Here is a 41735-nt window from a genome sequence, read left to right on the forward strand (position 1 = left end):
GACGATCTCGCCGATGCCTTCGACATTGTTCAGGTCCTGCCACGCGTCACCGCTAAGTGACGAGGCCTCTTTCATCGCGGTCTCGAAGGCCTCGTAGGTGCCGTAATGACGGGCGAGCAGCTTGGCGGTGGTCTCGCCGACATGGCGGATGCCGAGCGCGTAGATGAAGCGGTTGAGCGCGATCGAGCGGCGCTCGTCGATGGCGTCGAACAGCTTCTTGACGCTGACCTTGCCGAAACCGTCGATATTCTCGAGCTTGGTGAGCGTCGAGGCCTCCTGCCGCTTCTTCAGCGTGAAGATATCGGGCGCCGTGCGGATCTTCAGCGCCTCGTCCTCGCTCTCGAAGAAGAAATCGACCTGCTTGGTGCCGAAACCCTCGATATCGAAGGCGTTGCGCGAAACGAAGTGCTTCAGGTGCTCGGTCGCCTGCGCTCGGCAGACGAAGCCGCCGGTGCAGCGGGTGACGGAATCGAGCTTGCCGGTCTTCTCGTTGCGCTCCCGCACCGCATGCGACCCGCAAACCGGACACGTTTTCGGAAACACATAGGCCTCCGCTCCCGCCGGCCGCTTCTCCATTACCACGTCGAGCACCTGCGGGATGACGTCGCCCGCCCGCTGAACGATGACGGTATCGCCGATGCGGATGTCGTGATCATCCTCGCGGATGCGCTCGCCGGAATTGCCGATGCCCTTGATGTAATCCTCGTTGTGCAGCGTCGCATTGGTGACGACGACGCCGCCGACGGTCACCGGCGTCAGCCGCGCCACCGGCGTCAGCGCGCCGGTGCGGCCGACCTGGATGTCGATGTTTTCAACGGTCGTGAACGCCTGCTCGGCCGGGAACTTGTGCGCTGTCGCCCAGCGCGGGCTGCGCGAGCGGAAGCCGAGGCGCTGCTGCAGGTCGAGACGGTCGACCTTGTAGACGACGCCGTCGATATCGTAGTCCAGATCGGGACGTTGAAGGCCGATCTCGCGGTAATGGCCGAGAATGTCCTCGACCGATGACAGCCGCTTCATCAGCGGATTGATGGGAAAACCCCATTTGCCGAAGGTCTCGACCATGCCCATCTGCGTATCCGAGGGCATCTCGGAGATCTCACCCCAGGCATAAGCAAAGAAGCGCAGCTTGCGGCTCTCGGTCACCTTGGCGTCGAGCTGGCGCAGCGATCCCGCCGCCGTGTTGCGCGGGTTGACGTATGTCTGCTTGCCCTCGGCCTCCATCTGCGCGTTGAGCGCAAGGAAGTCGCTCTTGGCCATATAGACCTCACCGCGCACCTCGACGATGTCAGGCGCGTCCGCAGGCAGCGTGTTCGGGATCTGCTTGATCGTCTTCACATTCGCGGTGACGTTCTCGCCCGTGGTGCCATCGCCGCGGGTCGCGGCACTCACCAGCTTGCGGTTCTCGTAGCGGATCGACATGGACAGGCCGTCGATCTTCGGCTCGGCAGTGAACGCTATGGAGCCGTCGGGCAGTTGCCCGAGGAAGCGGTAGACCGAGCCGATGAAATCCTGCACGTCCTCGTCGGAAAACGTGTTGTCGAGCGACAGCATCGGCCGCGAATGGGTGATGGGCGCGAAAGTCGGCAGCGGTGCGGCGCCGACCCGGCGCGACGGGCTGTCGTCGCGGATGAGTTCCGGGAAGCGCTGCTCGATCGCATCGTTGCGCCGTTTCAGCGCATCGTACTCGGCATCGGAAATCGCCGGCTGGTCCTTGCCATGATAGAGCTCGTCATTGCTGGCGATCTCGGCTGCCAGAAAGGCAAGCTCTGCGGCGGCCTGTTCTTCGCTCAGGGTTTCGACGGGCGTTTGGTTGGCGGCGGACATGACGGAGCTCCTGTGAGGAGTCGTTTTCTAGAGCAATTTTCACGAAGGAAAAAGCGCCGCTTTTCGGTTGTCAGCAACTGGTTACAGGTCGGCCCGATGATCGACTGGACGGATTGTCACTGCCGACGCTCCAGCCCGCGACCTACTCGCCCGCCGTCAACAACCGCTTGGCGGCCGCCCTCGCCTCTTCCGTCACCGAAGCGCCGGCCAGCATGCGGGCGATCTCTTCGGTGCGGTCGTGCGGCTCCATCGTCGCCACGCGGGTGGCGATCTTTTCGGATCCCTCGGAGGCCGGTCCCTTGGAGATAAGGAGATGCGTCGCGGCCCGTGCCGCCACCTGCGGCGCGTGGGTGACGGAAAGCACCTGCACCTTGGCCGACAACCGCTTCAGCCGCTGGCCGATCGCATCGGCGACAGCACCACCGACGCCCGTGTCGATTTCGTCGAAAACAAGCGTCGGCGCCGAGCCTCGATCGGCAAGCGCCACCTTGAGCGCCAGCAGGAAACGCGACAGCTCGCCGCCGGATGCGACTTTCATGATCGAGCCGGGTCGTGTGCCAGGGTTGGTCTGGACGTGGAATTCGACGACGTCGATCCCTTCGGCCGCAGCCTCTTCCGGATTGGAGGCGATCTCCACCATGAAGCGGGCGCGCTCGAGCTTCAGCGCCGGAAGTTCCGCCATGACGGCTCCGGCAAGCGCTTCGCCGGCCTGGTGACGCTTGGCCGAAACCACCTGCGCGGCCGCTTCATAGGCGACCTTCGCAACGCCGACTTCGGCCTCGAGCTTGGCAAGCTTTTCCTCGCCGGCGTCGAGATCGGCGAGATCGTTGCTCATGCGGATCGCCAACGCCGGCAGTTCGGTCACTGGCACCGAATATTTGCGCGAGGCGCCACGCAGCGCGAAAAGCCGCTCCTCGACACGCTCGAGTTCCTTGGGATCGTATTCCGTCTTGCGCAGTGCGGCTTCGACTTCCATCTGCGCATTGGACAGCTGGTCGAGTGCTGCATCAAGCAGCGCCACCGTGTCTTCAAGCAGGCCCGGCGCCTCATGGCTCTTGCGCTCCAGCCGGCGCACCAGCGAGGCGATATGGGGCACGGGCGAGGCATTGCCGTTGAGAAATTCGGAGGCTTCGGCGATATCGCCGGCGATCCGCTCGGCCTTCATCATCTTCTGGCGGCGTTCGGCGAGCTCGTCCTCTTCGCCGTCCTGCGGCGCCAGCTTGTCGAGCTCCTCGACGGAGGAGCGGATGTAGTCCGCCTCGCGCGCCGCCGCCTCGACCTTCTCGCGGTGCTTCTTCAGCGTGCGCTCAGTATCGCGCCAGACGCGATAGAGCTGCGAGACGCCGGCCACCTCGTCGGCGATGCCGGCGAAGGCGTCGAGCAGGATGCGGTGGGCGTGTGTATCGACCAGAGCGCGATCGTCGTGCTGTCCGTGGATCTCGACCAGCATCTGGCCGGCTTGGCGCATCAGCTGCACGCTGATCGGCTGGTCGTTGACATAGGCCTTGGTGCGGCCATCGGCGCTCTGCACGCGACGGAAGATCAGGTCGCCGTCATCGTCGATGCCATTGTCGCGCAACAGCACGCGCGCCCGGTGATCGGGGCCGACGTCGAAAACGGCCGTCACCTGTCCCTTGTCCTCGCCGTGGCGGACCAGACCGCCATCGCCGCGCCCGCCAAGGGCGAGCGACAGGCTGTCGAGCAGGATGGATTTGCCGGCGCCGGTCTCCCCCGTCAGAACGGAGAGACCTGCCTCGAAGGCAAGATCCAGCCGCTCGATCAGGACGATATCGCGGATCGAAAGCTGGATCAGCATCGGCTTTAAGTACCGAGGAGTTTCTTGCCGGCTTGCGAAATCCACGAGCCCTGATTTTCACGCGGCTCTGCGCCGTTGCTCTTCAGCAGCTTGTAGGAATCCGCGTACCACTGGCTGTCGGGGTAGTTGTGGCCGAGAACGGCGGCTGCCGTCTGGGCTTCCTCGACGATACCCATCGCGTAATAGGCCTCGACCAGACGCGCGAGCGCCTCTTCGACCTGGTTCGTGTTCGGATACTTCTCGACGACGATGCGGAAGCGCGAGATGGCGGCAAGGTATTCCTTGCGCTCCATGTAGTAGCGGCCGATCTGCATTTCCTTGCCGGCGAGCTGGTCGCGGGCAAAGCGGATCTTCGCCTGCGCGTCGTCGACATATTCGGAATCGGGATAGTTGTCGATCACGGCCTGCATGGCCTCGACGGTTCTGGACGCGGCGCGCTGGTCCTGCGTCACGTCGACGATCTGCTTGGAATAGGTGAGACCGATCAGATACTGCACATAGGCGGCATCCTTGGACTTCGGATACTGCGCCATGTAGCGGTTGCCCGAGGCCAGCGCTTCGTCGAGGCGGCCCTGGCGGTACTTCACGAAGGTGCTCATCACCAGACCCTTGCGGGCCCATTCAGAGAACGGATTTTCGCGGTCGATCGAATCGAACTTGCGCGCGGCTTCCGCCATGTTGCCGGCCTTCATGTTGGCCAGACCCTGATTGTAGAGAACATCAGGCGGATCGCTCTGCAGGCCGAGCTTGGTAATATCGATATCGGGGTCCGATTGGCATCCGGAAATCAAGGCACCTGCGCTCAGCACCAGGAGCGATGCGAACAAAGCACGCGCTGTCTTCATCATACTTTCAGACCCTGCATAACCCATCGGAACATCCCAAGAGCCGCCATCCCTCAACGGCAGCCACGCCTCGCTGGCGTTTCTAGCCACAAATGCATGGCCAGAGCAACGCATTGATGATGCATTAACGCATTTTTGTGGCGGCCCTTCCCATAATCGTCTGTTTTGTCCGGATAATCCCCGAATAAACCCATCTAAATATCTGCCGCGAAAGATCTATCGGGAATCACGCTTGGCTGTTGCACATAAAGAAACCGCCTCCCGAAGGAGGCGGCCCTGGCCTAAAGAATGCGACGGAGGTCAAGCCGACCAGGGAGCAAATTCAGGAGCGTTGACGCGGATGAAATCGCGCGGGGCAACACGCTGGCGCGGTGCCGAGGTCTCGACCACTTCATAGGCGGTCGGATCACTGAGCAGCGCCTTCAGCGCATTGGCGTTCATCTTGTGACCGCCGCGATAGGAGCGGTAGCAGCCGATGAAGGGAGCGCCGGCAAGCGACAGGTCGCCGACGGCGTCGAGCGTCTTGTGACGCACGAATTCGTCCTTGGCGTAGCGCAGGCCTTCGACGTTGATGACGGTGTGATCGTCGGAGATGACGACCGAGTTTTCCAGCGACGAGCCGAGCGCGTGGCCCGATGCCCAGAGACGTTCGACGTCACGCATGAAGCCGAAGGTGCGGGCGCGCGACAGTTCCGACTTGAAGGTGGCGGCGGTCATGTCGCCTTCCCACTTCTGGCGGCCGATCAGTGGAGTGTCGAAATCGATCTCGACTTCGAAGCGCATGCCGTCATAGGGGCGAAACTCGCTCCAGGAGCCGCCATGCTCGATGCGAACCGGCTTGGTGATGCGGATGTAGCGGCGCTTGACGCCGAGCGATACCAGACCCACCTGTTCGATGGCGTCGATGAACGGCATCGAACTGCCATCCATGATCGGCATTTCGGCACCGTCGACTTCGATGACGACGTTGTCGAGGCCAAGCGCGTAGACGGCGGCCATCACATGTTCGACCGTCGCGACGGAGCGCGCCGGAGAAAAGCCGAGAACGGTGCAAAGGTCGGTATTGCCGACCTGCGAGGAAACAGCGCGAAGCTCGGTGACTTCGCCGTTGTCATGCATGCGATTGAATACGACACCAGTGTCGGCTTCAGCGGGGTTGAAGGTAATCGAAACGTCGGCACCAGAATGAACGCCGATACCCGAAAGAGTAACCGGACGCGATACCGTCGTTTGAAAACCCAACATGCCAATAACCATTAATCTTGCCTTTATTATCCCTGGCGATCCGCTACGACCCGTATGCCGAAACTCATCCGCCAAGGCTTATTCTCTCCATCGCGGTGCTGCGTCAAGGCGCACGTAGACGGTTTGTCAGCCCATACATACGTGTGCCCGCGCTGCAATCCAAATCACTGTTTCTTTCGCATTGTTACGAAAGCATGCATTTGAAATCACAAGGCAATCAGGCGCAAATCGGAGTGCCTGATACAACAATGCCCGGGAGCGAACTCCCGGGCTGTTGCGTGGCGATTCTGCGTGTCTTTATCAGTTCGACTGGCGGCGAAGGAAGGCCGGAATTTCGAGCTGATCGTCTTCCTGCATCATGCGGGCCTGCGGTACGGCACGGCCCTGATCGTCCAGGTTTCCGCGACGCGGAGCATAGAGGCTTGCTTCCGGAGACAGCGGGCGGCGCTGCTGCGAGGACGCTGCCGGAGCCGACGTCATCTCAGGAGCGACTTCTTCTTCGCGGCGACCAAGCGAGTTGGTGATGCGCTTCAGCAGACCCATCGGACCGCGCTCTTCATGCGCATGCGACACCGGTGCCGGCTGCGAACGATGATCGATCTCGGCCTGAACGACCGGCGGGAAATCCTCGACCTTCGGCATGCGGACCGGCTGCTGCTGCATGACAGGAGCAGGCTGCTGCATGACCGGCGCCGGCTGATGCATCACAGGCTGCGGAGCCGGCTGCTGCATCACGGGTGCCTGCTGCTGGACCGGAGCCGGACGGATGACCGGTGCGGCTTCCGGAGCTGCGAAGATCTTGCTCGCCGGGCGGAAGGTTTCCTGCGGAGCAGGCTGCTGGTGAACCGGGGCAGCCGCGCGCGGAGCGTGGATGTCGAGTTCGCGTTCCATTTCGGCTTCGGCCATGCGGATGGTCTGCGCGATCTGGTCGGCCTTCGGTGCCTGCTGCATGACAGGGGCAGGCTGGACTGCGGCCGGAGCCGGAGCAACGGCCGCCGAAGGACGGATAATCGGCTTCTGGACCGGCTGGAAGGTCTTGCCGGCGTCCTGGTTCATCGCGCGGTCGATACCGGTGGCGACGACGGAAACGCGGATGATGCCTTCAAGCGATTCGTCGAAGGTCGCGCCGAGGATGATGTTCGCATCCGGATCGACTTCTTCGCGGATACGGGTAGCGGCTTCGTCGACTTCGAAGAGGGTGAGGTCGCGACCGCCGGTGATGGAGATCAGCAGGCCCTGTGCGCCCTTCATCGAGGTTTCGTCGAGCAGCGGGTTTGCGATCGCGGCTTCCGCAGCCTGCATCGCGCGGCCCTGGCCGGAAGCCTCGCCGGTACCCATCATCGCGCGGCCCATTTCGCGCATGACCGAACGGACGTCGGCGAAGTCGAGGTTGATGAGACCTTCCTTCACCATCAGGTCGGTGATGCAGGCAACGCCCGAGTAGAGAACCTGGTCGGCCATCGCGAATGCGTCGGCGAAGGTCGTCTTGTCGTTTGCGATACGGAACAGGTTCTGGTTCGGAATGACGATCAGCGTGTCGACCGACTTCTGCAGTTCCTGGATGCCCGCTTCGGCCAGACGCATGCGGCGGCCGCCTTCGAAGTGGAACGGCTTGGTCACGACGCCAACCGTCAGGATGCCCTTGTTGCGGGCAGCCTGGGCAACAACAGGAGCCGCACCGGTGCCGGTGCCGCCGCCCATGCCGGCGGTGACGAAGCACATGTGGGTGCCGTTCAGGTGATCGACGATTTCGTCGATGCATTCTTCAGCAGCTGCACGGCCGACTTCCGGCTGCGAACCCGCGCCGAGACCTTCGGTGACGCTGGCGCCGAGCTGGATGATGCGCTCTGCCTTGGTCATCGTCAGTGCCTGGGCATCCGTGTTGGCAACGACGAAGTCGACGCCCTGGAGACCAGCGGAGATCATGTTGTTGACAGCGTTGCCACCGCCACCGCCGACGCCGAACACGGTGATGCGCGGCTTCAGCTCAGTGATATCTGGCGTATGCAGCTTGATAGTCATGGTACCCGTTCCTTCTCTTTATGGCCGCATCGCCACGCCGGCCAATTCACTCAATTTCTAGAAGCTTTCCTTCAGCCACTGGCCCATCCGGGCGAAGCGGCTGCTATTTCCGCCAAGCGACATGAGCAGACCGCTCTGTGACGCATGTGTTTCCTGGTCCGCAACCTGCGGATAGATCATCAGGCCGACCGCCGTCGAAAAGGCCGGACCCTTGGCGGCGGTCGGGAGACCCGAGACGCCCATCGGGCGGCCGATACGGACGTTGCGGGCAAGGATCTTGCGGGCAACGTCGGCAAGGCCGGTCAGCTGGCTTGCGCCGCCTGTCAGCACGACGCGCTTGCCGACGATCGGGCTGAAGCCCGAGCGCTGGATGCGGTCGCGAATGAGTTCCATCGTCTCCTCGATGCGGGCGCTGACGATCCGCGACACCAGTGCGCGCGGCACCTGCGTCGGCAGATCGCGATCGTCCTCGCCGATCGGCGGGATCGAGATCAGCTCGCGCTCATCGGAAGAGTTCCCCATGGCCGAGGCATGAACCACCTTCAGACGCTCGGCGTCCTCGATGCGGGTCGAAAGGCCACGGGCGAGATCGGTGGTGACGTGATGACCGCCGAGACCGACGGCATCCGTGTGCACCAACTTGCCTTCGGCAAAGACCGAGATCGTCGTCGTGCCGCCGCCCATGTCGATCGCGGCACAACCGAGCTCGACTTCGTCATCGACCAGAGCGGCAAGACCGGACGCGTAAGGCGTCGCCACGATGCCTTCGACAGAAAGGTGCGCCCGGTTGACGCTGAGCTCAAGGTTCTTCAGAGCCGTGCGCTCTGCGGTCACGACATGCATGTCGACGCCAAGAACGTCACCGTACATCGACAACGGGTCGCGAATGCCGCGTTCGCCGTCGAGCGAGAAACCGGTGGCCAGCGAGTGCAGCACGGCGCGATCCTGGCGCAGCGACTGCTGGCAGGCTGCCGCCAGAACCTTCTTCAGATCGTTCAGCTCGACTTCCTGGCCGCCGAGATCGATGGTGGCGGTGTAGATGTCGCTGGTGAGGCGTCCGGCCGTCAGGTTGACGATCAGGCTCTCGACGGTGAGGCCGGCCATGCGCTCGGCTGCATCGACCGCAAGGCGGATGACGCTTTCCAGCGCATCGAGATCCGAGATCGCGCCGGTCTTGATACCGCGCGAACGCTGATGGCCGATGCCGATGATTTCGATGTTATGCGTGCGACCGGGGAGGATCTGGCTCTCCTCGCGCGGCGTCAGCCGGCCGATCATGCAGACGACTTTCGTCGAACCGATGTCGAGCACGGAAACGACGTGCGACCGCTTGGACGAAAGCGGCTTCAGGCGCGGCAATCCAAAATGGGACGAACCGAACAAGCTCATATATTCTGCCCCGCCTTCTTCAAATCCTTGGTGCGCTGATCGAGAACAAGCTGACGGCGCCCCATGGCTTCAGGCGTCAGTTGGATGGCCATACGGTCGGAGAGGCGAAGATCGACGGCCGCGATATCGCGATCGAGAAGCGCCTGCTCGCCGTTGAATTTCGAAAGGCGCGCCAGCGCCTGGTCGACATCGTCTTCCGGCAGCTTGACGACGACGCCATTATCCATGTGCAGATCCCAACGACGGCCGGAGACCCAGACATAGGCCTTCACGCGCGCTTTGATATCGGGCCACTTGGAGAACTCGTCCGCGAGCGAAGCGGCAGCCACTTCGGCGCCGCGACCGACGACCAGCGGAAGCTGCGAAAACTTGTTGTCGCGAAGCGGCGCGATGACCGCCCCACCCTTCTCGACCAGCGAGAGCTCGGCGCCATGCTGCCAGATCGCGTAGGCTTCGCGCTCCTTGAGCTTCACCTCGATGGTCTTCGGATAGACCTTGCGGACCTCGACGCTTTCGACCCAGGGGAGCTTCGCGATCTTCTGACGCGCCGCATCCACATCGAGCGCCACGAGCGAAGTCGTGCCGTCGAGACCGATCAGCTGAAGGATATCGATTTCGGAGGATTCGGAGTTGCCGGATACCTTCACGTCCTCAACGGCAAAGCCGGCCGCAGCCGTCGTTGCCTGCGCGACAACCTCAGTGTGACCACCCAGAGACATGCCGTAGAGACCCGTCGCGGCGAAGAACGCCAGCGCCGATACCGTGCCCGTATGAGCAGGAATATAGATGCGGCCGCTGCCGAGGCTGACAAGGAAGCGGACGACGCGACGCAGAGGCCGCGGCAGCACGATGCGCCCATCGCCTTCAGCATAGGAAGGCTCGGCTTGATGGCTTGGGCGCCCCATCCTTTTGACCGTTACCGAGAACAAGAAGCGTCCTCCACCATCCAACGAAGAAATTCACCAAACGAGTAGCCGGCATGACCGGCCATTTCGGGCACAAGCGAGGTTGGAGTCATGCCTGGCTGAGTATTGATCTCCAGCCAGATGATTTCGCCGTCTTCGGAGAAGCGATCGTCATACCGAAAATCCGACCGACTCACTCCACGGCAACCAATTGCTTGATGCGCCCTTAGGGACAATGATTGTATTTTTTGGTAAATATTCGGTGAAATTTTCGCCGGAATGACGTGTTTCGAACCACCGGCCACATACTTGGAATCATAGTCGTAGAAGCTGTGACCCTGCGGAACGATCTCGGTCACACCCAGCACCTGATCGCCCATGACGCCGCACGTCAGCTCGCGACCATGCACGTAGCGCTCGACCAGAACCTCCTCGCCATACCGCCATTCGGCCGAGCCGATGATCTGCGGCGGACGCGACTGATCCTCCTGAACGATGACGACGCCGAAGCTCGAGCCCTCGCGCACCGGCTTCACCACATAAGGCGGCTTCATCGGATGCTCGGCGGGGAAAGCGAAGCGGTTGATCACCTGCGACTGCGCGACAGGAATACCGGCGGCAGCCGCGACACCCTTTGCCTTGCTCTTGTCCATGGCAAGTGCCGAGGCCAGAACGCCGGAATGGGTGTAGGGAATTTCGAGATATTCAAGGATGCCTTGGATCAGCCCGTCCTCGCCGAACGGCCCATGCAGCGCGTTGAACACCACATCGGGACGCAGAGCGGACAGCTTGGCGGAGACGTCGCGATCGACATCGATACGGGTAATCTGGAAGCCTTCAGCCTCGAGAGCATCCGCGCACGCCGCCCCGGACGAAAGGCTGACAGGCCTCTCCGAGGAAAATCCGCCCATAAGGACAGCGACATGCTTGCGACTCATAGATACCCCCAAAATAATCCGTACTTTGCATTCCAAGGCTTGCACCAAGCTGGCTTTCTTCCGAATCTGGCTCGCCTGGCGCACGTGTATTAGAGCGTCATTATGGTTAACGAAGCGTTTACTTTTGTTAACTTCCTCCCCGAACAGGCATGAATTGTGACAGTCGGGCGCGACCGGCGAAACGCGAAAACCCCGCAGCGCCAAGCGCTACGGCCGATATGTCAAAGCGAAACAAAAAGTTTAAGGGACGGCGGCAAGCAGGCTCTGAATGGTGACTGCCGCGAGATTTGCGCAAACGCAAATCTGGGTTTCCACCGCGCCTGCAACCGCTGGAAACATGGATTGGGACACGATCGGACGCCTGACTTTCCGGCTGAAAAAGCAAGCACCCTAGTTTTTGTCGGTTTATTGCGCGATTAACGTTTGCGCCGAATTAAAATTGCGTTATGAGCCCCTAGCCTCCCAGGGGCATACAACCGAAATCCCGATTGGAATGAAAATGTCAGACGCGATATCTCCAGTATCGCCGACATCAGCTTCATCGAACAGTGCACCGCTCAACTCGCCGGCACGCGTTCTGATCGCAAGCGTCGTCGGCACCACCATCGAATTCTTCGACTTCTACGTATACGCGACGGCCGCCGTGCTGGTCTTCCCGACGCTGTTCTTCCCGAACAGCGATCCGACCACCGCGCTGCTCGCCTCCTTCGCGACCTTCTCCATCGCCTTCTTCGCCCGCCCGCTTGGCGCCGTGGTCTTCGGCCACTTCGGCGACAGGATCGGCCGCAAGACGACGCTGGTCGCAGCCCTGCTCACGATGGGTATCTCCACCGTCATAATCGGCCTGCTTCCCTCTTATGAGTCCATCGGCGTTCTTGCACCGCTGCTGCTGGCGCTTTGCCGTTTCGGCCAGGGCTTCGGCCTCGGCGGCGAATGGGGCGGCGCAGTGCTGCTGGCAACGGAAAACGCGCCGGAAGGCAAGCGCAGCTGGTACGGCATGTTCCCGCAGCTCGGCGCACCGCTCGGCCTCTTCCTGTCCTCTGGCATCTTCTGGGTGCTGCTGCAGTTCATGCCGCAGGAACAGCTGCTGGCCTGGGGCTGGCGCGTTCCCTTCATCGCCTCGATCATCCTGATCGTCATCGGCCTTTGGGTTCGCCTCTCGATCACCGAAACGCCTGACTTCCAGAAGGCCATCGACAAGAAGGAGCGCGTCGCCGTTCCTGTTGCCGAAGTCTTCCGCAAGCACAAGCGCAGCCTGTTCCTCGGCACCTTCGTGGCGCTCGCCACCTTCGTGCTGTTCTACATCGGCTCGGCCTACCTGCTCTCCTACAACGTCAAGGTCCTGAAGATCCCGTTCCTCGACGCGCTCGAGATCCAGATCGTCGGCTCGATCTCGTTCGGCATCTTCATCCCGATCATCGGCAAGCTCGCCGAACGCTTCGGCCGCCGCGAAATGCTGATCCTGACGACCGTCCTGATCGGCCTGTTCTCCTTCCTGCTCCCCGGCCTGATGGCTGGCGGCGAAGGCAGCATCCTGGTCTTCGCGATCGTCGCCATGGCGCTGATGGGCATGACCTACGGCCTGATCGGCACAGCGCTCGCAGCCCCCTTCCCGACCGCCGTGCGCTACACCGGCTCGTCGATCACCTTCAACCTCGCAGGCATCTTCGGCGCATCGCTCGCGCCCTATATCGCCACCTGGCTGCAGGCGAACTACGGCATGCTCTACGTCGGCTACTATCTCGGTCTCTCGGCCGTCATCACGCTGATCTGCATCCTGGCCTCGCGCCGCAACGAAGTCTGATCGAAGCGCTGATCGCAAATTCGGGGCCGCGACGGGAAACCGCCGCGGCCTTTTTCGTTGTTGTCTGTTAACGCCCTGCCACTATTTTCGATGAGAGAATCTGGCTGGGGAGAGACGAATGCTGACACGACGAACGCTGCTGACGCATGGCCTGGGCGCCGGCCTGTCGCTGACCCTGCCGCCCCTCGCCCGCGCTGCCGGCGTCCCCGATACCGACGTCACCTTCCTCGTCATCAACGACATCCACGCCTGCCGCATCGGCGATGGCCTCAGCCCCAATTGCGAGGCCGAGGGCAAGACCGACGCCAACCTGCTGCGCCACATCCGGGCGCTGAACAACATCCACCACCAGACCTGGCCGGAAGCAATTGACGGCAAGCCCACCGGCTTTGCTCTCGCGGGTAAGCCGATCGCCAAGCCGCAGGGCGTCATCGTCTGCGGCGACGTCACCGATGACGGCGGCGGCCAGATGGCCGAGTTCGCGGAAGGGTCGCAGCTCCTGCAGTTCTCGCACCGCTATCAGCAGGGACCGGGCGCCGACCACATCCACTTCCCCGTCTATGTCGGCCTCGGCAACCACGATCTCGACCAGGACGGCCATCCGCCGCAGGTGGACTGGTACCGCGACGAGTTGCGCGACTACGTGCAGCTGAACCACAAGCCGAGCGTCTTCTTCAAGCCGGTCGTGCCCGTCGACAATTACGACGAGGCCTCCGACAACTACTCCTGGAACTGGGGCGGGCTGCACCTCATCCAGGCGCAGCGCTATGGCGGCGACAACACCAAGGGCACGGCCAACAGCCTCGACTGGATGAAGCGCGACCTCGCAGCCTATGCCGCCGACGGCCGCCCGGTGGTGATCTTCCAGCATTATGGATGGGACAAGTTCTCGCTCGAACGCTGGGACCCGGAAAAGAGCACCTTCACCGTTGAGGGCAGCGGCGCGCCGCATTGGTGGGGTGAATCAGAACGTCAGCAACTGCTCGCAACCCTTGAAGGCTACAACGTAATCGGCATTTTCCACGGCCACGAGCACGACACGCGCATGGCCTACCAGGCCGGCGGCATCGACGTCTTCAAGGCGCGCGCCGCCTTCATGGGCGGCTTCAGCCTCGTGCGCATCAAGGGGAATGTGATGGACGTGGCGATCGGCGACGCCAGCGACGATGTCGGCGGGGTGACCTTCACCACCGCCTTCACCAAACGTTTCGGCTAAGGCAGATCGCGGTGCCGCAACTGCGCGGCACCGACAGGCATGGAGCTTACTCGCTCGTCACGCCCTGGAACGGACGCACTTCGCGGCCCGGCATGAACAGGCCCAGGCGCTTGATCTCCCATTCCAGCTTGATGCCGGAATGCTCGAACACCTCGCGGCGAACCTGCTCACCGAGATATTCGAGATCGTAGCCGGTCGCCTGGCCGTTATTGATCATGAAGTTGCAATGCAGCGACGACATCTGCGCGCCGCCGATGACGAGACCGCGGCATCCCGCTTCGTCGATCAGCTTCCACGCGGAGTGGCCTTCGGGGTTCTTGAAGGTCGAGCCACCCGTCTTCTCGCGGATCGGCTGCACCGTCTCGCGGTGGCTGCGCACCGCATCCATGTCGGCGCGGATCTTGGCGCGGTCCTCGGCATAGCCTTCGAACAGCACCGAGGTGAAGATCAGGTCGCTGGCGGCCGACGAATGGCGATACTCATAGCCCATGTCGGCATTCGACAGCACGTGCTTGTTGCCCTTGCGGTCGATCGCGGTGACCTCGACGACGCGATCACGCGTCTCGCCGCCATTGGCCCCGGCGTTCATGCGCGCCGCGCCGCCGATGCTGCCGGGAATGCCATAGTAGAAGTGGAAACCGCCGATGCCGTTATCCATCGCCATGGCCGCGACGTGCTTGTCCGGGCAGATGGCGCCGGCGCGCACGCGGTTTTCGCCCGCGAGTTCAACCGCACCGAAGCCCTTGGCGGAGAGGCGCAGAACCACGCCGGGAATGCCGCCGTCGCGAACCAGAATGTTCGAGCCGACGCCGACCACGGTCATCGGCACATCCTCGGGCAGGATCTTCAGGAATGCGATCAGATCTTCTTCGTCGTGCGGCTGGAACATCAGTTCCGCAAGGCCACCGGCATGGAACCAGGTGACGCGGTCCATCGGCGCATCCGGTGTAATCCTCCCGCGGATGTCCTTTACACCGTCGCCCAGCGACGCAAGAAGCTTTTGCCCATTCACCTGTTTCATGCGGATCTACCCGAAAGGCCTTCCAGTTGCTTGGGCAGCGCGGCCGCCCAATAAGTGATACTCCCAGCCCCCAACAGAACCACGAAATCGCCTGGCTTTGCAATCTCTGCGACCATTTCAGGCAACAACTCGGGAGAGGCGAGGAAGCGCGCATCGCGATGCCCGCCCGATTTGATCAGCGAAACAAGCGCTTCGGCGTTGGCGCCCTCGATCGGCTCTTCGCCGGCGGCATAGACCGGCGCCAGGAAAATGCTGTCCGCATCGTTGAAGCAGGCAGCGAATTCCTCGAACAGGCTCGCCAGGCGCGAATAGCGGTGCGGCTGGTGCACGGCGATGACGCGGCCCTTGCACGCCTCGCGCGCCGCCTTCAACACGGCCTTGATCTCGACTGGATGGTGACCGTAGTCGTCGAAGATCTGCACGCCGTTCCATTCGCCGGTCAGCGTGAAGCGACGCTTGACGCCGCCGAAGGAGGCAAGCCCCTTGGCGATATCCTCGCTCGACATGCCCAGGCGATTGGCGACCGCGATTGCCGCGGTCGCATTCGAAACATTGTGACGGCCGGGCATCGGCAGGACGAGATTGTCGAGCTTGATGACCTGGCCGGTGCGGCGGCGGCGGATTTCGACATCGAAGGTCGAACGCGCGCCGTCGATGCGCACGTTCATGAAGCGCACGTCGGCCTGCGGGTTCTCGCCATAGGTCACGACCTTGCGGTCCTCGATACGGCCGACCAGGGCCTGCACTTCGGGATGATCGAGGCACATGACGCCGAAGCCGTAGAACGGCACGTTCTCGACGAACTGGCGGAACGCGGCGCGCACGGCGTCGAAATTGCCGTAATGGTCGAGATGCTCGGGGTCGATATTGGTCACGACCGCGACGTCAGCCGGAAGTTTCAGGAAGGTGCCGTCCGATTCGTCGGCCTCGACCACCATCCACTCGCCCTCGCCCATGCGGGCATTGGTGCCGTAGGCATTGATGATGCCGCCATTGATGACAGTCGGATCGAGCCCGCCGGCTTCGAGCAGCGTCGCGACCATCGAGGTGGTGGTCGTCTTGCCATGCGTGCCACCGATGGCGATCGCATTGCGGAAGCGCATCAGTTCGGCCAGCATTTCGGCGCGGCGCACGACGGGCAGCAGCTTTTCGCGCGCGGCGATGAGCTCGGGATTGTCCTTCTTGATCGCGGTCGAAACGACGACGACCTCGGCATCGCCAAGGTTCTCGGCCTTGTGGCCGACAAAGACCTCGATGCCCTTGTCGCGCAGGCGCTGGACGTTGGCGCTATCGGCCTGGTCGGATCCCTGGACGCGATGGCCGAGATTGTGCAGCACCTCGGCGATCCCGCTCATGCCGATACCGCCGATGCCGATGAAATGGACGAGGCCGATGGCCTTCGGCATTTTCATGCGCTTTTCCCCTTGAACTCTGCAATTGTACGTCCCGCCGCAATAGCCTCTACCATGTCGGCAAGCAAGTTCGCGGCGTCAGGTTTACCCGCCTGCTTGGCGGCGGCGGCCATACGCGCCAGCTTTTCCGGGTCGTTCATCGTGTGCGTCAGAATCGAGGCGATCTTCTCCGACGAGAGTTCGGCCTGCACGATCACCTTGGCGCCGCCGGTCGCCGCCAGCGACGCGGCATTGGCAGCCTGGTCGTGGTCGAGCGCATGCGGATAAGGCACCAGGATCGCCGGACGACCAATGACCGAGATCTCGGAAACCGTCGAAGCGCCGGAGCGGCAGATCACCAGATGCGCCTTGGCCAGCCGTTCGGCCATGTCGGTGAAGAAGGGCGCGATGTCGGATGCGGCGCCCATCTGAAGCTTGGCGACGCAATCGCCGACCATGCCCATATCCTCGGGACGAACCTGCTGGGTGATCCGGAGCCGCGCGCGCAGATCGTCGTCGAGCAGGCTGATTGCCGTCGGCATCGCCTTGGAGAAATACTGCGCGCCCTGGCTGCCGCCGAAGACGACGAGATTGAACGGCTCGCCGGCATGCGACGGCGTATAGGGCGTCTTCGCCGCCTCGATGACGGCGGGACGCACGGGATTGCCCGTCGTCACGGTCTTCTCGGGGAAAGCACCGCCATTCTCAGGCAGGAAACCACCGGCGATCGCCTTGACGCGATTGGCAAGCGCCTTGTTGGCGCGGCCCATCACTGCGTTCTGCTCGTGGATCATCGTCGGCACGCCGAGACGCGTGGCGGCGAGCAGCGGCGGCACCGTCGGATAACCACCGAAGCCGACGACCACCACAGGCTTCAATCGCCCGATCAGGCGCTTGGCCGCCCGCATGCCGCTCCACAGCGTCCACAGCGAACGCGCGACGGCGACCGGGTTCTTCGAGGCGATCGTGGCTGACGGCACGACATGGATCTCGTCGGCCGGGAATTTGCCGGCATAGCGCTCCGCCCGGCTGTCCGTCACCAGATGCACGGAATAGCCGCGTTCCTTCAGCTTGTAGGCCAGGGCCTCCGCCGGAAACACGTGGCCGCCGGTTCCCCCGGCGGCAAGCAGAACGATGCCTTTGCTCATATAGTCTTACTCCGCCGGAATGCCGTGCGCGACGCGGAACAGGCTCCGCTCCTGCGCACGCTTTTCCGGTCTGTGACGCGTCAGCGCGAGAATGAACCCGGCCGTGACGCAGATGGCGACCATCGACGAACCGCCGTAGGAAATCAGCGGCAGGGTCATGCCCTTCGCCGGCAGCAGCTCGAGATTGACGCCCACGTTGATGATGGATTGTATGCCGATCTGCAGCACGAGGCCAGCGACGGCGAAACGGTTGAAGTCGTTGCGCTCCTTGTAGGCATGCGACAGACCGCGCAGCACGAGCGCGGAAAACAGCAGCACCAGAGCGATGCAGAAGATGATGCCGAACTCCTCGGCCGCGACCGAGAAGATGAAGTCGGTATGCGCGTCGGGGATGATGCGCTTGACGATGCCCTCGCCCGGACCCTGGCCGAACCAGTCGCCACGGATGATCGCTTCGCGCGCCGTGTCGATCTGGAACGTGTCGCCCTCGCCGGTCATGAACTTGTCGATACGCAACGCCACGTGCGGGAAGACGTAATAGGCGCTGACGAGACCGCCGACGCCACCGGCGCCGAGCACGATGATCCAAAGCCACGGCATGCCGGCCATGAAGAACATGCCGCCCCAGACCGCTGTCGTCAGAATGGTCTGGCCAAGGTCGGGCTGCGCCACGAGAAGCGCCGCGACCATGCCGAAGAGGATGATGGCGAAGAGATTGCCAGGGATTTCCGGCTGGCGCGCATGCTCCGCAAACAGCCAGGCGCAGACGACCACGAAGGCCGGCTTCATGAATTCAGACGGCTGGATCGAGATACCGGCCAGCGTCACCCAGCGGCGAGAGCCCTTGACCTCGACGCCGAAGAACAGCGCGAGCAGCATCATGGCGATCGCGACGATCAGGAGAAGGATCGCGGTGCGTCGCACCTGCCGCGGCGTCAGGAACGACAGGCCGATCATGACCGCCAGCGACGGGATCATGAAGGCCGCATGGCGCTTGACGAAGTGGAAGGGTTCAAGCCCGATGCGCTCGGCCACCGCCGGCGATGCGGCAAACGACAGCATGAAGCCGATGCCCATCAGGAAGATGAACATCGCCAGGAAGAACCGGTCGATGGTCCAGAACCAATCGGCCAATGCCCCGCGTTCCGCACGACTTACCATGTCACTTCTCTCCTGTTGCCGAACCGATCAGCATGGTGATTCCGTCGAGCGCTGCCACATGGCTTACGAATGCATCGCCCCTGACTTCGAAGTTCTTATATTGGTCGAAGCTTGCGCAAGCCGGTGCTAACATGACCGCCAATGGCCCGCTCTCGTCCTGGCCCGCATCCTCGGCCGCATGCGCGACCGCCTGGTCCAGCGTTCCCGAGATCTCGTAGGGTACCGCCTCGCCGAGCGTGGCGGCGAATTCCGCGGCCGCCTCGCCGATCAGATAGGCCTTGGCGATGCGCGGAAAGAACGGCACAAGCGTGGTGATCCCGCCCGCCTTGGGTAGGCCGCCGGCAATCCAGTAGATGCGGTCGTAGCTCGATAGAGCCGGTGCGGCCGCATCGGCATTGGTTGCCTTGGAATCGTTGACGAACACCACATTGCCGCGCCGGCCGACCGGCTGCATGCGGTGCTTCAGGCCCGGGAAGGATGCGAGGCCCGCGCGGATATCCTCGACTGAGACGCCGGCCGCAAGGCAGGCGGCGACGGCTGCCGCCGCGTTCTGCGCGTTGTGGCTGCCGCGCAGCGTCGGGATACCGTCGAGATCGGCGATCGGAAGTGCGGCGCCCGCTTGCGCCTGGATGAGCTTCGTACCCTCGGCATAGATGCCGTCGGCGAGCACATGGCGGCGCGAGATGCGCGTGACCTTGCCGCCTGCCCGCTCGATGCGGTCGGCGATCATTTCGCAATGGCTGTCGTCGACGCCGACGATGGCGACGTCGCTGCCGGCGACCAGTCGTTCCTTGACGTCGGCATAGTGCTGCATCGTGCCGTGGCGGTCGAGATGGTCGGGCGTGAGGTTGAGCAGAATACCGGCCGACGGATTGAGCGTCGGCGCGAGATCGATCTGGTAGGACGAGCACTCGACGACGTAGAAGCGCCCAGCCTTTGGCGGCTCCAGCGTCAGCACCGCCGTGCCGATATTGCCGCCGAGCTGTGTGTCGCGGCCGCTCGACTTCAGGATATGGGCGATCAGCGCCGTGGTGGTCGATTTGCCGTTGGTGCCGGTGATGGCGATGAACGGCGCGTCAGGCGCATGCGCCCGGCGCTCGCGCACGAAGAGCTCGACATCGCCGACGATATCGACGCCGGCAGCGCGCGCCAGATCGACCGTCCAATGCGGCTTCGGATGCGTCAGCGGCACGCCCGGCGACAGCACGAACAGCGACTGCGCGTTCCAGTCGATCGTTCTGAGATCGGCGGTGTGGATCCCCTCGGCCGCGGCCTTGGTCACGCTATCGGGATTGTCGTCCCACGCCGTCACCTCCGCGCCCCCAAGGATCAGGGCGCGCGCCGTGGCGAAGCCGGAACCGCCGAGCCCGAAGAGCGCGACCTTTTTTCCAGAAAGCGTGGTGACCGGGATCATGATCGTCTTACCGCAGCTTCAGCGTCGAGAGGCCGAGCATGGCAAGGCCGACGGCGATGATCCAGAAGCGGATGACGACCTGGCTTTCGGTCCAGCCCTTCTTCTCGAAATGGTGGTGGATCGGCGCCATCAGGAAGACGCGGCGTCCGGTCATCTTGAAGAAGCCGACCTGGATGATGACGGACAGCGTTTCCATGACGAACAGGCCGCCGATGATCGCCATGACGATCTCGTGCTTGGTGGCGACGGCAACCGTGCCGATCGTGCCGCCGAGCGCCAGCGAACCGGTGTCGCCCATGAAGATGGCGGCGGGCGGCGCATTGAACCACAGGAAGCCGAGGCCGGCGCCGATGACGGCACCGAGAACGACGGAGAGTTCGCCCGTGCCGGGCACGAAGTTGATCTGCAGGTAGTTCGCGAAGACGGCATTACCGGCAAGATAAGCGATGACACCGAAGGAGGCCGCCGCGATCATGACCGGCACGATCGCGAGACCATCGAGACCGTCCGTCAGGTTCACCGCATTGCCGGCGCCGACGATGACGAAGCCGCCGAAGACCACGAACATGATGCCGAGGTTGATCAGGAAGTCCTTGAAGAACGGGAACGCGATCGACGAACCGAAGGTCGAGCCGGCAGGGCCGGAAGCCAGCGATGCCCGCATCATGAAATAGACGGCAATGCCGGCGATGACGAACTCGATACCGAGGCGCGCCTTGCCGGAGAAGCCCTTGTGGCTCTGCTTGCTGACCTTGAGATAGTCGTCATAGAAGCCGATCGCGCCGAAGCCGAGCGTGACGAGCAGCGTCGCCACGACATAGACATTCGACAGATCAGCCCACAGAAGCGACGAACCGACGATGCCGGCCAGGATCATCAGGCCGCCCATGGTCGGCGTACCGGCCTTCTTGAAGTGGGTCTGCGGTCCGTCGGCACGGATCGGCTGACCCTTGCCCTGGCGGATGCGCAGCGAATTGATGATCATCGGCCCGAACAGGAAAACGATCAGCGCGGAGGTGAAGAGAGAGGCGCCCGTGCGGAACGTAATGTATCTGAACAGGTTCAGAAATTTCAGGTGTTCCGACAGTTCGACTAGCCAAATCAGCATTCAGGGCCCCTTGTTTACCCGCTCAAAATTCGCGTTGCGTGTCGGCAAATGGCGGGAACTTGTCAAGGAGCGCGGCAATAATCTTGCCGAAACCGATGCCCAATGACGATTTTACCATCAGCACGTCGCCTACCGCGACAGAGTTCAATACGTGGTCGATGAGTTCGTCGGTCTGTGCGCGATGCACGACCGAAACGCTCTCGGGAAGTGATTCCTTCAGCGCCAGCATCTCGTGGCCGGCGAGCCAGACATGTTCGATGCCGGCGGCAAGCAGCGGCCCGGCGAGGTCCGTGTGGACCTTCTGCGAATAGTCGCCCATTTCGAGCATGTCGCCGAGCACGGCGATCCGCCGTCCCGATCCCGTCGGCATGGAGCTCGCGAGCAGCGCGATTGCCGCGCGCATCGAGGTCGGATTGGCGTTGTAGCTTTCGTCGATGACGGTGAAGCTGCCATGGCCGATCGAGAGCTTGTGGCGACGCCCCCTGCCCTTTTCGGCCTGCAGCGTCGCAAGTGCGGCGATGGCCGCGTGCATGTCGGCGCCGACGATCCTGGCGACGCCGAGGGCTGCCAGCGCGTTCTCGGCGATGTGCCTGCCGGGCGCGCCGATGGCGACCTCATGCGTCTCGCCGTCGATGGTAATCCACAAGGTCGAGCTCTGGTCCCCGCCGTTGAACTCCGCCATGCGGAAATCGGCCTTGGCGTGCTGCCCGAAGGAGTGGATATGCTGGATGCCGCAAGCCTGCGCCGTGCGGTCGAGGAAATTGAACTGGTCGTTGTCGCGGTTGAGCACGGCATGGCCGCCGGGCACGACACCCTCGAAGATCTCGGCCTTCGCGGTCGCGATTTCCTTGATGCTCTTGAAATTGCCGAGATGCGCCGGCGCGATCGTGGTGATGACGGCGACATGCGGCTCGATCATCTTCACCAGCGGACGGATTTCGTCCGGGTGGTTCATGCCGACTTCGAAGACACCGAAATAGGTGTCGAGCGGCATGCGCGCGAGGGTCAGCGGCACGCCCCAGTGATTGTTGAAGGATGCGACCGACGCATGCACCTTGCCCGATGGCGCCAGAACCCGGCGCAGCATCTCCTTGGTGGTCGTCTTGCCGACGGAGCCGGTGACGGCGATGATCTGTGCACGAGACCGAGCCCGCGCCGCAAGCCCGAGCTTGCCGAGCGCCACCAGCACGTCCTCGACGACGATCATCGGCACGGTCAAACGGCCGAGCGCCGGCAGCCGCGCCTCGCTGACGACGAGCAGCGCAGCACCATTGGCCATCGCCATCGACGCATAGTCATGACCGTCGACCCGGTCGCCCTTGATCGCGAAGAAGGCCTCACCCGGCTGGATCGAGCGGCTGTCGATCGCGATCCCGGTAATCCCCTCCGGCAAGGTGCCGAACGGGCGCCCGGCCATGGCCGTGATCATGTCCTGCGTTGTCCAAAGCCAATTCACGATTTCAGCTCCTCCAAAGCCTTGCGCAACTCGGCGTGATCCGAAAACGGCAGCGTGACGCCACCGATCGTCTGCCCCTCTTCATGCCCCTTGCCGGCAACGATAAGCGTATCGCCGGAGGCGAGCATGGCGACCGCATCGCGGATCGCCTGGGCACGATCGGGGATCTCGGTGGCGCAAGGGGCTGCTGCCATGATCTCGGCGCGGATCGATGCGGGCTCTTCCGAGCGCGGATTATCGTCGGTGACGACAACGACATCGGCGAGCCTGCAGGCGATCTCGCCCATGATCGGCCGCTTGCCGCGGTCGCGGTCTCCACCGCAGCCAAAGACGACGATGACGCGGCCGGTCGTGAACGGACGCACGGATTCCAGCACATTCGAAAGCGCATCCGGCTTATGGGCGTAATCGACATAAGCGAGCGCACCGTCCTTGGTGTGGCCGACGAGCTCGAGACGGCCAGAAGCGCCCTGCAATTTCTCAAGCGCGGCCATTGCGACCTTGGCCGGAACGCCGGTGGACATGGCAAGGCCTGCGGCAACGAGCGCGTTGGCCACCTGGAAATCGCCGGCAAGCGGAATGTCGACCTCGAAGATCTGTCCCTCGGCGTGGATTTCGGCGACCTGCTTGTGGCGGAAATGCTCGACGCGCTTCAGCGTCAGATACTCGCCCTTCCGGCCGACCGTGCGCACGACATGTCCTGAATCGATCGCCGCCTTGATCGCCTGTTCCGACCATGCGTCGTCGGCAAAGATCACGGCGGGGTTGCCCTTGGGCAGCAGCGTATCGAAGAGCCGCATCTTGGCGGCCATGTAGTCCTCGATCGTCGGATGATAATCCATGTGATCGCGGCCGAGATTGGTGAAGGCAGCGGCGGCAAGCTTCACGCCATCGAGGCGCGACTGGTCGAGGCCGTGGCTCGACGCTTCCATCGAGGCATGCGTCACGCCTTCATCGGTCAGTTCGGCCAACAGCGCATGCAGCGACACCGGATCGGGTGTGGTGAGCGAGCCGTAATCGTTGCGGGCCGGCGAGACGACGCCTGTTGTGCCGATCATCGCGGCCGGGTGGCCGGCAAAGGCCCAGATCTGGCGGGTGAAGGAGGCGACCGACGTCTTGCCGGCGGTTCCGGTTACCGCGACCATGGTCTCCGGCTGCTTGCCGTAGAAATTCGCGGCTGCGAGCGACAGGAAGCGGCGCGGTTCGCTGACGACGAGAACGGGAATGGAGGCTTGCGTCGGATGCGAGGCGATCGCGACCGTAGCACCGCGCGCGGCGGCATCGGCGATAAAGCCTGCGCCGTCAGCCTTGGTGCCGGCAACGGCGACGAAGGCCATGCCGGGCGCGATCTTTCGGCTGTCGGCGGAAAGGCCGGAAATCTCCAGCGCGCCCACCGGGCCGTTCAGTTCTTCCTTCAATTCCGGAAACGCATTTCCGGCGATGTCCCTCAGTTTCATCGAACGCACACTTTTCTCTCGAGCCGTCGAGCCCCCATGGCGAATCGGCTGCGACATTCATCCAGACTCAATAAGACACCAACATGGCCGATCCGTCGTCACCGAACTTCGGTTCCACACCGAGGATTGGCGCCGCACGGGAGATGATGTTCTTGACCATCGGTGCGGCGGTATAGGCCGCGATGTTCTGGCCCTTTTCGCCATTGTGCGGCTCGTCGCAGAAGGTCAGCACCACGTACTGTGGGTTCTCGATCGGAAATGCCGCCAGGAAGGCATTGAAATTGAGGTTGGTGGCGTAGCGGCCGTTGACGACCTTGTCGGCCGTACCGGTCTTGCCGCCGACGTTGAAGCCGGGAACATCGGCGTTGCGGCCGGAGCCCTTCACACCGTTGACCTTGAAGAGATAGCGCACGTCGTCGCTGGTGCTCTTCTTGACCACCACTTCAGCCACTTCATCGGCCTGATCGCGATTGCGCGGCAGGAAGGTCGGCTCGATCAGCTTGCCGCCATTGACAAGTGCCGCACCGGCCACAGCCGTCTGCAGCGGCGTCGTCGAAACACCGTGACCGAAGGAGATGGTCACCGAGTTGATCTTCTTCCAAACCTTCGGCTGGCTCGGCATCTTCACCTCGGGCAGCTCGGTCTTCATCTTGGTGAGGAGGCCAAGCTTCGTCAGATAGTCCTTCTGCGCATCGATGCCGACGATGTCGATGATGCGGGCCGTGCCGACGTTCGAGGAATACTGGAAGACTTCAGGCAGCGTCAGCCAGCGGCGCTGGCCGTGGAAGTCGTGGATCGTGAAGCCGCCGATGTGCAGGGGCTGCGTCGCGTCGAAGCTGGAATTGAGGTTGACCTTGCCGGTGTCGAGCGCCATGGCGAGCGAGAAGGTCTTGAAGGTCGAGCCCATCTCGAACGTGCCGTTCGACATGCGGTTCAGCCAGCCTTCCTTGGCACCTTCGAGCGGATTGTTCGGATCGAAATCCGGCGCCGATGCCATGGCGAGCACTTCGCCGGTGTGGATGTCGAGGACGACGGCGCCAGCACCCTTGGCTTCGTAATTCTTCACCGCGTTGACGACGATATCGCGCACGATGTTCTGGACGCGGATATCGATCGACAGCTTGACCGGCTCCAGCGGCTGATCGCTGGTCATGCCGACCATGGCGAGATCGGCCAGCCCCTGGTCGTCGATATATTTCTCCATGCCGGCAACGCCGCGATTGTCGATGTTGACGTAGCCAAGGATATGCGCGGCGGTCGCGCCACCGGGATAGAAGCGGCGCTTCTCCGGACGGAAGCCGATGCCGGGAATGCCGAGCGCCAGAATCTGGCTCTGCTGCTTCGGCGACAGCTGGCGGCGCAGCCAGGCGAAGTGCGAATTGCGGTTGGCGAGCTTCTTGTAGGTGCCCTTCATGTCGAGGTCGGGCAGCACGGTTGTCAGCTTCTCGACGGCCTCATCGGCGTCAACGATCTTGTTCGGCTCGGCAAACAGCGAGACGGTGCGGATGTCGGTCGCCAGCACTTCGCCGTTGCGGTCGAGAATATCGGGGCGCGACGCCAGCAGGCGGTCGGGCGGCAGGATGCTGGAGACGACGTCGGGATCACGCACGGCGTATTCGACGAGACGACCGCCAATGACGCAGTAGACGCAGACGAACGCGAAAGCCAGAAGGCCGACGCGGCTCTTGGCCTGACCGCTGCGCTTCTTGCGCGAGCCCTGGATCGACACGCTGCCGGATGGACCGCCAAACCGGCTGTAGACGCCGGAAGAAAAGTGGGCCTGGCTCTTGGCAACCATGATGCGTGAAAGAAAGGACATCTCTACTCCACAGATCCGGTTGTCATTTCGTCTTCTTCCTCGACAGGCTTCGCCACGACCTTCGGCTTCGGTTTGCCGGTCTTGGCGTCGGCAATCTCCGGCACCGGCACCTGCGCCTTCAGCATCGGCAGCTCCTTGGCATGCACCAGCGAGGTCGAGACGGTCGGCTGCAGCTGCAGCTCGCTATTGTAGTTGTTGACCAGCCGCTCCAGCCGGTTCGGCTGCGATTGCAGCGCCCAGTCGGCCTTCAACAGATCGATCGTGTCCTTCTCGAGCTTGATCTCCGCTTCGAGGCGGTGAACCTCCTCGAGCTTGAGTTCGGCCCGATGCTTGATCGTATAGGTCACGGCGGCCGCGGCCGTCATGACGCCAACAAGAACGAGGTCGAAGGTTCTCAGCATATCAGGCTCCGAGCTTTCCGAGGCTTGCGAGGTTGGGCAGTCCGAAGATCGACATGTCGGCGGCTTCCGCCGGTGCCGTGGTTCTGAGACCCGCACGCAGCTTTGCGGAACGGGCGCGCGGATTGAGCTCGGCTTCCGCGTCACTTGCCGACACCATCGGCTTGCCGATCCGGTCGAAGGTGGCGGCACGCTCGTGAGCGATCGGCATGTGGCGCGAGCCGGATGCCTTGCCGGCGCGATCGGAGAAGAAGGTCTTGACGATGCGGTCTTCCAGAGAATGGAAGGTGACGACCACGAGACGGCCGCCCGGCTTCAGCGCCTGCTCGGCCGCGAACAGCGCCTGCGCCAGCTCGCCGAGTTCGTCGTTGACGAAGATGCGCAGCGCCTGGAACACCCGCGTCGCCGGATGGATCTTGTCCTTCATCTTGCGCGGCGTGACGATCTCGATCAGACCCGCCAGATCGCGCGTCGTCTCGAACGGCTTCTCGGCGCGGCGCTTTTCGATCGCATGCGCGATGCGCGGCGACTGGCTCTCTTCGCCGAGGAAATGGAAGATGCGGATGAGCTCGGCCACCTTGGCGCGATTGACGACGTCGGCTGCGGAAACGCCGGATGCCGACATGCGCATATCAAGCGGCCCGTTCTTCTGGAACGAGAAACCGCGATCGGCCTCGTCGATCTGCATCGACGACACGCCGATATCGAGCACGACGCCATCAAGACCGCCGGCGGGCGCGTGATCGGCCAGCCGCGAGAATTGCGAGTGAATGAGCTTCAGGCGACCGCCATGTGCATCGACCAGCGCTTGCCCGCCCGCGATCGCCGTCGGATCGCGATCGAGCGCGATCACCTCGGCACCACCAGACAGGATGGCCGACGTATAGCCGCCTGCGCCAAACGTGCCGTCGAGAATGACCTTGCCGGCAGCAGGCTCGAGCGCCGTCAGCACCTCGTTGAGAAGAACCGGAATGTGGCGAACCGGTCCGCCACCGGCATCAGTTGAACCTTCGCCAGGATTCGCCGCCATTCCGTTCCCTCGTGTTACGAGGAACGCTTGCCCGCCAGCCTGCGCTCCTCTCGTGCTCGTTGCTGCACAGCCTGAAATTCCTTCGGCTGCCACAGCTGAAAATGATCCGCCCGACCAACGAAGGTCACTTCGTCCGAGATACCGGTGAAGTCGCGAATGAAATCCGTGACCATCAACCGCCCCTCGGCGTCGAGCTTCATAAAGACCCCGCCCCCGTGAATGAGAAGCGACATCTCGTTCGCTTCCGGCGAAAACGGATCTTCCGCAGCGATCTGCCGCTCGAACCTTTCGAGAAGGTCCGAACCGCCGACGCTGATCGCCGGAAACACAAAATCCTGGAAGCAGTACAAATCCTGGATGTTGCTCTGCGCCATCACCGATCGAAACGCCGCGGGCACGGAGACCCTGCCCTTGGAATCGATCCTGTTGGTCGCATGTGAAAGGAAGCGGCCCATGACACGAAACATCCGTTCCCGAAAGAGCCCGGACAGCGATTAGGCGCCCCGAACCCCATTTCTCAGACACAGCTTCGCCAGCCGGATGGACGACATTCCATCCAGCGTCTCCGGTGAGGAGTACGCCTTTACTTTGCGATTGGTGGGCACTTGATTGCCCTTGCGCAGTGCAGGAATGGGATAACATGGGACCATATGGGCGTCAATGGGAAACGCCCGTCTCACGATGAGCGCAGTATCGAAAATTTATAAGCTGTTAAGTTTAACAAAGGGTTATGAACGCCCGAATTCTCAGGCTCCAAAGCGCCCTAGAGCGACACCGCAGCGTGTGGCGAAAAACATCGCCGGTTGCGGAAAATGAATTCGAACACGCCGCGCAGGTGAAAATCACAAAACTCAACTTTAAATGCGCATTTGGAGATAGGCACCTTGAGCCACCTCCCCGTTCACCCGCATGTGTTCATCCGGCGTCTTATGCCTACTATGTCGTTAACGGAAAATAATGTATTTTAGATATCATGCATACACAAAGACAAAAACATATCCATTTGCAGAACAAACTAAGAAAGCACGGAGAAAATCCATGGCGAGTTTTAGCTTCAAGGGAATGTTGGCTGGAATGAAAACGCCGAATACTCAGCCTCCACTGAAGAAAGTCGGCATGACTTCTGAAATTCAGTGTGTAAACTGTGGAAAACTACTCAAGCGATGGTCGGCACTTTCGCTGAGCAGCACCGTTTGCGAGGAGTGTCTTCGCCAGCCACCAACGTCTCACTGAGCCCTAAAGGGCCAGTGAAATCGTATGGACGTCGATGAAAAGACAATCGCCAGTTGGCCTGTAAGCCGGGTTCTGTATGGCTCCGGCCGAAACCGGAACGTGGCAGCCATTCCTCTGGGACAACGTTTGCACGTTGCCTCTCGCAACCCACCCGGATGACTGGCCTGGAAACCAGCCGGACGGCTTGCGCCGCCCGCGTCATCCCTATTCGGTCTTGCTCCCGGTGGGGTTTACCTTGCCATCGCCGTTGCCGGAGACGCGGTGGGCTCTTACCCCACCCTTTCACCCTTACCTGCCGAGGCAGGCGGTTTGCTTTCTGTGGCACTTTCCCTGAGGTCGCCCTCGCCGGACGTTATCCGGCACCGTGTTTCCGTGGAGCCCGGACTTTCCTCACCCTACCGTCTTTCGACATTGGTAAAGCGCGGCTGCCCGGCCAACTGGCCCGGCTCCCTTAACCGAGACTGGGAGCGAATGCCAACAAAATATCGCGTCAGGCTTCGCGGAAATACGGTTTGAAATCCGTCGCGTAGCCCTGTCCGTTGATTCGACCTTCGAGCAACAGCAACGCGCCGAGCCGGCCGATCTCGTCGGAGCTCTTGGCAGCCGTGCCGCAACCACCCGTCAGAACGCCGACACGGGGCGACCCGGTATAGCCGATCATCGGATGCCCGCTCGGCGTAAACGAGACGACGCAGGAGCCGCTTGAGGTGGAGACAGGCCGAAGCTCCGGCACGACACGCTCGATCAACCGCGTCAGATGCGACTGCACGCTCTCGCGCCCATCGGTCTTGAACCAGTCCCGCAGCTCCGGCTCACGCTCCAGCCTGACATCATCGGGATCGCCGCCGATCTTCATGTAGACCTTGCCGTCAGGGTAGCGGATCGGTGGCAGCATATAGAAATCGTCGAGACCATCGGCGCCATGCGAGATCAGAGACGGCATGCCGGAGAACCGTGCGGCGGCGGCCTCATCGATCTCGTAGAAGGCGATGGTGCGCGCATAAACCTTCAGATCAACAGGCTGCGGCAAGAGATTCTCCGCAATGGAAAAACCGCCGGCAGCGAGCAGCACCTTCTCGGCCCGGTATGTCTTCCCACCAGCCGTCTCGACGGCAACCAGACCGCCCTCGTCGCGGATCGACACCGCGACCTCCCGGATGACGGAAGCACCAGCCTTCTCGGCGGCAATCGACTGCGCCCTGACAAGATTGCGCGGGCTGATGTAACCCGCCCCGGTCGCCTCGTGGACACCCTCGGTGCCGGCGGCAAAGGCGAAAAACGGAAACCGCTCCTTCAGGCCGGCATCGTCGAGCAGCGCCGTCTCGACGCCGAGCGACCTGGCCGCCGCCGATGTCCGCTCGACATAGCCATCCGGGCCGCCGCGCGCCGGGCCGACCACAAGGCAGCCTGCAGGCGTGTAGAAGGAAACGCCGCTCTCCCGCTCGATCTCGGCGTAGCGGCCGATCGAGCGATTGGCGAGCAAGGCCCAGTCGCGGTCGGGATCGATGGTGCGGGTAATGCGCCCCTCGTCGTAATGGCTGGCGAAAACGCCGTCATGCCGCTTGCGATCCTCAGGCTCGTCCGGGCCGATGGCAGCAACGCCATCGGTCGATTTCGCCAGATGCCTGGCGGCGGCAGCGCCCATCATGCCACGGCCGACGATGATATACTTGAAATCCACGCTCATGACCGTCCCGATCTATCGAAAAGAAGGTGTCAGCTGCCGGCCGAAATCGGCCTCGCCGAGCGCGCCTTCCGCAAGCAGCACCGCACCCAGCCGCCCCAGCTCGTCCGACGACTTCGCGGCAACGAAATTGCCGCCCGTCAGCACCGCGATGCGTGGCGAGGAGGTGAAACCGGCATAGGGATAGGCGGTCGGCGTGAAGGTCGCGACGCAGGGCGCCGATGTCACCGGGCAACCCGCGAGATCAGGCATCAGCTCCAGAGCGGTGGCGACCAGCAGATCGCGCTCGGCGGGGTCGCCATCCGACCGGAACCAGGCCCCGGCATCCTGAAGCGTATCGAAGCTGCGCGTCTCCGTATCGCCGCCGAGTTTCAGATAGGTCTTGCCATCGGGATAGCGCACCGGCGGGAGAATATAGACATGGTCCTCGTCGCGATCACCGAAGACGATGCTCGACGGCATGCCGCCGAAGATCGCCTTTTCGCGTTCGCCGAGCTCGTAGAACACCACCGTGCGCGCCGCGACGCGGGTATCCACGGGCGCGGGAAGAAGCTGATTGAAATTGCTGAAACCGCCGGCCGCGACAAGCACCCGCTCTGCCGTATAGGTCCGGTCGCCGACGCTCACCTCGACATGCGAGCCGGCATCCTGAACGCTGGTTACCGTCGCATCGATGATGGTGACGCCGCCCGCTTCCGCAAGCGCCGTCTGCGCGCGCACCAGGGCGCGTGGATTGACATGGCCGGCCCGGCGCTTCTCGTAATAGCCGCTGAAGCTCTCCCTCAGCGTGAACTCAGGAAAGCGCTGGCGCAGGGCAGCGGGATCCAGCACCTCATACTCGACGCCGAGCCCGTCGGAGACCTCGATCGCGCGTCCGAGATAGCCCTGCCCCGGTTGCGGCACCGGCCCGGCGAACAGGCATCCGGCTTCGGTGAAGAAGGAGATGCCGCTCTTCGCCTCGATCTCGGCGTAACGGTCGAGCGAACGGGCGGCGAGCGTCGCCCAGACGATATTGTCGTCGAAGGTACGGGTAATGCGCGCCTCGTCATAGTGGCTCGCGAACACGCCGTGGTGGTTCTTGCGCTCGACAGGCTCGCTCGGGCCGATCAGCGCCACCCCTTCGATCATCGCGCTCAGATGCCGGGCCGCAGCCGCGCCCATCATTCCGCGCCCGATTATGATCGCCTTGAAATCACATGCCATGTCTCACCTCGTTTCAAGGTGAGATAGCACGATCTGCAAGTTGAATCATATTGTTAAGTCATGCCCTCAGGTGATTCAGCCACAAGCGGTTTTGCCCGTGGCTATCCCACGCTGGCGATCAGTTGATCATCGCCAGCACCTTGCCGCAATAGGCCTTGGAAACCGGGTTCATGCGGGTCGCCGCGTGGCCGGCATTGTACTTGAGGATGGTATCGCAGGTCTCGCCGCCACCAAGCGTGTGGGCAGCCGCCAGATACTTCATGCCGTACTTGATGTTGGTATCCGGATCGAAGAGACCCTTGCTGGAACCCGAATAGCCCATCATGCGAGCCGTCGCCGGCTTGATCTGCATGAGGCCGATTTCGCCGGCGCTGCCGCGAGCATTCGGATTGTAGTTGCTTTCGACACGAACAACGGCATGCGCGAGTTCGACCGGGACGTTATACTCTTTGGCGTACTTGACGATGATCGCCGCATACTTGCTGCCGGGCATGTCGGGCATCGCGAAACCGGACGTACGGTCTACGGTATTCAGTGCCACGGTCTTCTGAGCCTTATCGGTCTTGGCGACCTTCTGCACCCTCTGGGTCTTGTGAACTTTCGGAGCCTTCTTCGAGGCCACTTCGGCCGTTTTGGCCTTGTCTGTCTTTTGCGTCTTGAGTGTCTGCGTCGTCTCTGTCGCTTGCGCTCTATTGCCCCATTCGCCTGCGTTTGCGCAATTGAATCCCATCAGCAGTGTGCTGGCGCACACCACAGCAGAAAAAATCTTTCTCATGTAGTCCAGATACTCCAAGCAAAAGAAAAGCTGCGTATAAATGAAATCCGAACGCAGCATAAATTCGCATCAATACTCAAAGTATCAGCGATATTTCTTTTCTGTTTCAATTGACGACGGTCGACAACACACAACAAAACAACCGGCGCCGTTTAGCGACTGCGGTTAGACCATCGCATTGAGGAGATAATAGGGAAAACATGTGGCAGCGCGGCAAACCCGTAAAATCTAGGGGTATATGCCGGCAAATCGGCCCGGTCTCAGACGCCGTAGCGTGGCAGGGCCGATAGCAGGCGATGCAGCGTGTCGATCGTCGAGAAATCGGCGATCCCGTCGACCCTCTCGGGCCTGAAATGGCGCTGGAAGGCTTCGATCTCGCCGGCCATCTTGTCGGAAAATTCGCCTGTGATCTCAGTGCCGTAACCATAGAGCGACAGCATCGACTGCAGGGCTTCGACCGGCTGCCCCTGGTCACCGCGCTGGAAGAAGCGTCCGCCGGTGATCGCGGCCGGCGCCACCCAGTGGCCGACGCCCCTGGAGTGCAACAATCCCCAGGGGAAGTTTTCGCCCGGATCAAGCTTGCGCCGAGGGGCGACATCGGAGTGTCCGAGCACCCTTTCAGGCACGATGGACCAACGTTCGCCGCAGTCGCGACACAATTCGATCACCGCATCGATCTGCGCCTGCGGATACTCGGGGCAGCCGCCCGGATGGCCTGCATTGGCGATCTCGATGCCGATCGAAGACGAGTTTATATCGGTCTCGCCCTGCCAGATGCTCTTGCCGGCGTGCCACGCGCGCCGCGCCTCCGGAACGAGCTGCACGACGTCGCCATTCTCGTGCACGAAGTAGTGGCACGAGACCTGGCTCTCTTCGCGACAGAGCCAGTCAAGCGCTCCGTCCGCCGTCGGCATGCCGGTATAATGGAGAATGATCATGTCGGGCTTTCGCCCGTCGACGCGCTCGCCATGGTTCGGCGACGGCTTTACGCTCGCTTTGGCGTAGTCTGCCTCGAAGGCGCTCATGCGGCGCGGCGTTCCTTCTCGATCGCCTCGTAGGCGGCATTGAGCGCCGCCATGCGTTCATTGGCAATCGCATGAAACTCGGCCGGCACGCCGCGCGAGATCAACCGGTCCGGATGATGCTCGCTGACGAGACCGTGGTAACGGCGGCGGATCGTCGGGAAATCGTCCGACGGCGAAACGCCGAGCACCTTGTAGGGATCGCCGCCGATCGACACGTGCCGCGCGGCAATCTGCTCGAAGCGCTGCTCGCTCATGTGGAAGATCTCGGCCACATGCGCCAGGAACGCAAATTCCTTCTCGTGGATGAGACCATCGGCCTTGGCGATATGGAACAAGCCGTCGAGCACTTCTTCCAGAACAGGGCAGTTGGCGGCACAGGTCACGCAGAGCGTCGAAAGCCGCTCCGCATAGGCCTCGTAGCCGGCCACATCCTGGCGCGCGAGATTATAGAGACGCGCGACGTTGGCGGCCTGATCGTCGGGGAATTCGAAAATCTCGCGGAAGGCCTGAACCTCCTTCTCGCTGACGATCCCGTCGGCCTTTGCCATCTTCGCCGAAAGCGCGATGATCGCGACCGAAAACGCCACCTTGCGCCGCGTCTCGGGATCGCCTTCAAAAACCGTGCGAACAGCCTCGACCACGGCGGAAAGCGCATTTCCCGCAGCGTTGCCTATGGCGTTCAGCAGTTTTTCCCAGAAGGACATCAGGTCTCTCGTCTAATAAAAGGAGAAACACCTTGAACAAATAAAGGTTGCCTTTGCAAGACGGGGATTGGCCGCAGGGTTGAAAACACCTTTCACAATTCGGTAATGGTCGCGTGTAACCGAGACATCGGCACCCTTTGGTGACCCCAAACCCGACGGCCTCGTGACGCTTTGTCGCGCCGCATCGGGACGCCTTCGGACAGACGCGCCGACGATTTCCACAATCCCATGCAAACCGCGGTTGCTGCTTGAACCGATTAGATCAGCGCCCAAGGGCGACTTGGCCGTCAGACCGCGCTGCAACACGCATTTTTCACAGAAACAACACTTTACACCATCCGCTCTCTGCCGCATCCATGCACGACCGAACCAAGTTTAGACACGGATAGCGGAGACACCCATGGCCAAGAAAAAAGTCGCAATGCTCACGGCAGGAGGCCTTGCGCCTTGCCTCTCTTCGGCCGTCGGCGGGTTGATCGAACGCTACACCGACATTGCTCCCGATCATGAACTGATCGCCTACCGCTCCGGCTACCAGGGCGTGCTTCAGGGCGACAGCATCAAGATCACGCCCGAGATGCGCGAGAAGGCTTATCTGCTGCACCGCTACGGCGGCTCGCCGATCGGCAACAGCCGCGTCAAGCTCACCAACGCCGCCGACTGCGTCAAGCGCGGCCTCGTCAAGGAAGGCGAAAACCCGCTTCGGGTCGCGGCCGAGCGCCTCGCCAATGACGGCGTCAGCATTCTCCACACGATCGGCGGCGACGACACCAACACGACTGCTGCCGACCTCGCCGCCTATCTCGCCGCCAACGGCTACGACCTGACGGTCGTCGGCCTGCCGAAGACCGTCGACAACGACGTCGTTCCGATCCGCCAGTCGCTCGGCGCCTGGACGGCGGCCGAAGTCGGCGCGCACTTCTTCGACAATGTCAGCAACGAGCAGACCGCCGCTCCGCGCACTCTCATCATCCATGAAGTCATGGGCCGCCACTGCGGCTGGCTGACGGCGGCAACCGCCCGCGCCTATCTGAAGCGCACCCGCAACAATGAATATGTCGACGGCATGATGACCAATGCCGGCATGAAGAGCATCGACGCGGTTTATCTGCCCGAAACGCTCTTCGACCTCGAAGAAGAATCGGCGCGCCTGAAGGAGATCATGGACCGCACCGGCCATGCGACGGTCTTCGTCTCGGAAGGCGCCTGCCTGGACGCCATCGTCGCCGAGCGTGAAGCGGCCGGCGAAACCGTCAAGCGCGACGCCTTCGGCCACGTGAAGATCGACACGATCAATGTCGGCGGCTGGTTCCAGAAGCAGTTCGCGAGCCTGTTGAACGCCGAGCGTTCGCTGGTGCAGAAATCCGGTTACTTCGCCCGCTCCGCCCCTGCCAATGGCGACGATCTGCGCCTGATCCAGAGCATGACCGACCTCGCCGTCGAGAGCGCCCTTAACAAGGTGTCGGGCGTCACCGGCCACGACGAGGGCCAGAACGGCAAGCTGCGCACCATCGAATTCCCGCGCATCAAGGGCGGCAAGGCTTTCGACACCTCGGTCAAGTGGTTCGGCGAACTGATGGACGAGATCGGCCAGAAATACGAAGACGCATGATTGACGCAGGCGAGATATGATGTCTTTGCTTGTCCTCTAATGAAAGAGGAGGAGATTCCATGTCGCTCGAAGCTTGGCTAGCATTTGCTGCAGCATCGGCAATCATGCTGGCTATCCCAGGGCCGACGATTCTCCTCGTCGTATCTTACGCGCTCGGCCACGGCCGCAAGACAGCCTTTGCGACCGTGAGCGGCGTGGCGCTCGGTGACTTCACCGCGATGACGGCATCTCTGTTCGGCCTCGGCGCGTTGCTGGCGGCGTCGGCGACGCTCTTCACCATCCTGAAGTTCATCGGCGGCGCCTATCTGATCTGGCTCGGCATCAAGCTCTGGCGGGCGCCGATCATTGACGGCCCGATGGCCGACAATGACAATCTGCCCGAGGAAAAATCGCTGAAGATCTTCCTCCACGCCTATGTGGTGACCGCGCTCAACCCGAAGAGCATCGTGTTCTTCGTGGCCTTCGTGCCGCAGTTCTTGAACCCTGCGCTTCCGTTCTTCGGCCAGATGCTGATCATGGAAGCGACCTTCCTCGTGCTCGCGACCATCAATGCCTCCACCTACGCTCTTGCCGCGCATGCCGCGCGGGGCCTGATTCGCAAGGCCGCCGTGCAGCGCGCGGTCAATCGCACGGGCGGCACATTGCTCATTGCAGCCGGCGCCGTGACCGCCGGATATCGCCGCATCGCCGCCTGAAAATCTCAGGCTTACCGACCGCGAAAAGCTCAAGAAATTTTCCGTGGGTTGCCGCAAAGCAACGAATAGGTTAATTGGCAATTCAGGGCTTAAGGTTTTTGGTAACTTTTAACGCTGCCGGGGTGGCGCGTTTTCACGAGAGTGAGAGTATGGCAGCGATCGGTTTTTCCGGCTTTAAACGCAATCTCATCGTATCCACGATGCTGTGCTGCGTTGCTGCTGGCTGCTCGAGCGTCGAATACACATCCCAGGCGGATTTGATGGCCGAGCAGGTCGTCGTCCCTACACCGAAGCCCGGCGAAGACGCGATGTTCGCGGCCATCCCCGCAGGCGAAGGCACACCGGAAACACAGATCGGCGGCGACCAGACCGCTGCATCCGTGGCAACCGCCGCCATGCCGGCAGTCGATTCGGCGCAGCAGACCGCGCAGTTGCAGCCCGCCGCTTACGGCCAGATCCCGCTGACACCTGAGATGACCGCGATCCAGTCCGTGGTGCCGACACCGCGACCGGGTGCTCCGTCGACCGAACTCGCCTTCGCTGCCAGCCCGCAGAACAATGCCATTGCCGCCCTTTCGGCGATCGACACCACCCCGCACTCGATGATGGACTACGGCTTCGACACATCGGGCCCGATGGACCCGCCGACCGCGCCGCCGATGTTCAGCGACAATGACAGCGACGACGATGGCGCGCCGACGGTCGAAAAGAGCGCGATCACCAAGATCATCGAAAAGTATTCGCAGATCTACAAGGTTCCCGCGACACTGCTTCACCGCGTCGTTCACCGCGAAAGCCGCTACAACCCGAAGGCCTACAACAAGCGCGGTTACTTCGGCCTCATGCAGATCAAGTACAACACTGCAAAGTCGATGGGTTACGACGGCCAGCCCGAGGGCTTGTTCGACGCGGAAACCAACATCAAATATGCCGCCAAGTATCTGCGCGGCGCATGGCTGGTGTCCGACAACAGCGAAGACAATGCCGTCAGGCTCTATGCCCGCGGCTACTACTACGACGCCAAGCGCAAGGGCATGGACGACATCGCCCACGGCAACTACTAAGCCTTGTAGGCTTTAGCGTCTCTATTGCGCGAGATCGGCCGAGGCCGATCGGGTCGGCGGCGGCAGCTTCGCCAGTATCTCCTTCAGCAGATTTTCCGGCCGATATCTGAGCCAGCTCGGCGTCAGCCCGAGCCTGACCATGACGAGACTGGCCGACGGCACGATCACCATGCTCTGGCCATCGTGTCCTTCCAGCCAGAAGGCGTCGTCCGGAATACCGGTCTCCCCGCTTCTGCCGCTGCCAGGCGGGCGAAGCCAGGACTGACCATGCGAATACATGCCGCCGGAAGATGCCGTCGGCGTGCGCATCATGCTCATGAAGCTCTCGGGCAGCAGCCGCTCGCCGTTCCAGACCCCATCCTGCAACAGGAACTGCCCGAACCGCACCCAATCGCGCGCCGTCGCGTAGAGATAGGAGCTCCCGGCGAAGGTGCCGCGCGCATCCACTTCGAACACCGCGCTCGACATGCCGATCGGATCGAACAGCGCCGTTCTCGGATAATCGATCGCCTGCTTCTCGTCGCCAAGGCGATCCATCCAGATGCGGGAGATCAACACGGAGGTTCCGCTGGAGTAGTTGAACTGCGTGCCCGGATCGTCATCCAGAGCAAGGCTTGCCGGCAGCGCCGTCTGGTCGGTGTCGAGATAGAGCATGCGCGTGACGTCGGCCACCGTGCCATAATCCTCGTTGAACCGTAGACCGCTCTCCATCCCAAGCAGCTGCCCAAGGGTGATCTGCGACCGCTTGTCGTCGCGCCATTGGGCAAACAGCCCGGCATCCTCGGCGCCGATCTTGCCGTCGAGCATCAACCGGCCGACGAGCGCCGCATTGACCGTCTTGGTCATCGACCAGCCGATCAATGGCGTTTGCGGCCCGAAACCCTTGCCGTATTTCTCCGCGACGATCTTGCCGTCATGCAGGACGACCACGGCGCGCATATGCTCGCCGGTCAAATCAGGGTCGGCAAGTAGTGCCGCGATCGCCGTGTCGTTTTCGATCGGCAGCGCGGCTGCGTTCTCTGCAGGCTTTGCGACGGCAGGCTCGGGCACCGCCTTTCGCGCGGCGGCGAAATCGCCATCCGGCACGGCGGTGCAGCCGAGACCATCGCGGTAGATCGCATAATTAGCGGCAAACAGCCCGAGGATGCGCGCCGTCACCTGCTTGCCGGCCTCATCGACCTGCACGCGAATCAGCCTCAGCAGGGGATTGCCGGGCGCCTGGACGTCTTCGGCCAGCACGGCATTCGCGTCGCGCCCGGCCAGGAAGACATTCGAGCAGACGATCTTCGCCGCATAGCCGTCGCCGATCCTGAGCAGCTCCGGCGGCCTGACATAAAGCCAGCCAGCACCCGCAACGACGATAACGGCGACACCCGCAGCCGCCGCCTTCAAGATGCGCAGAACGCGTCCCATGAGCACCCCTCCCCAGCCAATAGAGAAACAGGAAAATTGCCCTTTAGAAAGCGCCGTCAAGTCCCGGCCGTTCCCAATTGCGCGAGGCACCCGCAGTCCGGCCGCCCACAGGCAACGTCATCAAACTGTAGCGCCGCCGCGTTAAACGCCCTGAACGCTAAATGTTGAGAGACTCACTTATGACGGAATTTGCCCCGGATGCCGGCTTCCGCAAGAACCGGAAACTCAAGGCAGCTCTTCTCCGCCACAAGGCCTTTTCGAAAGAGGGTCTGTCCGAACGTCTTTTCGGCCTGCTCTTTTCCGGCCTCGTCTATCCGCAGATCTGGGAGGATCCCGATCTCGACATGAAGGCGATGGAGCTCGAACCGCATCACCGCATCGTCACCATCGGCTCCGGCGGCTGCAACATGCTCGCCTATCTCTCGCAAAGCCCTGCTTCGATCGACGTCGTCGATCTCAATCCGCACCATATCGCGCTGAACAAGCTGAAGCTCGGCGCCTTCCGCCACCTTCCCGCTCACGCCGATCTCGTTCGCTTCCTGGCAAGGCCGAACCAGTCCGCCAACAGCCAGGCCTTCGATCGCTTCCTGTCGGCCAATCTGGATGAAGCCACGAGCAACTACTGGAACGGCCGCAAGTTCGGCCGCCGCCGCGTCACCGTCTTCGATCGCAACATCTACAAGACGGGCCTGCTCGGCCGCTTCATCGGCGCCGCCCACCTTCTCGCCCGCGTCCATGGCATCGATCTCACCGGCGTTGCCAAGGCGAAGACGATGGAAGAACAGCGCCAGCTCTTCGACGAGAAGATCGCACCTCTGTTCGAAAAGCCTGTCGTGCGCTGGATCACCAGCCGCAAGAGCTCGCTCTTCGGCCTTGGCATCCCGCCACAGCAATATGACGAGCTCGCAAGCCTCGCCGCCGACAATTCGATCGCGCCGGTTCTGCGCCACCGCCTGGAAAAGCTCACCTGTCATTTCCCCATGCAGGAAAACTACTTCGCCTGGCAGGCCTTCGCCCGCCGCTATGCCGATGAAGGCGAAGGTCCGCTGCCGACCTACCTGAAGGCGGAGCACTACGAGGCGATTCGCGCCAATGTCGATCGCGTCAGCGTTCACCATGCAAGCTTCACCGAGCTGCTTGCCGGCGAACCCGCCGCCTCGCGCGACCGCTACATCCTGCTCGACGCGCAGGACTGGATGACGGACCAGCAGCTGAACGACGTCTGGTCGGAAATTTCGCGCACCGCCCGCGACGGCGCCCGCGTGATCTTCCGCACCGCCGCCGAAAAGAGCATCATCGAAGGCCGTCTCTCGCCCGCCATCCGCGACCAGTGGACATATCTCGAGGACCGCTCGCTCGAACTGACCGCGCTCGACCGCTCGGCGATCTACGGCGGCTTCCACATCTATGTGAAGAAGCCATGAGCCAGACAGATATGAGCCCGGTGGACGCCCCCTCTGAGAAACATGCCGACCTGATGGACGGCATGTATCGCTACCAGCGCCATATCTATGACCTGACGCGCAAATACTATCTCCTTGGCCGCGACCAGACGATCCGCAATCTCGACATTGAGCAGGGCGCCACGCTGCTCGAGGTCGGCTGCGGCACCGGCCGCAATCTCGCGCTGGCCCACCGGCACTATCCTCAGGCCAGGCTCTACGGCCTCGACATCTCGCAGGAAATGCTTATCTCGGCCCGCAAGACCTTTGCGGGTCTGAACACCTCAGCCGATTTCCGCGTCGCCGACGCCACGGCCTTTGACGCCCGCGATTTCGGCGTCGATGGTTTCGACCGGGTGATGATCTCCTACGCGCTGTCGATGATCCCCGATTGGGAGCGCGCGATCGACGCATCGCTCGCGGCGCTTGCCCCCGGCGGCCAATTGCACATCGTCGATTTCGGCCAACAGGAAGGCTTGCCCGGCTGGTTCCGCGCCCTGCTGCGCTCCTGGCTCGACAAGTTCCACGTCACGCCGCGCGCGACGCTCGGAGAGGTCCTGCAGGCCAAGGCAGATAGCGAAAATGCCCAGCTGATCTTCAAGACGATCGGCGGCGGTTATGCCTGGCGCGCGATAATAATTAAGGCCCGCTAATATTTAGCTTGAAACTAACCGATTTTTTACGTTGATATGGTGAATAGAGAGGGCATCTAAGCGCTGGACGCGTCAATTCGAAGGTCAGGCTGTGGGGCAAAAAGATCATTCGGTTCACGACGGAACATCCATGCGCCGGCTTCTGTTATGCGTATTGCCCCTTGCCCTCATGCTCGCTGGCTGCACCTCCTCGGGCTATGACTATCTCTCCACAGCCTCGATAAAGCCGAAAATGCGCTTCCAGGACACCGATCCGCAGGATTTCGGGCCTAAGCATCCGCAGCAAAACGCCATCCACGGCATCGACATCTCCAAGTGGCAAGGCGATATCGACTGGCAGACGGTGCGCAAGTCGGGCGTCGACTTCGCCTTCATCAAGGCGACCGAGGGCAAGGACCGCATCGACCCGCGCTTCAGCGAATACTGGCAGGAAGCCCGCCAGGTCGGCATTCCGCACGCCCCCTATCATTTCTATTATTTCTGCTCGTCGGCCGACGAACAGGCGGATTGGTTCATCAGCAACGTGCCGAAGGAATCCATGAAGCTGCCGCCGGTGCTCGACGTCGAGTGGAACGGTGAATCGAAGACCTGCCGCACGCGTCCCGATCCCGAGACCGTGCGCTCCGAAATCAAGCGCTTCATGGACAGGCTCGAAGCCTATTACGGCAAGCGCCCGATCATCTACACCTCGGTCGACTTCCACCGCGAAAATCTCGACGGCTATTTCCAGGATTATCACTTCTGGGTCCGCTCCGTCGCGAAACACCCCGAGGTCACCTACGCCAACCGTCGCTGGGCCTTCTGGCAGTACACCTCGACCGGCGT

General features: G+C 62.3%; 34 protein-coding genes and 1 other RNA gene. 8 read left to right on the top strand and 27 right to left on the bottom strand.

The window, feature by feature from the left end; all coding sequences use genetic code 11:
• The 8 genes from ligA to B3605_RS02350 form a co-directional block, all read right to left on the bottom strand.
• Window positions 1-1824: NAD-dependent DNA ligase LigA (ligA, locus tag B3605_RS02315; RefSeq protein WP_296432026.1), on the bottom strand; the 1824-nt coding region annotated here is incomplete at its 3' end.
• Window positions 1825-1966: 142 nt separating this feature from the next.
• Complete coding sequence (gene recN / locus B3605_RS02320; RefSeq protein ID WP_112944296.1) at window positions 1967-3640, bottom strand: DNA repair protein RecN; 1674 nt, start codon at window positions 3638-3640, stop codon at window positions 1967-1969.
• Between the two features lie 5 nt (window positions 3641-3645).
• Entirely contained in the window at window positions 3646-4512 is an 867-nt protein-coding gene (locus B3605_RS02325) for an outer membrane protein assembly factor BamD (protein ID WP_026282828.1), read from the bottom strand.
• Window positions 4513-4785: 273 nt separating this feature from the next.
• The gene (gene lpxC / locus B3605_RS02330) at window positions 4786-5742 is read right to left on the bottom strand and encodes a UDP-3-O-acyl-N-acetylglucosamine deacetylase (protein WP_111562102.1); all 957 of its coding nucleotides are present in this window, start codon (window positions 5740-5742) and stop codon (window positions 4786-4788) included.
• A 288-nt stretch (window positions 5743-6030) separates the two neighbouring features.
• A complete protein-coding gene (gene ftsZ, locus B3605_RS02335) occupies window positions 6031-7752 on the bottom strand; it encodes a cell division protein FtsZ (RefSeq protein WP_111562103.1) in 1722 nt (573 codons plus the stop codon).
• A gap of 57 nt (window positions 7753-7809) precedes the next feature.
• Window positions 7810-9141 (bottom strand): cell division protein FtsA, encoded by a 1332-nt coding sequence (ftsA, locus tag B3605_RS02340; protein ID WP_018897575.1) that lies wholly within the window; start codon window positions 9139-9141, stop codon window positions 7810-7812.
• Window positions 9138-10070 carry a cell division protein FtsQ/DivIB gene (locus B3605_RS02345; protein ID WP_296432032.1) on the bottom strand — a complete coding sequence of 311 codons (933 nt, stop codon included), beginning with the start codon at window positions 10068-10070 and terminating at the stop codon, window positions 9138-9140. Before B3605_RS02345 ends, ftsA begins: the two co-directional genes overlap by 4 nt.
• Window positions 10058-10984 (bottom strand): D-alanine--D-alanine ligase, encoded by a 927-nt coding sequence (locus B3605_RS02350; protein WP_112944297.1) that lies wholly within the window; start codon window positions 10982-10984, stop codon window positions 10058-10060. Before B3605_RS02350 ends, B3605_RS02345 begins: the two co-directional genes overlap by 13 nt.
• 499 nt (window positions 10985-11483) lie before the next feature.
• On the opposite strand from B3605_RS02350, the gene B3605_RS02355 reads away from it, so the two are divergent.
• Window positions 11484-12788, top strand: coding sequence for an MFS transporter (locus B3605_RS02355; RefSeq protein ID WP_112944388.1), 1305 nt, complete (start codon window positions 11484-11486; stop codon window positions 12786-12788).
• Between the two features lie 118 nt (window positions 12789-12906).
• Entirely contained in the window at window positions 12907-14004 is a 1098-nt protein-coding gene (locus B3605_RS02360) for a metallophosphoesterase (protein WP_112944298.1), read from the top strand.
• A gap of 46 nt (window positions 14005-14050) precedes the next feature.
• On the opposite strand, the gene murB is transcribed toward B3605_RS02360, so the two are convergent.
• The 18 genes from murB to B3605_RS02450 form a co-directional block, all read right to left on the bottom strand.
• The gene (gene murB, locus B3605_RS02365) at window positions 14051-15025 is read right to left on the bottom strand and encodes a UDP-N-acetylmuramate dehydrogenase (RefSeq protein ID WP_112944299.1); all 975 of its coding nucleotides are present in this window, start codon (window positions 15023-15025) and stop codon (window positions 14051-14053) included.
• On the bottom strand, window positions 15022-16437 hold the full coding sequence (murC, locus tag B3605_RS02370; RefSeq protein WP_018897569.1) for a UDP-N-acetylmuramate--L-alanine ligase: 1416 nt from the start codon (window positions 16435-16437) through the stop codon (window positions 15022-15024). The genes murB and murC overlap by 4 nt, the downstream gene beginning before the upstream one ends.
• Window positions 16434-17564, bottom strand: a complete 1131-nt coding sequence (gene murG / locus B3605_RS02375) for an undecaprenyldiphospho-muramoylpentapeptide beta-N-acetylglucosaminyltransferase (RefSeq protein ID WP_018897568.1) — start codon at window positions 17562-17564, stop codon at window positions 16434-16436. The genes murC and murG overlap by 4 nt, the downstream gene beginning before the upstream one ends.
• Before the next feature lie 6 nt (window positions 17565-17570).
• Entirely contained in the window at window positions 17571-18725 is a 1155-nt protein-coding gene (ftsW, locus tag B3605_RS02380) for a putative lipid II flippase FtsW (protein WP_026282825.1), read from the bottom strand.
• Between the two features lies 1 nt (window position 18726).
• Window positions 18727-20139, bottom strand: coding sequence for a UDP-N-acetylmuramoyl-L-alanine--D-glutamate ligase (murD, locus tag B3605_RS02385; protein WP_112944300.1), 1413 nt, complete (start codon window positions 20137-20139; stop codon window positions 18727-18729).
• Window positions 20140-20146: 7 nt separating this feature from the next.
• A complete protein-coding gene (gene mraY / locus B3605_RS02390) occupies window positions 20147-21247 on the bottom strand; it encodes a phospho-N-acetylmuramoyl-pentapeptide-transferase (protein WP_047505803.1) in 1101 nt (366 codons plus the stop codon).
• A gap of 22 nt (window positions 21248-21269) precedes the next feature.
• Complete coding sequence (locus B3605_RS02395; protein WP_112944301.1) at window positions 21270-22703, bottom strand: UDP-N-acetylmuramoylalanyl-D-glutamyl-2,6-diaminopimelate--D-alanyl-D-alanine ligase; 1434 nt, start codon at window positions 22701-22703, stop codon at window positions 21270-21272.
• Complete coding sequence (locus tag B3605_RS02400) at window positions 22700-24160, bottom strand: UDP-N-acetylmuramoyl-L-alanyl-D-glutamate--2,6-diaminopimelate ligase (RefSeq protein WP_112944302.1); 1461 nt, start codon at window positions 24158-24160, stop codon at window positions 22700-22702. Before B3605_RS02400 ends, B3605_RS02395 begins: the two co-directional genes overlap by 4 nt.
• A 67-nt stretch (window positions 24161-24227) precedes the next feature.
• A complete protein-coding gene (locus B3605_RS02405; protein WP_047505809.1) occupies window positions 24228-25979 on the bottom strand; it encodes a peptidoglycan D,D-transpeptidase FtsI family protein in 1752 nt (583 codons plus the stop codon).
• A gap of 2 nt (window positions 25980-25981) precedes the next feature.
• Complete coding sequence (gene ftsL, locus B3605_RS02410) at window positions 25982-26380, bottom strand: cell division protein FtsL (RefSeq protein WP_018897561.1); 399 nt, start codon at window positions 26378-26380, stop codon at window positions 25982-25984.
• Window position 26381: 1 nt separating this feature from the next.
• Complete coding sequence (gene rsmH, locus B3605_RS02415) at window positions 26382-27407, bottom strand: 16S rRNA (cytosine(1402)-N(4))-methyltransferase RsmH (RefSeq protein WP_112973939.1); 1026 nt, start codon at window positions 27405-27407, stop codon at window positions 26382-26384.
• 14 nt (window positions 27408-27421) lie between these two features.
• A complete protein-coding gene (mraZ, locus tag B3605_RS02420; protein WP_047505812.1) occupies window positions 27422-27862 on the bottom strand; it encodes a division/cell wall cluster transcriptional repressor MraZ in 441 nt (146 codons plus the stop codon).
• A gap of 823 nt (window positions 27863-28685) precedes the next feature.
• Window positions 28686-29081, bottom strand: an RNA gene (gene rnpB, locus B3605_RS02425) — RNase P RNA component class A.
• A gap of 49 nt (window positions 29082-29130) precedes the next feature.
• Window positions 29131-30327 (bottom strand): FAD-dependent oxidoreductase, encoded by a 1197-nt coding sequence (locus tag B3605_RS02430; protein ID WP_112944305.1) that lies wholly within the window; start codon window positions 30325-30327, stop codon window positions 29131-29133.
• 12 nt (window positions 30328-30339) lie between these two features.
• Entirely contained in the window at window positions 30340-31527 is a 1188-nt protein-coding gene (locus tag B3605_RS02435; RefSeq protein ID WP_112944306.1) for an FAD-dependent oxidoreductase, read from the bottom strand.
• Between the two features lie 118 nt (window positions 31528-31645).
• On the bottom strand, window positions 31646-32302 hold the full coding sequence (locus B3605_RS02440) for a lytic transglycosylase domain-containing protein (RefSeq protein WP_296432051.1): 657 nt from the start codon (window positions 32300-32302) through the stop codon (window positions 31646-31648).
• A gap of 260 nt (window positions 32303-32562) precedes the next feature.
• Window positions 32563-33327, bottom strand: a complete 765-nt coding sequence (locus B3605_RS02445; RefSeq protein ID WP_112944308.1) for an N-acetylmuramoyl-L-alanine amidase — start codon at window positions 33325-33327, stop codon at window positions 32563-32565.
• A complete protein-coding gene (locus B3605_RS02450; RefSeq protein WP_018897554.1) occupies window positions 33324-34031 on the bottom strand; it encodes a J domain-containing protein in 708 nt (235 codons plus the stop codon). Before B3605_RS02450 ends, B3605_RS02445 begins: the two co-directional genes overlap by 4 nt.
• Window positions 34032-34431: 400 nt before the next feature.
• Here B3605_RS02450 and B3605_RS02455 point away from each other — a divergent pair, with 400 nt between their 5' ends.
• The 3 genes from B3605_RS02455 to B3605_RS02465 all read left to right on the top strand — a co-directional run bounded on the left by B3605_RS02455 (window position 34432) and on the right by B3605_RS02465 (window position 37402).
• Window positions 34432-35643 carry a pyrophosphate--fructose-6-phosphate 1-phosphotransferase gene (locus tag B3605_RS02455; protein WP_018897553.1) on the top strand — a complete coding sequence of 404 codons (1212 nt, stop codon included), beginning with the start codon at window positions 34432-34434 and terminating at the stop codon, window positions 35641-35643.
• A gap of 59 nt (window positions 35644-35702) precedes the next feature.
• Complete coding sequence (locus B3605_RS02460) at window positions 35703-36338, top strand: LysE family translocator (RefSeq protein WP_018897552.1); 636 nt, start codon at window positions 35703-35705, stop codon at window positions 36336-36338.
• Window positions 36339-36487: 149 nt separating this feature from the next.
• Window positions 36488-37402 (top strand): transglycosylase SLT domain-containing protein, encoded by a 915-nt coding sequence (locus B3605_RS02465; protein WP_112944309.1) that lies wholly within the window; start codon window positions 36488-36490, stop codon window positions 37400-37402.
• A gap of 21 nt (window positions 37403-37423) precedes the next feature.
• On the opposite strand, the gene B3605_RS02470 is transcribed toward B3605_RS02465, so the two are convergent.
• Window positions 37424-38815, bottom strand: a complete 1392-nt coding sequence (locus B3605_RS02470) for a serine hydrolase domain-containing protein (RefSeq protein WP_112944310.1) — start codon at window positions 38813-38815, stop codon at window positions 37424-37426.
• A gap of 179 nt (window positions 38816-38994) precedes the next feature.
• Here B3605_RS02470 and B3605_RS02475 point away from each other — a divergent pair, with 179 nt between their 5' ends.
• The 3 genes from B3605_RS02475 to B3605_RS02485 form a co-directional block, all read left to right on the top strand.
• Window positions 38995-40239: a DUF3419 family protein gene (locus B3605_RS02475; RefSeq protein ID WP_112944311.1), complete on the top strand. Its 1245-nt coding sequence runs from the start codon at window positions 38995-38997 to the stop codon at window positions 40237-40239.
• Window positions 40236-40910: a class I SAM-dependent methyltransferase gene (locus B3605_RS02480; RefSeq protein ID WP_112944312.1), complete on the top strand. Its 675-nt coding sequence runs from the start codon at window positions 40236-40238 to the stop codon at window positions 40908-40910. Before B3605_RS02475 ends, B3605_RS02480 begins: the two co-directional genes overlap by 4 nt.
• 130 nt (window positions 40911-41040) lie before the next feature.
• Window positions 41041-41735, top strand: a 695-nt coding sequence (locus tag B3605_RS02485) for a GH25 family lysozyme (RefSeq protein WP_296432057.1), incomplete at its 3' end; no start/stop codon positions are given.

The organism is Rhizobium sp. UBA1881 (assembly GCF_002338015.1).
Taxonomy (GTDB): domain Bacteria; phylum Pseudomonadota; class Alphaproteobacteria; order Rhizobiales; family Rhizobiaceae; genus Rhizobium.

Excerpts from the sequence above, each read along its gene's own strand:
- murD (WP_112944300.1), bottom strand. The coding sequence starts at position 20,139 with ATGATCCCGGTCACCACGCTTTCTGGAAAAAAGGTCGCGCTCTTCGGG.
- B3605_RS02450 (WP_018897554.1), bottom strand. The coding sequence starts at position 34,031 with ATGTCCTTCTGGGAAAAACTGCTGAACGCCATAGGCAACGCTGCGGGA.
- B3605_RS02470 (WP_112944310.1), bottom strand. The coding sequence starts at position 38,815 with ATGGGACGCGTTCTGCGCATCTTGAAGGCGGCGGCTGCGGGTGTCGCC.
- B3605_RS02325 (WP_026282828.1), bottom strand. The coding sequence starts at position 4,512 with ATGGGTTATGCAGGGTCTGAAAGTATGATGAAGACAGCGCGTGCTTTG.
- B3605_RS02405 (WP_047505809.1), bottom strand. The coding sequence starts at position 25,979 with ATGTCCTTTCTTTCACGCATCATGGTTGCCAAGAGCCAGGCCCACTTT.
- B3605_RS02445 (WP_112944308.1), bottom strand. The coding sequence starts at position 33,327 with ATGAGCGCCTTCGAGGCAGACTACGCCAAAGCGAGCGTAAAGCCGTCG.
- B3605_RS02400 (WP_112944302.1), bottom strand. The coding sequence starts at position 24,160 with ATGAAACTGAGGGACATCGCCGGAAATGCGTTTCCGGAATTGAAGGAA.
- B3605_RS02350 (WP_112944297.1), bottom strand. The coding sequence starts at position 10,984 with ATGAGTCGCAAGCATGTCGCTGTCCTTATGGGCGGATTTTCCTCGGAG.
- ftsL (WP_018897561.1), bottom strand. The coding sequence starts at position 26,380 with ATGCTGAGAACCTTCGACCTCGTTCTTGTTGGCGTCATGACGGCCGCG.
- B3605_RS02460 (WP_018897552.1), top strand. The coding sequence starts at position 35,703 with ATGTCGCTCGAAGCTTGGCTAGCATTTGCTGCAGCATCGGCAATCATG.
- murB (WP_112944299.1), bottom strand. The coding sequence starts at position 15,025 with ATGAAACAGGTGAATGGGCAAAAGCTTCTTGCGTCGCTGGGCGACGGT.
- B3605_RS02360 (WP_112944298.1), top strand. The coding sequence starts at position 12,907 with ATGCTGACACGACGAACGCTGCTGACGCATGGCCTGGGCGCCGGCCTG.
- murC (WP_018897569.1), bottom strand. The coding sequence starts at position 16,437 with ATGAAAATGCCGAAGGCCATCGGCCTCGTCCATTTCATCGGCATCGGC.
- ftsZ (WP_111562103.1), bottom strand. The coding sequence starts at position 7,752 with ATGACTATCAAGCTGCATACGCCAGATATCACTGAGCTGAAGCCGCGC.
- B3605_RS02455 (WP_018897553.1), top strand. The coding sequence starts at position 34,432 with ATGGCCAAGAAAAAAGTCGCAATGCTCACGGCAGGAGGCCTTGCGCCT.
- recN (WP_112944296.1), bottom strand. The coding sequence starts at position 3,640 with ATGCTGATCCAGCTTTCGATCCGCGATATCGTCCTGATCGAGCGGCTG.
- lpxC (WP_111562102.1), bottom strand. The coding sequence starts at position 5,742 with ATGGTTATTGGCATGTTGGGTTTTCAAACGACGGTATCGCGTCCGGTT.
- mraY (WP_047505803.1), bottom strand. The coding sequence starts at position 21,247 with ATGCTGATTTGGCTAGTCGAACTGTCGGAACACCTGAAATTTCTGAAC.
- B3605_RS02465 (WP_112944309.1), top strand. The coding sequence starts at position 36,488 with ATGGCAGCGATCGGTTTTTCCGGCTTTAAACGCAATCTCATCGTATCC.
- ftsW (WP_026282825.1), bottom strand. The coding sequence starts at position 18,725 with ATGGTAAGTCGTGCGGAACGCGGGGCATTGGCCGATTGGTTCTGGACC.
- murG (WP_018897568.1), bottom strand. The coding sequence starts at position 17,564 with ATGAGCAAAGGCATCGTTCTGCTTGCCGCCGGGGGAACCGGCGGCCAC.
- B3605_RS02355 (WP_112944388.1), top strand. The coding sequence starts at position 11,484 with ATGTCAGACGCGATATCTCCAGTATCGCCGACATCAGCTTCATCGAAC.
- rsmH (WP_112973939.1), bottom strand. The coding sequence starts at position 27,407 with ATGGCGGCGAATCCTGGCGAAGGTTCAACTGATGCCGGTGGCGGACCG.
- B3605_RS02480 (WP_112944312.1), top strand. The coding sequence starts at position 40,236 with ATGAGCCAGACAGATATGAGCCCGGTGGACGCCCCCTCTGAGAAACAT.
- ftsA (WP_018897575.1), bottom strand. The coding sequence starts at position 9,141 with ATGAGCTTGTTCGGTTCGTCCCATTTTGGATTGCCGCGCCTGAAGCCG.
- B3605_RS02435 (WP_112944306.1), bottom strand. The coding sequence starts at position 31,527 with ATGGCATGTGATTTCAAGGCGATCATAATCGGGCGCGGAATGATGGGC.
- B3605_RS02430 (WP_112944305.1), bottom strand. The coding sequence starts at position 30,327 with ATGAGCGTGGATTTCAAGTATATCATCGTCGGCCGTGGCATGATGGGC.
- B3605_RS02440 (WP_296432051.1), bottom strand. The coding sequence starts at position 32,302 with ATGAGAAAGATTTTTTCTGCTGTGGTGTGCGCCAGCACACTGCTGATG.
- mraZ (WP_047505812.1), bottom strand. The coding sequence starts at position 27,862 with ATGGGCCGCTTCCTTTCACATGCGACCAACAGGATCGATTCCAAGGGC.
- B3605_RS02475 (WP_112944311.1), top strand. The coding sequence starts at position 38,995 with ATGACGGAATTTGCCCCGGATGCCGGCTTCCGCAAGAACCGGAAACTC.